Origin of the sequence: Alteromonas sp. C1M14 (assembly GCF_018860965.1) — a bacterium.
GTDB lineage: Bacteria > Pseudomonadota > Gammaproteobacteria > Enterobacterales > Alteromonadaceae > Alteromonas.
Genome location: NZ_JAHKQF010000013.1, coordinates 173,015 through 221,720, shown reverse-complemented (window position 1 = coordinate 221,720; position 48,706 = coordinate 173,015). Strand labels below are relative to the sequence as shown.

Genomic DNA, 48,706 nt, shown 5'->3' with positions numbered 1-48,706 from the left:
CAACTGAACTACCGCTCCACATTTTCAATATTTTCAGCAGCTTGGCTAAAGTGAGTTAACACCTCTGCCCTGACTGCGGCGCAGATAATACGTATTCCCTATGGTCGAGTCAACGGTTTTTTTCGATAAAATACGCATCAAAGGTTTGTTTGCATGTTTTCTGGTCATTATGTTGCAATATAAACCAGTTCTTCTTGTTTTTAGGGATACAAACCGCCCTGAACACTCCCCGCGACTGTACACGAAGAATGGCGATTATCCCTCATTATTCGTCTTTACGTGGTTTTTTCTTAAATAATCCAAGCACTCGCTGAACAACACCGTTTTTTTCTGCCCCTGCATTATCTTCTTTCGCTGCACTCGCCGTGTCGCTTTTTGAGGGAAGCGCAGATTGTTTTCGCCGCCATAGAATAAACAGCGCAGCAAAAACGCCAATGATAATGATCATACCGTTGACAGTAATAATGGCGATCACCAAGGTACCTTGGTCCATCGCCGCTGGCGTATCTGCCTTAAGTGGTAACGGAGCATCATTTTGCATGCTGGCAGATTCAACCGTTTCAGCCTCAGCGACACCATTCGCATCGTCCACGGCGTCCTCCTCAAAGGTTTCACCGAGGAAACTAAATTCAGGAACATCAAGAATAATATCTCTACCATCAAATGTGGTGGCATAGGCCGTTACCTTAACGCGAAAAATACCTTCTTCATAAGCTAAAATTCGGTGCGTTCGCACCGCGTCAGAGGGCTCGGTGAGAGAAAAGTTCTGAATATCACCATTTGGAAAACGGACCTTTCCGTCTATGAGCAACGAATGAATGTCTATTTGGTCTCTCACCACATCTATATTGAGTTCGTGATAACCAATTTTTCCGTCATCAGGCACTACCGTTAATGAAACAGGATTAGGGAAGAGTGTTAGTACAGGATCCACTTGTTCACGAGAGAACATTGGCGTTTCAACACGAAAAACAGGTCGCCATTCACCTGGCGGAATAGCGAGATTGAATTGACCAGTAAATACGCCATCAAGGGGGGCTTCATCCATTCCTCGGCCATCATCTTCGAAGGTGGCAATCACTTCATCTTGAGCACCAAAATTTTGATAATTAGGATTATTGGTACTTTTTAGTTGAATGGATAGGGTTACCACATCACGAAACTGAGCATAATCAATGGGCTTTCCCCCATTGGTCAGATAAGCCGTTTGCTTAAGTATTTCCCCAGAAAAAATAACCGGTGGCAGTGCTTCTGCATGAAGCTCGATATCCGATAACACCATGACTCGACTGTCAGGCAAGACTTGTCCCACTGCCTGCCACGGGCCCGGTACCGGTTTTTTTATCTTCACCATGTCGTAGGTACCATCATCAAACCACACGACATTTTCGCCATCGGCTTGGGACGAATAGATTTTGGATCCATCCGGGCGAACCAGAACCACCGGTGGCGAACCGTATTCACGAAAGAATACTAGCGTTACCTCATCAACCTGATAATCGATACGAAATCGATTACGCAGCAACACAATAGAGTTTTGATAATCGTCACCCAGAGCGTTGATGACGCGACTGGGATCTTGAGTTTCAGCCTGAACATCTTGTGCCAAGACACTAAACCACCCACCCGCTAAAAACGCGAATGTGGTAGAAAGAAGAAAGTAAGTTAGTGTTCTGATGAGTGCCGCCACAAACATTTACCACCGCTATTTTGCACAATATCCAATCGTGCTTCATGTTGTTCTAATTCATCGGCGGAGGCGCGAATAACCTTTAATTTATTTGCATCCCGTTTTACCCGTCTAATACGATCAGCATTATTCCCCCCGTCATCACCCGTTTGCCCTGCCAAATTAAGTTTGGTTTGGCCACCGGTCATTAAAAGGTAAACATCAGCCAAAATTTCAGCATCTAATAAAGCGCCGTGTAGTTCACGGTGACTATTATCAATGCCGTAACGACGACAGAGGGCATCCAAGTTATTCTTTTGTCCCGGATGCATTTTCCGAGCAAGAAGCAAACTATCTAGTACGTCGCAAATATCACGGGTTTTTACCGATGTGGTTTGGCTGTTTAAGGCAAATTCGTGATCCATAAACCCCACGTCGAAAGCCGCGTTGTGGATCACTAACTGGGACCCAGAAATGAACTTGATAAAATCTTTGGCCACATCAGCAAATAGGGGTTTGTCGGCGAGAAACTCGTTGGTTATGCCGTGTACTTCAATGGCTTCTTGGTCTATCTCACGTTGAGGATTAATATAAACATGGAAATGATTACCCGTCAGTTTGCGGTTGATAACCTCAACACAGCCAATCTCGATAATACGATGCCCTTCTTTAGGATCGATACCTGTGGTTTCCGTATCCAGAACAATTTGACGCATAATTTAGCAACCTTGATTTTTTAATTCGACTAGACAGAAACATCAGCTTAAGGTGCACTTTAAGCTGGTAGTAAAGATTCGGGGGCATTAGTATACCAACCCAATAGCAAAATCACACTGCAACCGTAAAAAGGCATTTCATGGCAGTAAAAAAAATCACAATTTATACCGATGGTTCATGCTTAGGTAACCCCGGCCCTGGTGGTTATGGCGCTTTGCTTATTTACCAAGATCATGAAAAAGAACTTAGCAAAGGTTTTTATCAAACCACCAATAACCGCATGGAATTAATGGCCCCTTCGGTAGCGCTAGAATGCCTAACAGAACCCTGTCAGGTAGATATTACCACCGATAGCCAATACGTTAAAAATGGCATCACCCAATGGATCCATAATTGGCGTAAAAATGGTTGGCGTACCGCCAGTAAAAAAGCGGTAAAAAATGCGGATTTATGGATACGGTTAGACGAGGCGGTTAAAAAACATGATGTGAAGTGGCATTGGGTTAAGGGACATTCAGGTCACCCAGAAAACGAACGCTGTGATGACTTAGCAAGAACCGCGGCCTCCTCTCCTACGTTGGAAGATAAAGGGTTTACTGAATCGGTTTAAACGCCCGTCTTATTGGTCATCGGAAGATAAACCAGTGGCAAATGCGCGGATTACTCATCGCTTAATCCCTCGCTAATACGTGCTATTGTGGTAACGCACTAAGCCCGCAGCATGCTGCGGGCAGCAATTTAGGTTTTATTCTAATACACCTATCTAAACATCATGGGCGTAAGACAACCCTACCCCCACCTTACGATAACTTTACCTTTGGTTTGATTGCTTTCTAATAAGCGATGGGCTTCGGCCACGGCATCGACATTTAATACTGTATCTACATTTACCTGTAACGCACCGGATGCAAAACCTGGTAACCCCTTTTGGATAAAATCCGCTATTAAGGAAGCTTTATATTCATCCGTACGATTACGTAGAGTGGACCCTTCAATAGTGGCACGTTTTGCCAATAACAAGGCCATATCCAGTTGGTCAGCATAGCGCCCACCTAACATGGCTAAATACACCACCTTGCCGTCCTGAGCGAGCACCTTCAGATTACGGTTTAAATAGTCACCGCCAATAAAATCAAGGATGAAGTTTACACCACCTCGCCATTGCTCCTTTAACACGGCAGCAAAATCCTCGTCACGATAATTGATGGTGAGACTTGCTCCCATCTCTGTGCACAAATTTAGCTTTTCCGTACTCGACGCTGTGGTGGCCGTTTCGACACCTTTATAGCGACAAAGTTGAAGAGCCGCTAACCCCACGCCACTTGCGCCGGCGTGAATCAACGCTTTGTCTGAGGCCTTTAAGCCGCCGATGGCGAATAACGCTTGCCACGCAGTAAGATAAACTTCTGTTAAGCCAGCTGCATCAACTAACGATACGTTCTGAGGAATGGGAATAACATGAGCGGCATTAACAGTAACATATTCTGCGTAACCGCCTCCTGCCACCAACGCGCAGACTCGGTCGCCTGTGTGCCACTGGGTTACATTATCTCCCACTTGCACCACTTCCCCTGATACTTCCAACCCCAAAATATCGCTTTCACCTGGCGGTGGGGGATACTTTCCTTGGCGTTGTAACGTATCGGCTCGGTTAACACCAAATGCCGCCACTTTAATGAGTATTTCACCAGCCTTCACTGTGGGTATTGAGCGGGTTTTAATGACCAGACCTTCCGGCCCCTCGCCAGATGTGAAATCAATATATTGCATAAATACTCCTTTTTTATAACCATACCATGCATTAAATTATTAGTCTGTTATACCCAAATCCATGGATTGGGTTCAATAGTCGCGATAAACGATGAGAAAAGCTATACTACGCCCCTCATTTCATTCATGTTTAAAGACCCAATGTCAGCAACCGTTATCCTTCAGCCTCAACGTGATAAATCCTTACGCCGCCGTCACCCTTGGGTATTCGCTAGTGCCATAGAGCAATTACAAGGTCGTTGCCGGCCTGGTGACACCGTTGATGTGCAATGTAGTGAAGGAAAATGGCTGGGCCGCGGCGCTTGGTCGCCGGAATCTCAGATAAGAGTAAGAATGTGGACGTTTGATGCAAACGAATCTGTCGATAATGGCTTTTTTGTAAGACGGATCGCTCAAGCACACGCCCTTCGTCAAAAGTGGGTGATTAACAACGACACTAACAGTTACCGTTTAATTGCGTCGGAATCCGACGGTTTACCTGGGGTGACGGTAGACGTCTACAATACGGTTATCGTTATCCAACTATTGAGTGCTGGCGCAGATAAGCAACGAGACAAAATTGTTTGGGCACTACAAAAAGTGCTACCGGGTAAGGATATTTTCGAGCGCAGCGATGTGGATGTACGACGCAAAGAAGGCCTAGAGCCCATCGTCCAACCCTTGGTAGGCGATCCACCCACCATTGTGGATATAATGGAAAATGGTGTGCGTATACAGGTAGATATTAGAAATGGCCACAAAACTGGGTTTTACCTTGATCAGCGAGAGAGTCGAGCCGCTGTGAAGCGCTATGCAAACGGATGCGAGGTATTAAACTGTTTTAGCTATACCGGCACGTTTTCCTGCTATGCATTACAAGGGGGCGCCACGAAGGTGACGAACGTAGATGTATCCGAACCGGCTTTGGCTTTAGCCGAAAAGCACCTCGCCATGAATAATTTAAGTCAGGCTAAATGCGAAATGGTTAATGAGGATGTTTTTGTCGCTCTTAGAAATTATCATCAGCAACAACGCCAGTTTGACATGGTTATTCTCGACCCACCTAAATTCGTCGATAGCAAAGCCTCGCTAAATCGTGCCGCCAGAGGATATAAAGATATCAATATGTACGGGATCCATGCGGTTAAGTCCGGTGGTCTACTGTTTACTTTCAGCTGTTCAGGTTTAATGCCAGCAGATCTATTTCAAAAAATAGTCGCTGATGCCGCTCTTGATGCAGGGCGTACCATTAAGATTATCGAGCGACTATCTCAGGGGCCCGACCATCCCATCATTGGTACTTTTCCCGAAGGCTATTATTTGAAAGGCTTAATCTGCGAAGTCAGCGACATCTAAATGTCGCTGTTAAGCGGGCAATGAAGACGGTACTCCCGTCTTACTTGCCCGACGCTGCCAGAACATTTCATGGAAGTAGAATGCTACGGTGTTAATTGCCGGCTCTACCAAAGCCACAGCTCCGCCTACCACCAAACTACCGGTAAGTAAGTAAGCCACGGTAAATGCCACAGAAAAATGCATAATGGCGAATGTAATTGTTTTAGTCATACTGATTTCCTCATTGCGCTGATGATAATGATTATCACTTACAACAAGAAGGATGTACAATCTAAAAACTTAATCCTGGTTATTGAGTAAAAAGATTACTTCATCTCAGAAATTTCAACGCCAATAACACAACTGGCGTCGGTTTCAGGAACGCATCTTACCACCGTTGCTACCGCGGAAAGAGACGGTATTTGAGAACTGTTTGAATCAATAGAGACATTCACTTGGGTTCCAACCTCAATTGAGGGCTCTTCGACCTCAAGTGACATGCCCGTCGCGCTAATGTCTTTGCACACGGCTTGGTGGGTGCGGCTGGATTCTTCATCGTTGATCTGTACTTGGCAGGGTGAATTAACCATCATCCTGAAAAAATTCCGTTTATCGTCGTATCCTAACATTTTACTTCTCCCAACCTCTGGCAGTAACCGAACAAACTCCTACCCTCTTATAGGATGCTGCCAGAAGTATGTCAACTGCAATCCACCAACCTATGATTAAAGTCGTATTAAAACGCCTGTAAAGCATTGAGCACACGTTTTGCCGACACCGGATAAGCCGTTCCAAGTTGTTGAGCAAATAGCGAGACCCTTAACTCTTCTATCATCCACCGGATATCTAATAACGACGCCGGCACTTTATCCTGTGAATACTTTTTACAGGTCTTGTTAAACTCAGCTTCTATTTTGGATAACGTTTGTTGGTGCATACGATCTTTATTAGGATCAATTGGCAGTTTTTCTAACCGCCGAGCCAATCCCTTAATGTAACGATTCCAATCGGTTAATCTTTCACTGCCAATGTCTGATACAAACCCCGGATAAACCAGTGCATTTAAGTGTTGCTTAATATCGCCAAGGGCATTAACCATCGACAGCGGAATACTGCCTTTCATTTTTTTCTGGCACTGATGAGCGGTGGTCAAGCCGGTTTCCACCTGTTGAGCCACTGCCAAAACGGTGTCATTGATTTCAGCGCGCACAAAATCGGCACACTGGTTAAAGGCGTCGGCATGACGTACCTCCTCACCATATTTGGCAACATACTGCTGAACAAGGGTATCAATACCCGCTTCAATACAGTCATCAATAAGGGCTTTGATTTGACCGAATGGGTTAAAATACAACCCTAATTTTGCTTTATTTGGCAATTTGGCCTGCAGATAATTTACTGGCGAGGGCATGGTATTTCTTAACAAGGTTATGACGCCCTGTCGATGCAGATGGCGGGCTTTTTCTTGCTCGTCTACCAGCACTATATCAACGGTATCACCTTTTGCGACTAGGGCGGGATAGGCTTGCACTTCAAATCCCCTCATTCTCTGAGTAAAAGACGCCGGCAGTGATTCAAAATCCCATCGCTGTAGTCCTTTGCGCTCTAATTCTGGCGTAACCGCTTGTTCAAACGTGGCCTTCACTTGTCCTTGGCACTGTTTTTTCAGGATATCAAGATCATCCCCTTTCGCGATGGACTTACCTTCATCATCCACCACAGCAAAGTGCATTCTTAGGTGTTTATCTAAGTGTGCATCATTCCAATCGTCGTCTTCTACCTGTACGCCGGTCATGCGCCTTAATTGATCAGACAAGGCCGTTAGCAAAGAGACGGGCTGATTCTTTTTATCCAGCGGCGAAATCGCTTCCAAACAGGCTTGGGCATAGTTAGGCGCAGGCACAAAGTTCTTTCGTAATCTTTTTTCTAAGCCTTTAATTAAACTTACCACTAACTCGTGCCTTAATCCTGGTACCAACCAGTCAAAGCCGATGTCCGCAACCTGATTTAAAATAGGCAGAGGGATCATGACCGTTACCCCGTCATCCTCGGCGGTGGGTTCAAAATGATATTGTAACGGCAAGCGTATATTGCCTTGCACCCATGTATCGGGAAAGGCATTGGAAAGGTGAGATTCAGGTTGCTGGCGATAAACATCTTGTTCACTAAACAACAAACTGTCTTTATCTTGCTGGCGACTGTACCACTTTTTAAATGCCGCCTCATTGTTCACCTCTACCGGCAAACGTTGGGCATAAAAGTCCAGCAACGCATCTTCATCAACCATCACGTCTCGGCGACGAATTTTCTGTTCCAGCTCGTCCACTTGTTCAAGTAACGCTAAATTTTCTGACAAAAACCGATAGGTTAATTTTGTCTCCCCTTCAATAAGGGCATGGCGTATAAAAAGGTTTTGACTCACTTCAGGATCAATATGACTGTATACAACAGAGCGTTTGGGAATAATGGGTAACCCGAACAACGTGACCTTTTCAAAGGCGACCACGGCACCACGCTTTTTCGACCAATGGGGCTCAGAATAGCTAGATGAACTAACATGCTTAGCGATCGGCTCTACCCAGCTAGGGTCAATTTTTGCGTTCATACGCGCAAATAATTTTGATGTTTCCACCAATTCTGCCGCCATGATCCATTTAGGCTGCGCTTTTGCTAGCCCTGAACCAGGAAACAACATAAAGCGGGAGTTACGCGCCCCTAAATATTCCCGATCTTTATCTTTCATGCCTAAATGAGACAATAAACCGCTGCAAATGGCTTGATGCACAGCGGTGTAATCCGCCGGTTGATGGCCAATACCAAGACCAATTTCTGCAATAGACTTTTTTAACTGACTGACAATGTCCTGCCATTCCCGCATGCGCAAATAGTTAATAAAGTTCGTCTTACACCATTTGCGAAGCTGATTGCTAGATAGCGCAGTTTGTTGTGCTTTAAACCCTTGCCATAAATTAAATAAACTAATGAAATCCGATTCTTTATCGAGATATTCGCTATGTTTTTCATCTGCTTGCTGACGCTTTTCTTGAGGCCTTTCACGGGGATCCTGAATAGACAAGCCAGCAGCGATAACCATCACTTCCATCAATGCATTGGTTTTACCCGCCTCTATCACCATACGGGCATAACGCGGGTCGATGGGTAATTTAGCAATCTGCCGTCCTAACTGAGTAAGGGTCACCTTGCCTTTGTTGCGGGTAATGGCCTGTATTTCTTCTAGCAACCTAAAGCCATCGGTAATATTCCGATTATCTGGCGGCTGTACGAAAGGAAAGGCACCGATATCACCCAATCCAAGGGCAAGCATCTGTAAAATGACGGATCCTAGGTTGGTACGCAAAATTTCCGGATCAGTAAAGGCGGGACGGCCTAAGTAATCCTCTTCACTGTATAAACGAATGCAAATACCGTTCGATACCCGACCACATCGACCGGCTCGCTGATTCGCTGAGGCTTGAGAGATAGGTTCAATGGGAAGCCGTTGTACCTTGCTGCGAGCGCTGTAACGTGAAATACGGGCCGTACCCGGGTCGATAACATATTTGATCCCCGGCACCGTTAACGAGGTTTCGGCAACATTGGTTGCGAGCACAATACGCTGGCCAGAATGAGATTGAAAAATGCGGTTTTGTTCTGCCGCCGACAAGCGTGCATAAAGGGGAACAATTTCCGTATTTCGGTACTGTTGTTTTTGCAATGCATCTTGGGTATCGCGAATATCCCGTTCACCACTTAAAAAGATAAGAATATCACCGGGGGCTTCACGTTTTAGCTCATCAACAGCAAAGATAATAGCGTCGGTTTGATCAACGTCATCGCCTCGTTCTTCAGGCCCATGATAGCGGATCTCCACCGGATAGGTACGTCCGCTAACTTCGACAATGGGCGCATCGGAAAAGTGACGACTAAAACGCTCTGGATCAATGGTTGCTGAGGTGATAATAACCTTAAGCTCTGGCCGTTTAGGCAATAACTGTTTTAGATAACCAAGCAAGAAGTCAATATTTAAGCTGCGTTCGTGGGCTTCATCAATGATGATTGTATCGTATTGGTTTAAAAACCTGTCTTTTTGCATTTCGGCAAGCAACATGCCGTCAGTCATCAACTTAACATAACTGGATTCGCTCACTTGATCGGAAAAACGAATTTTAAACCCCACTTTCTCACCCAAGGGAGTATTAAGCTCTTCCGCTATACGCGTAGCCACACTGCGCGCGGCTAAGCGACGAGGCTGTGTATGGGCGATGAGTCCATTTACCCCTCGCCCCAATTCAAGGCATATTTTGGGTAGCTGGGTGGTTTTTCCCGATCCTGTTTCACCGGCGACGATCACCACCTGACTACTGGCAATCGCAGCTTTAATGTCTTCTTTTTTATCACTTACCGGTAACGGGGGATAAGAAATAGTTGGCACATTGTCGGCTCGCCATTGACGCTGTGACACAGATGCCTGTATTTTTTTCTCAAGCTGGGCTAATTGCGCACTTCCCTGCTCTTCATCCTTTTTTAACAACGCAGCACAGCGCCGTAATCGATTTCGCAACGAAAATTGATCGGCAATCATGCATTGGGATAACAAATTAAATAATGTAGAAAGAGAAGTTTTTTCAGATTCAAAGGACAACGCGCATTCCTTACAGCAAACTTACCGGTTTTAGACCAAAAAGGCGCTAAAGTTTACCATAAATAATGCGCTTTGCAGGGCCATTAATCATTAACTGGCTTTCTGGTTATATCCTGACTGCAACTGCTTATCGATAGCGCGCAGCACTGCGGCTCGATTAATCGTCCCCACTAACTTCTCATCATCATCGATGACAGGGAAGATACGCGGTCGTTCGTTGATTAAGCGTTGCGCCACTTCAAGCACAGAACTCCACGGTTTCACGGCCGCGACCACGGTCTGCATCACATCTTTGACGCGACACACCTGCTCTCGATAATAACTCGATTCAATCATTTGCTTTAGGCAGTCTTGCTCAGATAAAAAGCCCACAACTTTGCCAAATGGATCTTGTACCGGACCGCCAGTTTGATGGCTGGCAAGAAGTGCCTCAACGGCTTCGGCAACAGGCATATCCGGTGTTAACTTTACTGGGTGGAGATTCATATAATCACTGACTAACAAAGATTCCATATTGCCTCCTTTACACCCCATACGGGAAGTAACAGCATTTTTATGATTATTGATAAAGACATACTGATAAATAATATTAAACCTAGATCGCGCTATCCGGTGGTAGCCTTCTTTGAGCCTAGTCCGAACCGGTAAAACACGCTAGAAATTTTAACGTTATTTTAACAATGCTTATTTATTGTGACCTTGCCATCACACCATCAGTTCAACAATTAAAATCAATACGCCCATTTCACATTAATATTTTCTCTGACGCAGGCAAAGCCGACGTTTGTATCTAGCGAGTATAGATGCTGGCTGGTATAGTCCCACATGAAGTCTCAAATACAGGATCTATTCGTATAATGACGCAACGTGCGCCCAGTATACTTTGGCACGATTATGAAACATGGGGTGCCAACCCGATAAAAGATACACCTTGTCAATTTGCAGCCATCCGTACAGATGCGGATCTGAATATTATTGGTAAACCCATTAATATCATGGCGCAAATCGCAAACGACCTACTTCCTCATCCACAAGCCTGTCTTATCACTGGTGTGACACCACAACAGTCGATTCGTGACGGTATGATAGAAGCCGAATTTGCACGACAAATTAACGAGGTGATGTCTCAACCCCAAACCTGTGTTGCGGGTTATAACAGTATCCGTTTTGATGACGAAGTAACACGGCACCTTTTTTACCGTAATTTTTTCGACCCATATGCTAGAGAATGGCGCAACGGCAATTCTCGCTGGGATATTATTGATTTAGCACGGGCTTGCTATGCACTAAGACCAGAAGGCATTGTATGGCCTGAAAAAGAAGACGGGATCCCCAGTTTCAAATTAGAGGATTTAGCAAAAGCAAACAATCTGGATCATGGACAGGCCCACGATGCGTTATCAGATGTTTATGCAACCCTGTCATTGGCTAAGTTAATTAAAAAACATCAGCCAAAATTATACGATTATGCGTTTGGCTTACGCAGTAAACACCAAGTACTAAAACAAATTAATACCCAATCGCCCTCTGTGTTGTTGCATGTGTCATCAAAAATTCCAGCGGCTCAGGGATGTTGCACATGGATTTTACCTGTCGCGCCCCATCCCACCAATTCCAACGCCATTATTTGCGTGGATTTATCCATACCTGTAGACACCCTAATAGAAAACGATGCCCAAACCCTTCGTGAACGACTTTACACGTCTAATAGCGAACTCGGCGACCTACAAAGGCCGGGCTTGAAGCTATTGCATGTTAATCGGGCTCCGTTTATTACCACCGCGAAAGCGTTAACTGAGGATAATGCCAAGCGCTTGGGTATCGACCGAGAGCAATGTCTACAACATTATCGGACACTGATAAACACCCCTCAGTTAACGGATAAGCTCACAAGTGTGTATGCCACGCCTCATGAAGAGCGAGAGGTTGATGCTGATCATGGCTTGTATAGCGGCGGTTTCTTAAATGAGGATGAACGTAGATGGTGTGACGACGTACGACAAGCGTTGCCGGAAAGCCTCGGTGAATTTGCACAAAAAACACAAAACGCAACCTTACGCACATTGTTATTCAGATACCGGTGTCGGAACTACCCGCAAACCCTCACTGAAGAGGAAATGCACCGCTGGCAAGCTCACCGTCAAAATAGACTCACCGATAGCGATTCACCTGCATCTTTAACCCTTGAGCCCTATTTGCTCGAGCTTGAACAGTTACTCGAACAGTACCGAGAAGACAGCCACAAACAAGCAATATTGCGCGCACTGTATCAATATGCGCAAAATCTTTGACCTCATGCGGTGATTCAACATAAAGTAAACAGGCTAATGTCGAACCCATAGCCTGCCGATAACTTATTGGCGTGATATTACGGATATAAAAAAATGAAAGGCATCTCATACAATTATAATAATGATACCCAGTATCTATCAATCACGGTATTACCCAGTGAAATGGAACAGGATGTGGACACCCAGTCCATTATTGATTCGCTAAAAGATACCCCATATGCCGATTTCTATGTATCAAAACGGGCGCTTAAAACTACCTGCGATAAGGCTAACCTAGCCTTCAAAACCGGCGATACCTCCGCTATTACCGCGGAAATTGCCCAATTACGTCATGCTGAAGTGGAATTTATAATTAGTGAGGATGCCCTGTCAGCCTCACTGCGTCTTACCGCCCCATACGGCGGCAAGATGCCCAACGCCATCACCATCCGAAATCTGGCATACAAAAATCGCATTCGTCGTGGTGTGGGACTAAGACACATAGAAGCCCTTCTCACCGAAGCCGCCAAGGTTGAACCTGGCGATATCGTAGAAGGTGTCATCGCCAAAGGACTTCCGGCAAAAAACGGTAAAAACTCCCGTTTTATTCCATTGGTTCCTAATGCCCTTGAAAGAGTATTAAAACCTAAGACTGACGACAGCAGTAAAAGCGATTTACGGAATCTCGGTGATATTATTTGTGTGAAAGTAGGCACTCCGGTATTGCGTAGAACAGCCCCTACCCAAGGCCGTAAAGGCTTTGATGTTAAAGACACCTTACTTATAGCAAAACCGGGAAAGTGGCTCGACTTCAAAATGGGGATGAATACGGTTGTGAGTGACGATGACGATAATATACTTATCGCTAAAATGTCTGGCATGCCCAAATATCACAACTTGAAGATGGATATTGACGAAACCTTCATCTGCAATGGTGTCAATGTCGGTACCGGTCATGTCACCTATGAAGGTGCAATTTTAGTTAATGGTGACGTGGCTGAAAAAATGATCGTTAAAGCCACTAAAGATATTACTATCAATGGCTTTGTAGAATCCGCCATCATCGAAGCCGGTGGCGATATTATTATTACAGAAGGCGCGATGGGAAAAGTGGTGGAAGATAGCGAGGCCTTTAGCTGTACCCTCATCGCAGGTGGCAGTATCCACATTCAACATGGCCAAGGCATAGATCTTAAAGCCAAAGGCGATATTACCGTGGCCAGACAACTGGCCTATAGTCGCATACACTCCGGTGGTGGAGTAACGGTAGGTCAACTAGACAAGCCCATGGGTAACTTGTTTGCCTGTGACCTCACCTGCCAAGACAAAGTCGAAGCCGGCACCCTAGGGGCAGTAGCTGGCAGTACATTAAAAGTGGATTTTTCACCGGGTTTAGCAGTATTAACGGAGAAAAAAGACACCATCGATGACTTACTCAGACATTTACGGGAAAACAATCTACGCCATAAAGAAAAGCTCGCTTTGATCAACCAACGATTAACCCACAAAGATCTAGCAAGCAAAGTTTCTGAAGTGAAAGCCATGCTGCACAATGAAACCGCATTATTATTCTGGCTAGAAAAGAAATCGCTGGAACTACAAACACGCAAAGACGACTATTTGGCAAACATTAAGTTGAAAGCCAATAAACGTTTATATTCGGGTGTGTCTGCCAAGCTAAATAATCGTAATTGGCGTTCAGAACGGGAACTTGAACGTTGTGAGATACGCTACGATGCGCATAAATGGCACTATCATCCCATTATCGATTAAGCCCATGTGTGAGACTTATTCAGTTAACGCCACACAGTTACCACCTCGACGCCGTGATGAAACGACGGCCTTGTTTAAGTCATCATTCCACTCCATAAATCCTTGACCACTTTGCAGTTCCGCCACGCCAATAAGTAAGGTGGTCTGATTTAACAGCTCATCGCTAAGGGCTTTTAGCAAGCGAAGGGCTAATTTTTTAGCGGCGAACAGTTGGGTTTGTGGGCATAAGATGACAAAACGGTTTGATTCACATCTCACCGCTATATCAACGTCACGAACAGTCGATAAGCACACTCTGGCCATTTGCCGGTAAAGTTCTTCTTTTACACTTTTTTCCAACCGAGCACTGAGGCTATCGAGTACTTCTATACCAATCAGGCTACAAGGGGTTTGAAAACGTTGGCTGCGCGAAATCTCTTCTTCCACCTTCCGCATCAAATAGTTTCGATTGTATAGACCGGTTAATTCGTCCCGATTCGAAAGAAACTCAAGGGTTCGATTTTTATCTAGTAAGGCGGTCTGCAGCACTTCAATCTCTTCATTTTTCTCGTAAATTTCAAGCTTATACGTGCGTATTACACGTTTTCTCCATGTCAGAATAGCAATCAGCCCTACCCCGATAAATACAATTAAAAGCACGGTTCTATAACGGGTTTCTCGAACTTGTTGTACTGAATTCCAGCGACGATAAATATCCACTTTTTTACTTTCAGGTAAGGTATCGATGGCATCGTTTAGAATGGGGATCAAATACTGGTAATGCTTGTTCACGCCAAAAGATAACAGGTCAAAAGGCTCAGCAAACCCCACAATTTTTAAATGACTAATTTCGTGGCTGTTAATATAAGCGTACAAGCTTAACAGTGAACCTACCATGAGATCTAAATCACCTTCAGACACCCGCTCTAAACCTTCAACATTGGAGTCCACGTATTCTGTGATAATGTTTGGATAATACTTGGCTAAGTATTCAGCATGACGAAAACCACCCACTACGCCGACCAAATAATTACCGACACCATCAAACCCTTGCACCATTGGCATATTTTCATTACCAATGAGCACATTTGGCACTTCCATATAAGGCCTGGAAAAATCAAGAAAATGGCTACGGCTTGGCGTTCGGTTGATCATGGTAGTCATCATACATCGCCCTGACTCTAGTGCCGCGAGGCTCTCTTGCCAGCTTTCCGTGGGGATAAGTTCAAAGTTAAGCTTTGTTAGATCTTCGATAATATGCAAATAATCGGCGGAGATACCAATATGCTTGCCATTGCGCAGGGCTTCATAGGGTAGCCATTCAGGATCGATGCAATAGGTGATTTTATTCACGTCTTCCTCCGCAAAAGCGGCGGCTTTACCACTAACCAGCGTACCGATAATCACAAGACAAAGTACAGACAGGAACCGGACAACCAAGAAGATGACCTCGTTGAGAATAAAACGCGTATATTTTTCGCCAGTATTACTTATCAGTATGACTAATTGCAACGTTATGCACGTATTACAAGGGGAGAAAACGTATGAATTTTACTTATTCTAGCAAGACGGGAAGCGCTTCTACAGTAATATTAATGAGACAATAAAAAGCCTCTGCAATGCAGAGGCTATTATAATAACGCGATAACGATAGATTAAACTCGGCGACGTAACACCATGCCGGCAAATGCAATCGCAAAAAGACCAAACAACGCTGGCTCAGGAACGTCAATGGTAGACGTTAATTGTACATCTGAACCAAAGGCTTCAAAAAGATAACCACTGGATACATCGTAAATTGAACCGTAGCTTGAATCGACGAATGCAGAATCGGCATATAAGTAATATAACCAGCCATCACTGTCTTCTACGTCAAATGTAACGAACTCTACACCTGCCATGATGTTATCAACATCAATGATAGCTTCAAACCACCAAGTGAAAGGGTCAAAACCATCTGCGATTGGCACATATAAGTCGACAAGATCAAAGCCTACTGCGTCAAACGTACTGACAAGGCCTAATCCAGAACCCACTAATGAATCGTCTAAATTGGTTTCAATAGTCGCGAAATCTATACCACCAAGATTTACATTCGTCGTAATCACAACGGCATTAGAACTGGCGGAAAACAGCAAAGCACAACATGATAATAATGCAGCACTAAATAATGATTTAATTTTTTTCATAACTTCACCCTTTTATTTTTATATTGGCGCAGCAGGTGCTGCGCCATACTCTCTGATTTTATTCTTTAATCGCTTCTACTACGGTTGTGCCCTGTTCGACACCATCACCATCATAAAGCGTGACTGTACCCATATAAGGTAAACCTGAGGCTAATCCACTGGCGATTACGTATATATCACTGGTGCGACCATCAATGGCACGAGGAGACATACTAAAGCGCGTAGCACTGTTTTTCTCAGTAGCTATCCAGTAAGGCATTTGGAAAGACGTGCTTTCCACACCGTTTAGACTCCAACCTTGGACAAATACGATATATAAATCACCGTTATCGATATCCGCAGCCGGTTCAGGATTAATCAGGGTTACATCTTCGTTAGAGCCAGCCGCAGCTGAAGAGCCCACAGATGTACATGAGAAATCAATACAGCGGTATACGAACAAATCAAGATCCGTTCCTTCTTGCTCCACTAACTCATCATATAAACTGAAACGGGCAAGGGAACTTCCCTCTGGCACAGTAAAGTAAGTGACAGATAGACCATCTTCCAAGAAAGTAAAGGTGCCATCAGCATCTTCTGATACCACATCATCCACAATACCTGGTGCCACTAAACCTGTGTAATCTAGGCTAACAAAACCAGTGTAGTTCATGCCTACAGTAAAGAAGCCACGACCACTGCTATTGATGCCAATAGAAACTGCTTCAGCTAAGTCGATTTTCACATCAGAAGCTGGCTTAACCGCCACAGGGCTGCGAACCACTGTTCCGTCATCTCCGGTAAGTACGATGGCACCAAATTCCCAGCTATCGACCACTGAAGAATCTGTTTTATCGAAGGTTACCGCAAACGCAGACACACCACTTGGCGCCACTTCTAACATGTTATCGGCTACAGGGGTAAATTCGCTATCATAGCCTTGAACAGAAACAGATAAGTTATCCAGTCCTTCAACAGTAATGCTGTAAGTACCACCCGCACCCGTTACATCAGTAACATAACGAACCACGGTTTCTTCGCCACTTAACTCGCCAATAGCAATGGAAGGATAGTTAAGCTGACTTGCATCAATGGGATAATTGGCTTCTTCAAACTGTGCACAGGTAAACCCTGATTCAGTTTCAACAAAAGTATCTTCATCAAGACCACACATAAAGCCCATGTAATCATAGAAGTCAGCGTCAAAGGTCAGGCCAGGTTCCATGGCAGATACCGGAGCAGCATGACCTGCACCAAAATCAAACGGGTCAGCCGGTGTAACACCGTCTTCTTTCGTTACGCTTTGATACGCCGTTGTCATTAACGCAGATTTAACCTGCGCAGGTGACCAATCTGGATGTTGATCGATAAGTAAAGCTGCCATACCCGCAATATGTGGGGAAGACATAGAAGTACCACTTAGGTAAGCAACTTGGCTTCCCTGTTCACCAAACATTGGAGTATCAGAGGTAGCTGCAAGTATGTTTACACCCGGTGCGGTGATATCAGGTTTGATAACGTCAAGGGTAGACGCATTTGGTCCGCGGCTAGAGAAGTCAGCCATGATATCGCCCACTTCTGTTTGCTCAACAAAAATAGAACCACTCATATTCACGGTAACAGTGTCACCACTTGAAGCGGCGGCATTCAATGTTGTACCAACAGATTCAGAGACCATACCACCTGGAATAACACCCACGTAGTCGCCGCCCATGATGGTGACACCACCACCATTGTCATAAACAACTACCGCAGTGGCGCCAGAGTCTACAGCACGGGTTACTTTTTCGGTAAAGGCACAAGTACCACGTTGAATCAGCGCAACATTTCCTGCAATTTCTGCAGCGTTATCTAACGGCGCTGACGCCCCACTGACATAACAGGCTTCTAGTGGCTCAGCAACAACTAAGGATCCACTTACCGCACCGGATTCGCTAAGAGGCAGTGTGATGCTACCTTCGGTAAATCCGTAGGTCTCTGTAGCACCGGCTTGGGTGACTTCTAGTCCGTTAACAAAACTTGTACCATCATAGGTCGATGCACCAACCGAGGTTACCCAAGGAGCAGGCGTCCCAACGGTAGATGCAGTGGGGCCATCGTTACCCGCGGATACAGAAACAAAAATACCCGCTTGCGCAGCGCGTAACATTGCCGCTGTAGAAGGAACGGTAAGATCCGTTAAGCTACCGCCGATGGAATAGTTAAGTACGTCTACACCGTCAACAATGGCTTGCTCGATGGCGGCCATACTATCACTGTAGAAACAGCCAGCTTCATCCGCGCCTGATGGGCTTACGTAACTTGAATTCCAGCAAACTTTGTACATCGCGATTCGGGCACGAGGGGCAATACCGCTAAGGTTACCAATCACGGTACCGTTTTTAACAGCAGGAACGCCTTCGTTACCAGCCGCCGTACTTGCAGTATGGCTACCATGGCCATCCGCATCACGAGGAGAAAGAAATTCACCTAAGCTAGTCTGAATTTCGTACACAGATTCAAAAGAGTCTTTGAAATAGCGAGCACCAATCAGTTTGTTGTTACAACTGAATGTGCCTTCTTCGGCTTCTTCACCGGCGTCACATGACCCTTCCCAACCTATGCTGGATGGATCTGAATAGGTGCCATCATCCGCAAAACTTGGATTTTCCGGTGTAATCCCGGTATCCAGCACACCCACGATGACATCATCACCTTTAATACCTAAAGTATGTTGACCATCTGGACCAGTAAGGCCAAGAAATTCTGGTGTATTTGCGGTATCCACTTTAACGAGCTCGTCTTGCCATACACTAACCACATCAGGGTTGGCGCGCAGTGACTCAGCCTGTTCTTCTGTTAGCTTGGCCGAAAAACCATTGAAGCTGTGAACATAATTATGAATAATTTGGATATCGCCAATAGCAGCAGCGGTGCTGACCTGTTTGCGTTTGAGTTCGCTAACATATTGGCTAACTTGACGGGTATCAGCAGCATATTGATTGCCGTGAGCGGTAACCATTTGCTTACTAGGAATTAATTCTCCAATTTCCTCTGCGTATGTAATCCCAGGTGCATCTTTTAACTGAACAATATACAGACCGGAATTCTTTTTGACATTAACATTGGTGGCTGTCGTTGAAAACTTACCTAAATTCTCGGGAAAGACCTGCTGGGCATTTACCGCCGTAGATAAACTGGCTGATAACGCCATTGAGACCATGGTTCCCAATAGTTTTTTCTTAAATGTCATTTGCGTCTCCCATTGACACTTTTTTTGTTTTGCGGCTTCCTTCAGTACGCAAGCATTTGCTTTCGCCACATCGGGAATTACCTTTTTCTTGCATAACAAGACAAAGACCCGCTTTCTGGATTTATTGCAAATTTATTATTATTGCGCTATCGAACTTTTTTTATATCTTCCTTGCGCGATAGCAAGGAAAATCTCATACAAAATTCACACCAAAAATCTATCTAGTTGTTTTTTATGTATTATTTTAAATAAACTATGTGTGATTAAATTGTTCTGTAAAGTTACCTGACACTAAAGAGTTTGTTTTTTAAACATTTTATAGGAAATTGACAGACTCGGTGGGATGATCATGTTAGCTAGTAACATCAATATTCAGGCACAAAAAAGCAGTGGTTAACCACTGCTTTTTTGTTAGGAATAACTCAATCGGTTAAAACATTTCTACCGCTAGCGCAACACCTTCGCCGCCACCGATGCAAAGCGATGCCACCCCTTTTTTACCGCCCTTCTCTTTTAAAGCATGCAACAAGGTAACCAATATTCGCGCGCCTGAAGCACCAATGGGATGCCCTAAAGCACAGGCGCCGCCATGAATATTCACTTTGCTACTTTCCAGTTCGAGCTTTTTAACCGCAAGCATGGTCACCATGGCAAAGGCTTCATTGATTTCCCATAAGTCGACTTCATGACTACTCCACCCGGCATTTTCCAAAACTTTTTCCATTGCTCCCACGGGGGCAAGTGTAAAGTTCTCGGGCTCGATTGAATGAGTCGCATGAGCCACAATTTTAGCCAATGGGGAAAAGCCTAAGGCTTTTGCCTTCGACTCTGACATGACCAGTAGCGCAGCGGCGCCATCAGATATAGAGCTAGAATTTGCTGCGGTAACAGTACCGTCCTTCTTAAATGCCGGGCGTAACGACGGGATCTTGTCTGGGCGTGCAGCGCCTGGCCCTTCATCGGTATCCACAACCACGTCGCCTTTGCGAGTACTGATTGTTACTGGGGTAATTTCGCTGACAAAAGCACCACTATTAATGGCATCATTGGCTCGGGACAAAGAAGACAGTGCAAACTCATCCATCTGTTCTCGGGTTAACCCTTCGCTATCGGCGGTATCCTGAGCAAAACAGCCCATGGCTTTGCCATCATAGGCATTTTCTAAACCATCAAGCATCATATGATCAAGTACTTGTCCATGCCCCATACGATAGCCAGAACGGGCTTTGGGCAGCAAGTACGGCGCGTTACTCATACTTTCCATACCACCTGCCAACACCACCTGCGCACTTCCGGCTTTGATTAAATCGTTAGCTAACATCACAGCTTTTAGTCCAGAGCCGCAAACTTTGTTTAAGGTGATGGCGCCCGCAGACAAAGGCAAACCCGCTTTAAGGGTTGCTTGTCGTGCCGGTGCTTGACCTAACCCTGCTGGTAAGACGCAGCCCATTATCACTTCGTCAATTTCCTGTACATCCAAATCTGCACAGGTCGCTTTAATGGCTTGTGCACCTAATTCGGTAGCCTGAACTGGAGAAAGACTTCCGTTAAAGCCACCCATTGGCGTACGTTTTGCCGCTACAATTACTACTGCTTCATTGCTCATAGTTTATTGCCTCATTACCTTTTGAAAATTAAGTCCGAATCATGCTTACCACTAACTGGGGCTATGCCCCTGCGCATTACGAAAATACAAATAGAATTATTATCATGATTGACGATGTGTCGCTCTTGCCTTACCTTAACGTTAAATTGCTCTTACGTTAACGTAAGCATGCTGCTGAAGGTCACATGTTTAAGTCTGGAACGCAAACAGTTATTTAACAAGTCGCATACGGCTTGTTATCAAAATATATTGAAGGTACATCGACAATGTCACATCAACAAGAAGAACAAACGTACACTATTGGGGAACTGGCCCGTGAATTCGATATCACCCCACGCTCAATACGATTTTATGAAGAACAATCATTGCTGAGCCCTCGTAGAACAGGCCAAAACCGCATTTACAATAACAAAGACCACGTCAGGTTAAAGCTAATTCTACGTGGTAAGAGGTTGGGCTTCTCTCTTGCTGAAATCAAAAATTTATTTGAATTGTATGACTCAAACCCCGACTCAGCCATGCAATTGGAAGCCATGCTAACCATGACAGCGCAAAAACGGGCGCATTTACATCAACAACTTGAAGATATTCAGATGCTCATGAATGAATTAGATGAGGTGGAAAGCCGCTGTAGAGAAGAGCTTGCCCAATTACAGGTAAATTCTAAGCCCTAAATTTAAAACGACATTTCGGTAAGTTAACATGTCAAAGTCGACCTACTGCAAAAAACTCACCACGACCATCGTCGCGGCCCCTACGAGGTCATACCACTTATTTCACCGTTCTAACCTACCGCTCCGCTTCGTACTTTCTGGTGTGCAGAGTATGGCCTAAGTTTGATTTTCCACTACCGTCTTTAGATTCTCTAACCCGAGTTCAAAATCGGGTCCTATCATACTGTCCATCATGAGGCCGATATAACGATTGACGGGGTTAGTTCCCATTTCGCCACTGTCTTGCCAAGTGACTAAGGTTCCGCCTTTTACAGGCTCAAGGGTAAAGGTGCCAGTAGACGACATTTCATACTCTGGAAAATATAGATCATAGGAGACCATACGGTTGTGTTTTAACGCTGAGATCCGCATCTCACCGCTTCCTTGGGTGTCGCTTTTCCACACAGAAAGCATACCAATAGCTCTATCGGGGCCGCTAAATTCTACTTCCATGTTGGGATCACGCATGTACCACACTCCCCACTTCGACCATGCCCGTAAATCAACCACATTGGGATAAATGTTTTCCGCTGGTGCTTCTATTAAAATTTTTCTTTCCACCTGATAGTGTGATGGCAAAATAAACCCCACCAACAACAACAGCACTATTGCCCCGAAAAAGTAAATAATGCTCTTTTTTAACCATTTCATGCCTTTCCCCTATAATCTGCGCACATCAAATATATAACATTTATTTTACAATTTCAGCCATAACTGACGCGAACATCCCAAATCAGCGTCGAATTAAACATCATTGACACCGATTCTGTTGCACCAAATTAATGAATTTAATGATCACATGCTCAACCTATATTTCACAAAAACCCTTTAGACAACGGGCGTAGTTAAAAATCTTTCTAATAAACCTCTGCGGAACGAAGGAAAACGCCATTGTTGTATTCATCTTGGTTTAAAGAAAAATCTGTGCCATAAATAGTCATAGTCTAATCTGGTTAAAAATAAAATCTTGTGTAATATGGAGTTAATCACTTGTGAACATGACTTCGCTTGTGATGTCCATTGCATTAGTCTTACCGGCACAGCCGAACGTGCTGAACACATGGAGAAAAAACATGGCTGATAACAGTTCACGCTATATAAGTAATCTCACTCGAAATACCTACGCGCTCATACTCGCTGGAGGTAAAGGATCGAGACTGCATGAACTGACCACCTGGCGTGCAAAACCAGCATTATATTTCGGCGGTAAGTTTCGTATTATCGACTTTCCGCTTTCAAACTGCGTAAATTCGGGTATTCGGCGTATTGGTGTTGTTACCCAGTATAAATCTCATTCACTTATTCGCCACCTCGTTAGAGGCTGGGGACACTTTAAGAAAGAACTTGGTGAATCGGTTGAAATACTGCCAGCATCACAACGCTTTTCTGATAGCTGGTATGAAGGCACCGCTGACGCTGTGTTTCAAAATATTGATATTATCCGTGATGAACTTCCCAAATACGTGATGATTTTATCCGGTGACCACATCTACCGCATGGATTACGGCCCTATGCTTGCTCGACACGTAGAGAGTGGCGCTCATATGACCGTTTCGTGCATGTCGGTGCCCATTGAAGAAGCTGCAGGTGCATTTGGCGTAATGTCTGTGGATGAAAATATGCGTATTCACGGGTTTGAAGAAAAACCAGCCTCCCCTTCCCCGTTGCCCGGGGACGATAGCCGCTGTTTAGCCTCGATGGGCAATTATATTTTCGATACTGAGTTCCTCTTTGACCAACTTAGACGTGACTCAGAAAAACAAGGCTCTCAACGTGATTTTGGTAAAGACATCATTCCGTCCATTATTAAAGATCACAAGGTGTACGCTTATCCGTTTCAAAATACCGAAAGTGATGAAGCCTATTGGCGAGACGTAGGCACCATCGATTCTTTTTGGGAAGCCAATATGGAAATGGTGGCGCCGGTACCGCAACTAAACCTTTATGATCGCAAATGGCCAATATGGACTTATCAAGAACAATTGCCACCCGCAAAGTTTGTCTGGGACGAAGACGGTCGCCGAGGCGAAGCCATTAATTCAGTCGTCTCAGGTGGTTGCATAATTTCTGGTTCCACCCTGCGACGAAGCTTATGCTTCTCAAATGTACGCCTACACTCATACAGCAATATAGAAGAAGCGGTGATCTTACCGGACGTAGAGGTGATGCGTCACTGTCGCCTGAAAAAAGTAGTGATTGATCGTGGCTGTGTGGTTCCCGAAGGCACGGTTATTGGCTTCAATCATGATGAGGATCGAGCGAGAGGCTTTAGAGTATCTGACAAAGGGGTGGTACTGGTTACCCGCGAAATGTTAGGTATGCCGGTAGGCAGTCTCAGTATATAGTTTCTTCCCATCGGTTAATTGTGGCTGTAATCATTGCAGCCACCGCTTCAGGTTGTTCCAACACGAACATATGTCCGCCTTCAATCTGGCTTACCTGTAGGTGATTATGACGGGCGAACAACTTGACTTCTTTTTTCCGTGTTACATCCGACTGAGCCCCCACGATAATATGTCCAGGACAACTTAGCTTACCGCGATATTGGCGAAGGTTATGGGGTAAATGGCGAAAGATATCTGCTTCCACATGCCGACTAAATGTTAACTTTCGCTGGGTTCCCTTCACGGCGGTGCCACTGGCCACGTAATCCTTTATACAGCGTTTATCCATCTCTTTAAAAAGTTTCTTTGAGGCAAAGTATCCTACGATATCATCGTCATCGCACCAATGTGTGCGCCGCAATTTAGCCAGTTTAGCCGGTGTTATCTTGTCCATGAGCCCCAGTATTTTAGCGCCTTGAAGTAAGAAACGAGTTGGCCCATAAATTAAAGGAGGATCAAGCATGATCACCCCTTTGACGCGCTCGGGATCCCCACAGGCACTAATATAAGAAAGTACGGCACCAAAAGAGTGCCCCACTAAATACACCGGGGTATCACCCACTTTCTCAGTGACATACGCGAGCAACTCATCACCTTGATGTGTCCAGTTATTAGAGACTGGAAATGCCTGATTATGCCCGAACTGAGGCTTAGCCAGTATTGTCCAGTCAGAGGGGAGCGCTGTGAATAAAGTTTGATAACTCCCCGCAGGAAAACCATTGGCGTGGGCAAAGTGTACTGTGGTCACACATTCATCCTTTTAATGAAGGCCGGTGGATATAATTTTCGATAGAAATTGGTGGTGAGCCATTTCTCTGTTAGCATAATACAAAACTCATCCGACCAGAAGTGTTATGCATATAGACGAATTGCTTACCCCACCTGATATGAAGGAAATAGGCCCGCAACAATGGCGAAGCGAACCTCGTCTGATACCAAAATCGTGGTCACAAGGTCGTACTGCGTTTGGTGGCATTTCTGCGGGCATGATATATCAAGCGATAGTCAGCCAAGTGACCGACGAGCGAGTATTACGGGCATATACTACCAACTTTGTGGGCCCACTACAGGTGGATTTCCCCTTTACCGTTGAGGTTAACTGTTTAAGAAGCGGCAAAAATGTATCTCACTTCACCGCACAAATTGTGCAAAACCACCGTGTATGCGTGTTTGTTCAAGCCTGTTTTGGTCAAGGAAGAAAATCAAAAATTCACATCGCGAGCACTGATATGCACGGCATGGATGAGCCGAAAAAGGCAAAATTCATTCCCTTAATACCTAAGGTTACCCCCAAATTCTTTCAACATTTTGAACTTGCAATTGAAAAAGGCGGGATGCCTTTTCTTGGCCACAAAGACAGTGCTTATCATGGTTTTATACGTTACAAAAAGCCACCGCAATACATCAGCGATGCTCATTTGATTTCCATGATCGATGCCTGGCCACCCACAATTTTACAGCAGCTTCGCTGGCCCGCGCCAGCAAGTACAGTCAGTTGGAATCTGGAATTTTTGCATCCCCATCAGGAAGTCCCCTCAAATGCGTGGTTTGCCTATAAGGCAGAAACCCGACAAGCAGGTAATGGCTACAGCCACACCGAAGCTACCATTTGGAATCAATACAATGATGTGATTGCACTTAGCAGACAAACAGTGGCGGTGTTTGACTAACCGCCCTCGGATAGAAGCCTACTTCGTTAGTACAAGATAAATGAATTGGGGTTAAACAACGACATCACGCTGATACACTGTAGATTTGTGATATCCAATGCATCTTCTAAATCTTCTCGCTTCAACGTTAAACGTTCGTGCAGTTCAGGAATAAGATTATTATAACTGGGGTAAACTTCTGGGTTTACATTGTCCAAGGCCAACACATAACTAAGTTGCAGAATTTGGACGTCCTCATCTTCAATACCGTTGTCCACATCGTGGATCAGCGACACGGGACGGATAATTGCTTCCGGAATCTTCCATTTTCGTACTAAAGCAGCGGATAATTCTGCGTAGGTAAAACCGAGAATGGCTTGTTGCAATTCCGCTGGACTCACTCTGGCATTAAATGCCAGACAACGTTTAGCTTCGTGGGGCATTTGGGATACCATCACCAATTCACCAACATTGTGAAGTAAACCACTTACGAACAAACGTTCGGGTTCACGGATACGCCGAGTCTCAGCAAAATATTTTGCTAATAATGCGCAACTTACGCTTTGTTCCCAAAATTTATCTAAATCGATAATTTTGGCATCGATATCATTAAAAGCGTGGGTGATGCCATAAGCCAGTGCGAGATCGTATGCAGAGCGGGTTCCGATAACTTGCAATGCTTTACTGATGGTTTCGATTTTGTTGGGAAAGCGATAGAGTGCGCTATTGGCAACCTTAAGCATCTGTGAGGTTAAGCCAGGATCAAAGGCAATCACTTCAGCAATATCATCAATACTTGCAGCGCTGTCATCCATGCATTCTTTCAATCGAGTGACAGCTTCAGGCAACACGAATATATCCGTGGCCTTTTCTGCAATATCATTGGCTTTCATTAACCCCACCCCGTTTTTCATTGTGAATGATGTAAAACGTAAATAATCCTTTTTCTCGCTCGCTTCTAATTGTATAGGCTAATTAGATCAGTTATGCCAATACAATTCCATTGCAAGACATAACTCTAACCTAAAGTCTACCATACCAAGTGGCGTTCCCGCCGTGTTATTACTTTATAACATTGATGGCTGCAATTATGTCGTGAATTAGGTGAACGACGCAACCGATACCTCCATATTGGGCGACTGACTGGAGATAAAAACAACAACACCCTATGAACAGAAATCTGGTAGCATTTGCCCGCTTTCGATTTTAAAGGTTTAACTTCTGTGACGACAAACGATATCCGCCCATCTTCCCCCTCACTCGTCATTATAGGTAGCGTGTGGCCAGAACCTAACTCATCTGCCGCAGGCCAAAATATGATGGGGATCATCGACACCTTTTGTCAGGCTAATTGGCAAATTATATTTATGTCTACGGCGGGGCCTTCCGACATGGCTGCGGATCTGAGTAGCATGGGAGTCGCCACCGAAACCGTGCAATTAAACTGTCGACGGTTTGATGAGCGCATTGCGCAACTACGTCCAGATGTTGTGATATTTGACCGCTTTATGGTAGAAGAGCAATTTTCCGCTCGGGTCTACCAAGCCTGTCCGCAGGCAATGCGTATTCTAAATACTGAAGATTTACACAGCGTACGTCACGCCAGACAACAAAGTGTGAAAACCGGGGATACATTGCCCACCGCCAAAGCACCTTGCCACAGTGATATCCACTACCGGGAAATTGCCGCGATTTTGCGTTGTGATCTTACCCTGGTGATATCTCAAAACGAATACCAATTACTACATGAGGTGTATCAGGTACCACAATCACAATTATTACTTCTGCCTCTGCTTACCGGTATACCTCCAATCGCCCAGAAGCACTTTGAAGAAAAAGAAGGCTTTGTCTTTATCGGTAATTTTCGCCACCCTCCCAATTGGGACGCGGTGGTGCAATTACAAAAGATTTGGCCTCACATTCAACGCAAAATTGCTGATGCTAAACTGCATATTTACGGTGCATACCCGCCTAAAAAAGCCATGGTATTGCATAACCCCAAAAAAGGGTTTTATGTGCATGGTTGGGCGAAAGACGCTACCTCTACCGTGAATGCTCACCGCGTCATGCTTGCCCCCTTACGTTTTGGCGCAGGCATAAAAGGAAAACTGGTTTTAGCTATGCGTTGTGGTACGCCGTCGGTTACCTCCCCTTTGGGCTCGGAAGGAATTGTACCCTATCGTACTATGTGGCCAGGTATTGTGGCCGATAACGAAAGCGCATTTGTGGAAGGGGCCGTTGCCTTGTATCAAGACAAAGCTCAGTGGGAAAAAGCCAGACAATGGGGTAACGAGCTAGTCGAACAGCAATTTGATGATCAAAAACACAAACAGGTATTACTTGGCAGGGTAAAAAGCGACTTATTGAATATTGAGTCTATGCGACAGCAGCATTTTGCACAGGGCATGCTTTGGCATCATAGCCTGCGCGCTACCCAATACATGAGTCAATGGATTGAAGCCAAAAATCGCCCTGGTATGAAAGAAACTCCCCTCACTACGGACGAGGATGAACGGAACAAAGGCGATGAATAACTGCGGTGATCCCATTCGCCCGTGACTGGCTTAAATGACGATGGAGTCCAATCTCTTGCATGTAATTAATGTAAGTCTGAGCCGTTATTGCCTGAGGGTGGGAATTGGCGACTTCAAGCAGCACAGCCAATACCCCGCGAATAATTTTTGCATCAGACCAAGCCTGAAATTTGGCCTCCGTTGTATTAAACGCCAGCCACACCTGACTTTGACACCCCGCCACCTTGTTTTCATCTGTGCGATCACAACAGGCTAATTCAGGTAGCGTTTTTGATGCCAGCATCAATTCACGCATGGCCAGATCCCACCCTTTGGCGGCTTTTATTTTATCGCCCAACGTATGGGAAAAGCCAAGCCCACTCAAGCCAGTTCCTCTTCAAAACTGGCTTTAAGATCGGCGGCAGACATACCTATTCCAGCATCTTCCGGCGTCATCGGGAATATACAGATACCGGTATTATTGTTCTCCATGCCAGGTAACCAAAGCGACATAAAATCGGTGACTGAAACACAACTTGCCTCAACAGTACCTAGTGCTGAACTTTCCCACGTCGCGACTAAATCACGGTGGGGCCACACGGGCAATAACAGCCCTTGTGGACTATCAATCATAATAAAACCATTGTCATTTTTCGCTAACCACACCTGGCTTGCTTTTAAACAGTATTGAAAAAACAATACACTACGTTCTTCACCGGTAAGGGACTTCACCTGTTTGATAACAGGCTCGGCTAAGTGCTCGGTAATGGTATTTGGAAACATGTTGCTCTCTGGTATGACACAAATGACCTAGTATACGAGGAGTTGCCCACGACCACCAGCAAACAGATTATCCGCTTAGGAACAGCAAAATAGTTTATACCCCACCCAAGAGCATGATAATCTGCTTATTCAATGCACGAAATCTGAAAGTTTGAAATGGATTCAAAATACTTTATCACGTCGCACAGCCAAGGTTCATTTATGCATTTAGACGAACCCCAATTCAAAGAATTGAAAAGAGCGCGTAAGAGATTATCGTCTGAATACGCTATTAAGCATAAATACCACCTGGTGCGGTCAAATTATATCCTGATCAAGCAAGCGCTAGATGAACTACTCGCCTGTTATAGAGAGCAGGCATCGGTAGAGGTAATGAACAACGCGAAAAATAAACTCAACGCGTCTGTGAACAACTTTATCTTAAGCGCAAGAACCTACACCGCGCAGCTAAAACGTCACGTACAGGCCTGTGTTCCCCACGACAGAGAGCAGGTCAATCAGGTGACACAGCGGATGGAGCTTGAATATCAACAGACCTTTACTTACCGGTTTGTAGATAGCTTGTATGAATATGTCTCCTATTACGGCTTAAGCGTTCATACCGTGCAAATTGACAGTTGTGTGGTAGACGAATCTTGCGAACATAAACGGGCGTATTCGTTACAGGCGTTTATAGAACGTGATTACCTTGGCGGCCCCACCGACTTTCGCGCATCCGTCTTGAAAGAGACACCGGCCAAGGTGAATCTGCGCGCCCTACTCGATGAATTTATGGAATGTTTAGCACGGATCCACAAAGTTGCTTGCGACATTACCGAAGATGTCTCTAAACAAAGCCATGGCACTGTACGCGAGTTCATCAATGTCTTTATTGGTGAACATGGCCAAGCAGGCAATAATTTGTTTGTTGTACACACCATTGGCGATGCCGCAGATAAAACTTACGATCAGTTCCCCATTTCTATGTATGCAGAAAATCATGCCACCGTGTATGAGTATTGTTAGCCGAGACCGAAATTATAATGACACAAGCCAACGAACCTAGACTCACGCAGGCTCCAGAGAGCCGGTTCCCCCCACGCTTTGATACAACGGAAAACATCAGTTTTAACCACCGTATGTTGAAACTGTTCCTTGCTGAACATTACCTTAAAACGGTACAAGGAAGTGTCTTAGAGGTGAATTTCCCATGGCAAAGCGGATTGTTTTCTTACGCAGAAACGAATGCTTTTACACGTTATAGCGATCAGGCAATAGACTTTATTTCAGTACTTACCACCGACATAAGCCACAACCATTGTGACGTTATCTTTTTGGAAGTGGATCATAACCGATGCCTTTACAGTGTAGCGTCCACCCAACCACAGCAGTTGTTTAACGCGCTACAACAAATGCAATGTCCTACCATTTTTGCTGCCCCGGCAGTCACACCCATTGATATGACAGCATGCCAATACGTACGGCAAAAACGTGAATGAAGCAAAGGCCATGACTATTTATGGCTGCATTGCTATTTGTTTACCGCTGACGATCTGCATCGATTCAGTTAAGCTTTTTGCTTCACCATACAAAAAGCCTTGAAGGTAGTCGCTGCCGAGTTCTTTGGCAAAACGGCCCTGTTCTTGGGTTTCTACACCGCCAAATATCACTGTTTTTCCGAGTTTTTTGCACAACCCCACCAAAGTCTGGATAAGGATTTTATTCTTTTCACTTTCTAAACGTTCAAAAACACTACCATCAAATTTAACTATAGATACCGAATTATCCAGTAGCGCCGACACATCAACCTGTCCACGGCCAAAGTTATCTAAGGCGACATTAAACCCCGTGTCTACCAGTGCATTAACGACACGCTTAGCCCCAGGATCGCAAAGGGATTGCTCTTTTACTTCAATAACAATGGCAGAAGCTGGAATATTGAAATCCGCAAGGTAGGTAACAAACTGCTCTACCAGTGATGGCGTCGCTAATTGCAGCAATGACACATTGACATGAATCTTAATGTGACCGAAGCCTTTTTCTGCCAAGAGCGCGCGAGCAATACAGACTTCTCGCAGCATTTTAAGGCCCAAGGCATTGATTAACCCCGACTCCTCGGCAACCGGAATGAAGATATCCGGTGAGATATCCACCACGTCCTCTCCCCGCCAGCGACACAGGGCCTCCAATCCACAAACATCCCCATTTAGATTGACGATTGGCTGGAAACTGGCGTACAAATCCTTTTTCAAAATGGCATCGTACAAGCCCTGCTCCACAAACAAACGGTATTCCACGGCTTCGCTATGTCCCGGCGTGTAGGTCACAACCTTATTTTTGCCCTGACTTTTCGCCTCATACATGGCCACATCAGCGTGTCGCAGCAACGCTTCTGCGCTGTTGCCTAACGCGGCATCGGCAATACCGATACTTGCGCTCACGGTAACAGGGATGTTCTTGCAAGTCGCCGGCTTGTTGACCGCCTGCAAAATACGTTCGGCTAACATACTGGTATCAGCAGAATGTTGCACCAGCACAATAAATTCATCACCGCCATGCCTCACTAAGGAATCACTATCGCGAATAACCGCTTTAATGCGCTTAGCACATACTTTTAACAGCGCGTCGCCAACATCATGGCCATAGCTATCGTTAACCTGTTTAAAACCATCTAGATCAAGAAAAAGTAAAGATTGGATCCCAGCGGTAAAGAGGCTTTCATTGAGTACCAGTTTTAGGTAATTACGATTACCGGCCCCGGTAAGGGGATCAGTAAACGCCATTTGTTCAAGTTTTTGTTCGGCGCTGGCTAGCCCACTAAAATCGGAAACTGTGATCACCCACTGCGTACTAGTGTCCCATTGCACTAACGGCGTTAGCGTGACGAAGGCGTCAAAAGATGCGCCATCATCAACATCAAGGCTGACTTTGTGGCGCTGAATGGTAGGAGTGCCTTGTAACGTAAACGAGGCGAACAAGCTTTTGGTTATAGGGTGATCAAGTAAATTTTCCCCTTCGACAACGGAGTCCGGTTGGCCTAAAAAGCGAAGAAAAGCGGCGCTTGCCTTAACCAGGTTACAATTCGAATCTATAATCGCTACCGCTTCGGCAAGGTGCTCTAAAATAACGTTAGACAGCTGTAGCTTTCTTTGCGAACGAGGCTTTTCCGTTACATCAACAATGGCACCGATCTTCACCACACCATCAACAATTTGAATATCACTAAAAATAACATCCAACCACGCATTCTTACTACCGTCTAACAGGGGCAGGTTTTGCCGAAACGAGGTATTGGTAGATAGTTGTGACTCAACCTGCGCTCTATCTGAGGGATCAAATAGCGTTAAAAAAACAGGGTATGGGATATCTGTGGCCGCACCTAATCGATGACGAAAACTTTCCACCCCAGAAAACATAAAGTGAGAACCGGTTTCATGTAGGTCCGTAATACCACAATGCGCGGCCTCGGCGGCCACTTTAAATCGTTCTTCTGTGCCAGTCATCGACTGCTCTAAGGCAAAACGTTTAAGTGCCGTTTCGCAGCATACTTTAATGGCTTTGGCATCAAAGGGTTTAACAATATAGCCGTAGGGAGCGGTTTCTAATGCGCGACCTAAAGTGGCATCATCAGAAAATGACGTGGTATAAATGAGTGGAATATGATGATTTTCACTGATTTGTTGTGCCGCAGAGATACCACTGCCGCCTTCGGCAAGATGAATATCCATCATGATCAGCTCTGGTTTCAAATCAGCAGCCATCGCCACCGCTTGTTGTTCTGAGCGAGCGATTCCCACCACGTCAGCGCCCATTTTAGTCAGTTCTCTGGCTAAATATGTAGCGGCAATAGTCGTATCTTCTACTACCAGCACTCGTTTGCTATCTAACAAGTTCATAGGCACGTCCTATAGACCAGTCTGTTTCATCAAAATAGACGCTAATGTCGCCGTAAGACTGGTATCACCAACCGGTTTGGTCAGCAGTGGTACATCTTGTAGTTCTGAAGGTAATACTAAATCCTCACCATATCCACTAATAATGACCACCGGCACCTTTTTCATCTTTAACTCTTTAATCAATGCCAAGGTTGTTTCATTCCCTAAATGCACATCAAATAGCGCCAACGATGGCAAACATTGACTTATTTTGCTCTTGGCTTGCTCGATACTGCCAGCAATATCAACATGGGCAATCCCCATGCGGGTTAATCGTTTTTGCAGATCCAACGCAATTATCAGGCTGTCTTCTACCACCAATGCATTATCAGGTAATTGATGACTTTTTAACGGCGCAGATAGCGTTTCATTCTGTTCACTCTTTGCCAGGTCGTCGAAGGACAAATGACGCCGAGGAAGACGGAAGGTTCCTTTTATCCCATCAGGCGCAAATTGGATATCCACGTCGCCATCTAACTCATGGGGCATCACGGTTCTAATTAACGTCATCCCAAAGCTTTCCCGTTGCGGTGGCACAACAGGCGGCCCACCCGTTTCTTCCCATGTAATAAGAAGTTCACCACGTTGACTTACAGACCATGTCAAACGTACTAGGCCATGGCCCAGATTATCAGACAACGCGCCGTATTTGGCCGCATTGGTAAACATTTCATGAAACACCAACACCAATGGCGTGGCGGCATACGGAGAGAGCCTGACCTCATCACCAATTAACTCGATTTTGTTGAAAGTATTCACATAGGCCTGTATCTCTGTTTCCAACAAGGATTTAAAAGATACATCTGACCATTGGGACGCGGTAAGCTGATCATGGGCCGATGCCAAGGCAAACAATCGCCCCGTCAAAACGCCAATAAATTCACTAAGGGTTCTACCCTGTTTTTCAGTTTGGGCAACAACAGCATTAACCAGATTAAGAATATTACGCACTCGGTGGTTAAGCTCTGAAATCAGGATTTCGTGCTTTCTGGCCGCTTGAAGTCGAATAGATTCCCGTTCTTGGGCAAACCGAATCATGACCTCAAGTAACGTTACACGCAACGATTCTGCATCATGTTGCTCTTGCTCGCTCCAATGACGACAACTGTCTGAATGGGTTTGTTGCCAAACTGCAAAACTGCTGCGAGGCGTTAAACGCCCCCCATTGGGTCCTAATGTCACCGCTTTTTGCGGGTTTCCCGCCCAATTGACCGTTTGCGTTTCACCTTGGCGAAAAAACAACAAATAGTCCCGTGGCGTTTTCGAAATTGGAATGGCCAACACACCAGCAACCTGATGTAAATCGGTTTCATAACCGGGCATAAATTCCGCCAATGAGTGAATGTAAGACACCTCGCTGGCTGAGAGTGTATTTAGCCGGCGACACAATTGTTTTAGCATGTCTTTTTCTAACCCAAGGCCACGACTTTTTGCTTTTCCATCCACAATAACCGCAATACCGTCACTGTTTATCAGGTCGTTAAACACACCGAACTGCTCAACAATACTGTCAAGCAAACCGCCAGAAGACGACATGGTTGAAATCATATTATTATGCAACTGCCGAGCCCGGGTACTCTCTATTTCCCGCTCTTGCATAAGGCGGGAGGAAAGCTCCAGCGCAAAAACTTCTGCAAACAATTCTAATTCGGTACGCTGAAAATAGGACGGCACTTTGGCACTGTAATGATGACAGGCAAACAAGCCCCATAGCTTACCGTTAACAATAATAGAAATAGACATAGAGGCGTTAACCCCCATGTTTTTTAAATATTCAATATGTATTGGTGATACCGCACGCAGCGTGGAAAACGACAAATCCACCTGCTCTTCTGCATGGCGATTAGGGGGCAAAATGGGTACTACCGTAGCGTCTACATCGCCAATCACGCGAAGTAAATTTTTTACGTACAGTTTGCGCGCTTGTTTGGGGATATCTGAAGCGGGATACCGTAAGCCTAAATACGAAGACACATCATACTGTTTACTCTCTGCAATGACCTCGCCGGCCCCATCAGGTAAAAAGCGATAAACCATAACCCTGTCGTAACCGGTTATTAATTGCAGTTGTTGGGTAACCATTTCGATGAGTGCCTGGCTATCGTTGGCACAATAAAATTGGGTAAGCAAGGAGCGCACAAACTGCACATCGGGTGTACGCTGATCGTTGAACGCTTCGCACTCTACAATGATAAATTGACCATTGTGATGCACAGATATATCAATATCTAAGCCAGTTTCGGCAATCTTTTGATCAAAAATACGTTCGTTTCGCCCAGTGATAATCGCTGACTGTAAAGCCGTACGTATACTGTGCATGGTGGTACTATCGAACCAGTTTTTTAGTGCGCTACCGATGACATCTTGTGCATCCTGCCCCAAATAATGATTCACATTCTCAGAACAATAGGCCACCATCCAATCTGAGCGTAGTGCAATGAAGCACCCAAAAGGTTGGATATTACCCAATAAGTGAATGGGTTCACGGTCACAGTTCGTCAGATCAACTGTCATCGGTGCGGTGTTTTTTTCACTGTTGTCCATGTATCCAAGATTACCAATATTGTATGATGCAAAGATGCAATATAAATTCGATTCTTAGAATAGCAGAACGGCATATTGATGAATATGAATAACCTGTTTTCTTACTTGAAAGAAAATACCCACAAAGCACACCGTTCTTTGGAAAATAGCTACCCCTTTAATACTTATTTTAAGGCCGGTGTTTTCAACAGTACCCACTACAAAAACGGATTGCTGACGCTTCACGCGTTTCATCAATATTGCTTGCCCTATTGTGTCTCGCTTCCTTTGTCATTACGGGGTGAATTAAACCCACAAACGCCAATTGAGCTTATTAATGCGGATCTCTCTGCGCTTGGAAAATCCAGCCCTTTGCCTATAGCGTTTGCATTGCCCGCAAAAAACATAAACTTTGCCAATGCATTAGCGTGCACCTATGTCATTATGGGGTCTTCCATGGGAGGCAGTATTATCAGCAAGTGGTTGCAGCACCACGATGCAGATTTGCCCATTAGCTACTACTCGGGTATGGCCACGCTGGGCATGAAATGGGCCCAATGGCAGCAACAAGTCAATGCTTACCTCAGCACAAATCCGGTTACCTATTCTGAGGTTAGCGAAATGGCTGAACAATTATTTTTAGGCTTACAACTGACAGGGCGTCGCCTTAATACTTCATTTGAGGTATCACAATGAAGGTCGCCTTGGCATTTCATCTATTATTTTTCCGTTTAACAATGAAGGAATAACCCCAAACAATGAAAGTCGTTTCTTTTAATATCAATGGTATCCGAGCCCGACTGCATCAGCTTGCCGCGCTTATAGAAAAACATCAGCCTGACGTGATTGGGCTTCAGGAAATCAAAGTACATGATGAACAATTTCCTGTAGAAGCGGTTGAAGCCATGGGCTATCACGTTTTTTATCATGGGCAAAAAAGTCACTATGGCGTGGCTATGCTCACCAAGCACGCCCCTAAATCGGTACAACGTGGTTTTCCCACCGACGAGCAAGACGCTCAGCGTCGAATGATAATGGTAGAACTGGAAAACAAAAACGGTGAGCCGGTTCATATACTTAACGGTTATTTTCCCCAAGGGGAAAACGAAAAACATGAAACCAAATATCCGGCCAAGCGAAAGTTTTACGCCGATCTAATGGGCTATCTCACCACTGAACTCAGCCCTGAAGAAAACGTCATTATCATGGGTGACTTAAATATTTCCCCTGAAGACATTGATATTGGTATCGGTCCAGATAATCAAAAACGATGGCTGCGCACCGGCAAATGTTCGTTTTTACCGGAAGAACGAAGCTGGCTCCAAACCTTATATCGGTGGGGGCTAACCGACAGCTTCCGCGCTCAACACCCCGATGTGAACGATCAGTTTAGTTGGTTCGATTATCGCTCTAAAGGGTTTAATGATAACCGTGGCCTGCGTATCGATCATATTTTGGGTACGGAAAAAGTACATAACACCCTGGTTGAAACGGGTATCGATTATGAATTAAGAGGAATTGAAAAACCCTCTGATCACGCCCCAATCTGGGCCACTTACGATTTATAACAGGCGACAGACGTGACCACACTTCAGCTTATTTGTTTGGTTATCTATGGCGCACTGCTTATCTATATTGGTAAGCAGGTATCCTGGTCATCGTTACTAGCAAATACACGAAGACAGCACATCATTTTCGGGTTTACTGCTTTGATGTTCTTTCTTTGGATTTTCAGAGTAGGTATTTTTACCGGCTTAGATGTGCATTTTCTGTGGTTGCCGGCCCTCGCTCTTACTGTAGGCTTTCGCTGGGCCATTATCGCCGCAAGCGTGGCGCTATTGGGAACCACCCTCGTTCACCAAGATGGTTGGGCCATGTTTGGGGTAAATGGCTTACTCGGCCTGATAGTGCCGATTGCCGTGTGCTATGCCCTGTTTATGCTTGCCTTTCACAAAATTCCCAGAAATCTTTTCGTGTACATTTTTGTTTGTGCTTTTTTCCCCGGCGCCTTGATCATTGCATTAAAAATGACCTTACTTTCCGGTTATTTTGTGCTGGACGGGCATTACAGTTGGGGAATTGTCCGTGACAATTATCTGATACTTATCCCCTTGCTACTGTTTCCCGAAGGGTTACTTAATGGTATGACAATGACGCTACTGACCATTTACAAGCCTGAATGGATCTACACCTTTCACGACAAGTTCTATATTGACGGCAAATAAACGATTAAGGCAGGAGACTGTGCGCCCAAGACCGAAAGGCCGGCGCACATTAGATAAGATGAGTTACTTTACTTATTGAACAACACGTCCATAACGCCAGACAGTTCCGTCTTACCCGCTCGAATTTCTTCTTCGCTTAACCCTGCAATTTCATGGGGGAAAACCAACCATTCATCACTGGTATTAACGTAATAATCGGGCACAATATCCGTTTTATTATTTTGCGGTTTATACCACGGGCACGCGATACGAATATCTTTTGGCATGTTTAATCGCATAAGATTTCGAACTTGCTTAATCAGTGCATCAACACTTCGGCCTGAATCGAAAACATCATCAACAATCAGCAATTTGTCATCTGCATTGGCATTTTCCACCAAATAATGCAGGCCATGAACACGAATTTCCTTCGCCTGTTGGTTAATCCCATAGTAAGACGAGGTTCTAACAGCAATATGATCTGTAGGAGTGTCTTTAAATTCAAAGAATTCTTGTACGGCAATACCTATCGGCGCGCCACCACGCCAGATACCGATGATAAAATCTGGACGAAAGCCGTCTTCATACACCATTGCTGCCAGCCGAAAGGAATCTTCAAGGAGTGATTGAGAAGTAATAAAGTTTTTATTCATAACGTCTTTCCGGCCAAATATAAAGAGGCCGAAGTATAGTTAAAATTGCGCATATTTGCACGTTTAATTAACCATTTGGTCAGCGCAAAGGCCGATTATGGCTACTCGTTTTGTAAGGCATCGGCCGGCTGCACTTTCATCGCTCTTCTTGCCGGATAAACACTGGCTAGCAAACATAAGCCTAAAGAGAACAATGTCACAATTAACACTTGATGCCATTGAAGATCCACCGGTACCCCCTGTCCGTCCACGGCAAGGGCCAAGTGAATGTTCAATACATCCAGTACCGTATTCAGTTGCGTAACCACAAGGACGCCAAGCACCAAGCCAATGGCTGCCCCTTTTATGCCATTAAACACGCCGTTGAGCAAAAAGACCGACATTATTTTGTATTCATCCATTCCTTGGGTTTGTAGAATCGCAATATCCCCTTGCTTTTCGGTCACCACCATCACTAACGCCGACACGATATTAAACGCTGCCACGGCAATAATAAGCAGCAACATCATAAACATCATGTTCTTTTCCATTTTCACCGCATCAAACAATGGGCCTTGCCGAGCCCGCCAATTATCAGTGGTTAGCCCTTGTTCATTTAAACTATCTACTACCCCTTTGTAGTTAAAGGCATCATCAAGAAATAAACGGGTATAGGTAGGAGAATTGGCACTGCGCCGAAGCAAACGCTTGAGATCATCGACATGCATAAAAATGACTTTATCGTCTAATTGAGAGCCCACGTTAAAAAGGCCCGCCACTTCCACAAGACGCTGACTTGGCATACGTCCAAAGGGGGTATACACGCTGGCACCAGCCACTAATAAACGAAGCTGATCCCCGGGCCTTATATCTAATTGAACGGATAAAGCCCGTCCAATCATGATCCTAAAGCTACCGGCTGATAACTCTTTAAAGCCGCCTACAAGGGTATGTTTGTCCACCACACTATTGGCCATGGCTTCAGGTTCCACACCTTGGATTTGAACACCTCTAAGCCCAGTTCGCGCTTGTATGACGCCTTCAGATTCCAAGAACGGCATAACTTTAGTCACATTAGGCTGGGCTGTTACATCCACGTTTTGTGGCGCCTCATGCACAACAACATGAGGCAAAATACCTAATACCCGCTGCTTGAGCTGACCTTCAAAGCCATTCATGACCGAAAGCACAATAATCAGCGCCATCAGCCCTAGCGCAATGCCTGCGACAGAAAAAAGATTGATAAATGCAACAAAACTATTTTGTTTGCTAGCTGTGGAATAGCGATAAGCGAGAAAAGCCGAAACGGGTTGAAACATGTAAACTCGTTGCCCTGTGTTTTAATATCAACGTCACCAGACTAAGGTGATGGGGGAAACAATCGGTGAATGATTAGCGGTCATATTAGTAAAGTGAGTATACTACGTGTAAGCTTAACGACGTACAAGATTGATGTAGCAGGAAATTGATGGATACACAGACCTTGGCCGATAAACAGGCGCAATTCGACGAATTTTTCATGATTGCCCATGATTTACCCATCAATATTGTGCCGTTAGATGGGTCAACGCCAGTACCGGATAGTCACGAACTGGAAAATGCCATGCCCTACGCGTTTCGTATTGCCGGCGAGATGGCATCCATCGAAGCGCAAGCATTACGCCCCTTAAGACACTTAGGTGAACAGGCTGCCGCGCTTACAGAATATTTAAATCATCAAGCCCGTAAAATTGATTTGATGATGTCATACATTCTGCAACAGCAGGATGATGAGCAACGCCGTTTCAAAAGTGTCAAATTCGGTGGTGGTGGCGTGGTGGTTGAATCTCCTACCCCCTTTGAAATTGGTACAAATGCGGAACTAAAGCTGTTTCTCAGTGAAGAAGCGGCAGCGGTTTACTGTTTTGGTGAAGTTATCACTTGCCAGCAAGAAGAGGACAGTTACCATATAGCCTTTATTTTTCGTAGTATTAGAGAGCAAGATCAGGAGCTACTTGTACGTGCAAGCCTCCATGTGCAAACACAGCAACTACGAAAACGCGCACAAAACAAACAGGAAAAGTAAGCTTTTCGGTGATTTCCATCTACTGCTCATTAGTTTCAGGGTGACATGACAGCCACAATATATTCTCTACCGATGCCTAAGGCGAAAAAGCAATCAGGCACAAACGATCATCAGCAATGGGGGCAGTTACAAGGCAGCAGCCAAGCCCTTACTATTGCTCAGGCCTATCAACAGCATGCAGGTCCTGTAGTACTGGTTACCGCAGACACCCCATCGGCAATGAAGTTACAACGGGAAATCACCTATTTTCTCGACCATGATAGCAAGGCAGTAACCTTGTTTCCTGATTGGGAAACCCTGCCTTACGATATGTTTTCGCCCCATCAGGATATCGTTTCGCAGCGTATGGAAACGCTGTATCGCATGGCCAACGAGCGCCAAGGTATTTTTATTGTTCCTATTAATACCTTGATGCAACGTCTAGCCCCGGTAGATTACCTTAACAAGTATCTGCTCATGTTGCATAAAGGCGAAAGTTTAGACAGAGACCAATTTCGACGTAACTTAGAAAAAGCCGGCTACCTGCACGTTAATCAAGTCATGAGTCACAGTGAGTTTTCTATTCGTGGTTCTATTATCGACTTGTACCCTATGGGGAGTCATCGGCCCTTTCGTATCGACTTGTTCGACGACGAGGTTGACTCAATTCGCTATTTTGATACCGAGAGCCAACGATCTTCAGACCACGTAGAGAGTATCCGTCTTTTACCTGCACGGGAGTTCCCCACCGATAAGGCTGCGCTACAACTGTTCCGCCAGCAGTATTTAGAGCAATTTGATGCTAACAACGCGCAAGAGTCTGTATTAGCACAAGTATCTAAGGGCACAATGCCAGGTGGTATCGAGTACTATCTGCCGTTGTTTTTTACTCAAACCGCCACCCTTTTTGATTATTTACACGACGACACCTTGCTGCTACTGCATGGCGATATCAAAGACGCCAGTGATTTCTTCTGGGCTGACGTGTCTGAACGTTACGAACAGCGTCGCTATGATGTTAGTCGTCCACTGCTTGCTCCCGATGCCTTATTCTTACCGGTAAATACCTTATTTGAAGTCATCAAAAACTGGCCTCGAGTAACACTGCACGCAACCCCATTAGAAGACAAGCCAGGGCGTACTAATTTAGGCTGCGAAGAATTAAAAGACATTGGTTTTAATCCCCAGAAAAAAGAACCCGCCAGTGCGTTGTTGGCTCGTTTAAAAGACGCCAGAAATGCCGGAAGTCGGGTACTTTTCTGTGCCGAATCTCAGGGCCGTCGAGAAAACCTTCTCGACGTGTTAAAAAAAGCGAAAATAACGCCGCAAGCCGTCACTAATTTTAGTGACTTTATCGGCGGTGATACCCCGGTAGGCATCACCATTGGCGTGGTTGAAAACAGCTTTTTTTGGCAGCGCAAACAAGGCAGCATTCTTTTTATCACCGAAACCGAGCTGCTTGGCCATAAGGTCAGTCAACGACGACTTCGGGATAAGCGTCAAGCCACCGACGAAAGCGCCATAATACGAAATCTAGCCGAGCTTTCTGTGGGGCAACCGGTTGTGCATTTTGATCACGGTGTGGGCCGCTACCTCGGCTTGCAAACCCTCGATGCCGGCGGTGTGTTAACAGAATACTTGTGTATTGAATATGCAAAGCAATCGAAGCTTTATGTACCCGTCGCCTCGTTACACCTTATCTCCCGTTATACCGGTGGAGATGTGGATCATGCACCGTTACACGCATTAGGCTCTGATGCATGGACAAAAGCCAAACAGAAAGCCGCCGAAAAAGTTCGGGATGTGGCGGCAGAATTATTAAACGTTTATGCCCAACGGGCAGCAAAACCAGGCTATGCGTATCCCATCAACTGGGAAGAATATCAGTCATTTTCCGATAGCTTTCCCTTTGAAGAAACACCGGACCAAGTACAAGCAATCAATGCGGTTGTGCATGATATGGGCTCGCCCCAAGCCATGGATCGATTGGTATGTGGAGATGTTGGCTTTGGCAAAACCGAAGTGGCCATGCGCGCGGCATTTTTGGCCGCTAATCAAGGCAAGCAGGTGGCTATCTTGGTACCCACAACCTTGCTTGCTCAACAGCATTATGAAAACTTCAAAGATCGTTTTGCCAATTGGCCCTTTAACATTCAAGTGATGAGTCGCTTTGTTAACGGCAAAGCGCAAAAGCAAACCATTGATGGCATCACTAACGGTACCGTCGATATTGTGGTAGGCACCCATAAATTACTCAGTAGCGACGTAAAATTCAGCGATCTTGGTTTAGTGATCATTGATGAAGAACACCGCTTTGGGGTTAGGCAAAAAGAAAAATTTAAGTCTCTGCGCGCCGATGTGGATATTCTCACCCTTACCGCCACCCCTATTCCACGTACATTAAACATGGCGTTGTCGGGCATGCGAGACTTGTCCATTATCGCCACCCCGCCAGCCCGTCGACTGTCGATTAAAACCTTCGTGCAGAAGCGAGATAAAGCCATCATTCGTGAAGCGGTAATGCGGGAAATCCTGCGCGGTGGCCAAGTCTATTTTCTTCATAACGAAGTGGACACCATTGAAAAAACAGCCGCGGAAATTGGGGAAATTGTGCCCGAGGCGAGAATTGCCATTGGACATGGACAAATGCGAGAACGAGAACTGGAATCGGTGATGAGCGACTTCTATCATCAACGATACAACGTATTGGTATGTACCACGATCATCGAAACCGGCATTGATGTTCCCACTGCCAATACCATTATCATGGATCGGGCCGATCATCTCGGACTTGCCCAGATGCACCAATTGCGAGGGCGAGTTGGCCGCTCCCATCATCAAGCATATGCATATTTGCTCACGCCTCACCCGAAACGGATGACCAAAGATGCCGTGAAACGATTGGAAGCCATCGCTAATTTAGAAGATTTAGGCGCCGGATTTGCCCTTGCCACCCATGATTTAGAAATTCGTGGCGCGGGGGAATTACTCGGTGATGACCAATCAGGGCAAATTGCCACCATTGGTTTCAGCTTATATATGGATATGTTAGACCAAGCGGTAAATGCCCTTAAAGAAGGTCGAGAGCCAAGCTTAGAAGATGCCACGGCCAATCAAACCGAAATTGAACTGCGTATACCTGCGCTACTTCCCGATGATTACATTGCCGATGTGAATCAACGCTTATCGTTATATAAACAATTAGCCAGTTGCGATTCTAAAGATGCCATTGATGAATTTCAGGTAGAATGTATCGACCGATTTGGTTTGTTGCCGCTACCGGCAAAACAACTTATAAAAGTGACCGAACTGAAACTTATTGCTAAAACCTTAGGTATTGCCAAAATCGATGTGACGAGTGCCGGAGGCACCATTGAATTCAGAGAAAGCACCCCTGTTGATCCCGGATTCATCATTCAACTCGTTCAGACCCAATCCAATACCTTTCGATTCGAAGGCAGTCAAAAACTTCGGGTACTACTGAAAACCCAAAGTGCTAAAGAACGTCTTGAGATGGTTGAGAAAATACTCAATGAATTTTCCAAGGAGATCAGGTAAACATGAAACCCTTTACCGTTGCTGCTTACTTTTTACTGTTATTGACAAGCACAAATGGTTACGCCGCCGACGACTGGTGGTTTGACATTGAGGTGATCATTTTTGATCGCAGTTTGAGTATTGATGAACTAGACGAAAAGTTTGATGGACAAGGCTCTTTGGCCCCCACTTCTGCCGAAATCGATCTTATTGATAATTATCTAAGACCCGATATCAGTGGTTTGAAACAAGGGCTAGCGCAATGTGATGGCTCTTCATCACCACTTTGGTTACCCATGCCATCAATAAAAGATATCTTATCGACGCATAAAAAGTGGCAAGTTGAGCAAGGGCTCTATTCCTCTGATACTGACAATCAAAACACACAGGACATGGCTGATGGTACCCAATCGTCTTCCTATGAGCCTAAAGCTGCAAGACTGTCGCTCTCCCAGTCTCAAGGTCAATATACACAAACAGAGCCTGCCATAAGCAGCCAAACCATTGCCAGTTATTGGGTTGCCTTTTCCGGTATCGAAAACTTCACGCCTATTTCGGTTCCTAAGTTTCGTACCTGTGAAACGCCTGAACCCTGGTTAACTTACCAACAGGGCAAGTGGCAAACCCACTTCCCAGACAATGGCTTACCGGCGCCAGACCATGTGCCGGAGTTTCTTGAAGGACGGGACTTGCCCCGTTCTCCCGTGGCTCATCTTCTTCCTTATGACAAACTGGAACTTACTGATCTTTCCCGTCAAATTCGTCAAACCCGGGGGTTAAAACGTCTTTTACATGTTGCTTGGCGTCAACCGGTTAAATTTGGCCAGCAGACCGCCGAAGCTATGCGCATTATCGCCGGTAAAAATTATGCTTCAGAATATGATTTATCTGGCCAACCTATAACCAAAGATGAGAAAAATACAGAAAACTCAACGGATGATAACCCCCTTTCTCTTGGCAAAAATGACTTTTTCAGCCAATTAGATCAGGCTTTAACGAATCCGAATGACATTGCCTTTAACGATATGTTAGCGGTAAACCAACCAGCGCCCATGATGCTTTTAGACAGCGTTGCTGGTGCATCTGAAGGCGAGAATTTAGCCATATGGCAGTTAGACGGCTATTTAAAAGTGTATTTGAAGTACATCAATAGAGTGCCTTATTTGCATATCGACAGTGAGATGCAATACCGCCAGCCAACCCTTGTTCAAACAGAAACCAGCGATGAACTTACCCCGCCTTCATTGCAGTTAACCTCTGTGCCCTTTCATCAAGTTCGCCGGGTGATCAGCAAGCAAGTGCATTATTTCGATCACCCCTTGTTTGGCATGGTGGTAGAAATACGCCGCTATAAACGTCCTCAGGGTGAGTAACAATGACACCGGCTATCCTGCTATTGAAAAAGCACAAAATCGTCCACGAGGTGCTTAAATACCATCACGATGGGGATGCTCCCTCATACGGTTTAGAGGCCAGTGACAAACTTGGACTGGATGCAAACACCGTATTCAAAACACTCATCGCTGAACTGGATACTAAAGAGTTAGTGGTAGGGCTTGTTCCCGTTAGCGACAAACTCAACACCAAGGCACTAGCTAAAGCAGCAGGAGTGAAAAAAGCCGCTATGGCTAATCCCGAACGGGTTGAGCGATCCAGCGGCTATGTATTAGGTGGGGTCAGCCCTCTAGGTCAGAAAAAAGCCCTACGAACCTTTATTCATGACAGTGCAGAGTCTTTGCCTGCTATACATGTCAGTGCCGGCAGACGGGGCTTGGAAATAAAATTAGCACCAACAGATTTACAACGCCTTACCCGAGCACAATTTTCCCCTCTCGTGTAAAGCCTGAGCTAAAGGGATTCTATTACTCTTGGTGTTGTTCCGACCCTTGATAACGTTGTTGCCATAAGGTTTTTGCCGCGGCAATATCATCATCGTCGGGGCTCTTCCCATTAGATAAGGTTAGCGCGATTTGATTAATGATCTGATCTCGCTTGGCAAGTAACGTCTCGGCTTTAGCAAAAAGGTCTTTGGCTTCAGGGTACTTCACTTTAAGCGCTTCGATATCCTGTAAAGCGTAATAGCGCTGCTCAAATTCATCGTTAAACAACTGACGTTTAGCATTAAATACCACATAATCTTTCGCTTGGTCGGAATGCAAATACTCTACATCGCTCTCAGCCAGTCCGGCTTGCTCAGCCACATCTTGGGCCTTTTCTAACCACGATGTAATGACCTCGTCGTCATTGTTCTGGACCCCTTTCTTAACACCTTGTTCAAGGTCCGTGGCATGAAGAATATCCATCACCGTAAAAGGAACGATAGCCTCTTCTTCGTGGCTTGAAGATACCTTTGCTAGGTAAATAAAATAGCCGCCGACTATACATGCTAATAAAACTAGGATTAACCCCGTTTTTTTCATTACTGCTCCGTAAAAACCCAAGGATTGAACACGTTACGATAAAATACCGACCTAAAATTTGCAAATAGGTCATAAGTCACCGAAAGGAAAAAGACGCCGTCTAGATGTTAGACATACGAAATAGATAAAAAAGGCAACACGCGAGAGGCGTTGCCTTTTTTACAAATAGCGAGGAAAATTCGGTCTTAAAAGTACTGAAAAGCTATTCTGTGGGTGGTTTAGAGTTTTCTACTCTGCTTTTCAGCTTTTGCCCTGGGCGAAAAGTTACCACCCGTCGAGCTTTAATTGGAATGTCTTCACCGGTTTTCGGATTTCGCCCCGGACGTTCATTTTTATCACGCAGGTCAAAATTACCAAAACCGGACAACTTCACTTGTTCACCGGATTCCAAAGCTTCCTTAATTTCTTCAAAAAAAGCTTCTACCAAATCCTTAGCATCTTTTTTATTAATACCCAGTTTTTCGAATAAGTGTTCAGCCATTTCGGCTTTGGTCAATGCCATAATCTACTCTCTTAACGCCGCCCCAAATTCACGCTCTAACCCTTTAACAACGGTATCCACTGCTTGTTGAATTTCAGCTTCTTCCAATGTTTTATCAGGATCCTGTAGTACAAGGGACAATGCTAGGCTCTTAAAGCCTGGTTCCACACCTTTCCCTTTATACACATCGAACAAGTTTAGGGCAACTAGTTGATTTACGCCAATTTTTTCTACAAAAGAAATAATCGTGCCCACTGAAAGTTCTTCTTTCACCGTTATCGCAATATCACGACGGTTCGCCGGGAACTTCGAAACAGCACAAGCTTCAGGCAAATTACGTGAAGAAATCGCTTTAAGATCAAGCTCAAAGACAAAAACTCGCCCATTTACACCCAGTTGTTTTCCAAACTGTGGATGAACAGCACCTACATAACCTATGCATTTGTTATGTAAACGAACTTCCGCTGCCATACCAGGATGAAGTGCCGAGTGTGACGTTGCAACAAATTCTACCGACTGTTTCGTTGCTGTTAAAGCAAGTATAGCCTCAACATCTCCTTTAATATCAAAGAAGTCAACATTATTATCGTCTGTTAACCAACTTTCTTCTTCCCGTTTACCAGCAATAACGCCGGAAATAACCGATTCTTGTCGTACCCCATTAGGCGCGTTATCGTCAGGAACAAAACGTAAACCAGTTTCAAACAAGCGCACTCGGCTTTGCTGACGTTTCTGGTTGTAGGCCGTAGCGCCTAACAAACCTGGCCATAAACTCACTCGCATCACCGACATATCGGCGGAAATGGGATGAGGCAAAGTCATGCTTCTTTGTTCTGGAAACAATGCATTTTGCACTTTAGGATCGACAAAAGAATAGGTAATCGCTTCGACATACCCATTGGCACCGAGTATTTGCTTAAAGCTTGCCACTGGTAAACAACTCTCCTGACTGTCCAACATGGTTAGACTGCCTTTAGGCGCCTCATTAGGAATGTTGTTGTAGCCGTAAACCCGGGCAACTTCTTCAATTAAATCTTCTTCGATAGCGATATCAAAGCGATAACTTGGTGCAGAGGCGGTCCACCCCTCTTGGCTTTCTACTACTTCAAGACCTAGTCGAGTAAGGATATCCCGTACTTTAACCGGATCTATATCAATACCGAGTACCCGTTTTAAGCGCGCTTTACGCAGCGTCACAGTGGCCGATGTGGGCAAGGCTGAATCGTTCACCGCTTCCACCACGGGACCAGGTTGACCGCCACAGATATCCAGAATTAATGCTGTCGCCCGCTCAATGGCTTTGTGTTGCAGCTTAGGATCCACCCCTCGTTCATAACGGTGGGATGCATCGGTATGCAAACCATATTGGCGCGCGCGGCCCATAATCGCATCACGGCTGAAAAAGGCACTTTCTAGCAGAATGTGTTTGGTCTCGCTGGTCACACCTGAATGTAAACCGCCAAAAACCCCCGCCATGGCCAATGCTTTGTTGTCGTCTGCAATTACCAAGGTATTGTCTTTTAAGGAAACCGTGGATTCATCCAATAACGTAAGTGATTCACCCTCATGGGCTAGACGTACATTGATGCCCCCTTCGATAGTATCAAGATTGAAACCATGTAAGGGCTGGCCGAGTTCAAGCAGCACGAAGTTGGTAATATCTACCACCGGATCGATAGAACGCACGCCACAACGACGTAGCTTTTCTTTCAACCATAAAGGAGAAGGAACGTTGACGTTAACGTTGCAAATAACACGACCAAGATAAC

The 48,706-nt window shown here is 45.1% G+C and carries 40 protein-coding genes (1 of these 40 only partly in view); 17 read left to right on the top strand and 23 right to left on the bottom strand.

Annotation, left to right across the window (positions count from 1 at the left end):
* Positions 1–265: 265 nt before the first annotated feature.
* The gene (locus KO501_RS12230; protein WP_354667831.1) at positions 266–1,690 is read right to left on the bottom strand and encodes a TIGR03503 family protein; all 1,425 of its coding nucleotides are present in this window, start codon (positions 1,688–1,690) and stop codon (positions 266–268) included.
* A complete protein-coding gene (gene dnaQ / locus KO501_RS12225) occupies positions 1,666–2,385 on the bottom strand; it encodes a DNA polymerase III subunit epsilon (protein ID WP_216029949.1) in 720 nt (239 codons plus the stop codon). Before dnaQ ends, KO501_RS12230 begins: the two co-directional genes overlap by 25 nt.
* A 140-nt stretch (positions 2,386–2,525) precedes the next feature.
* Here dnaQ and rnhA point away from each other — a divergent pair, with 140 nt between their 5' ends.
* Entirely contained in the window at positions 2,526–2,996 is a 471-nt protein-coding gene (gene rnhA / locus KO501_RS12220) for a ribonuclease HI (protein ID WP_216029948.1), read from the top strand.
* A 179-nt stretch (positions 2,997–3,175) separates the two neighbouring features.
* On the opposite strand, the gene KO501_RS12215 is transcribed toward rnhA, so the two are convergent.
* Entirely contained in the window at positions 3,176–4,156 is a 981-nt protein-coding gene (locus KO501_RS12215) for an NAD(P)H-quinone oxidoreductase (RefSeq protein WP_216029947.1), read from the bottom strand.
* A 141-nt stretch (positions 4,157–4,297) separates the two neighbouring features.
* Here KO501_RS12215 and KO501_RS12210 point away from each other — a divergent pair, with 141 nt between their 5' ends.
* Complete coding sequence (locus KO501_RS12210; protein WP_216029946.1) at positions 4,298–5,491, top strand: class I SAM-dependent methyltransferase; 1,194 nt, start codon at positions 4,298–4,300, stop codon at positions 5,489–5,491.
* Between the two features lie 9 nt (positions 5,492–5,500).
* Here KO501_RS12210 and KO501_RS12205 read toward each other — a convergent pair whose 3' ends face one another.
* The 4 genes from KO501_RS12205 to KO501_RS12190 form a co-directional block, all read right to left on the bottom strand.
* Positions 5,501–5,701, bottom strand: coding sequence for a DUF2061 domain-containing protein (locus tag KO501_RS12205; protein ID WP_216029945.1), 201 nt, complete (start codon positions 5,699–5,701; stop codon positions 5,501–5,503).
* A 95-nt stretch (positions 5,702–5,796) separates the two neighbouring features.
* Positions 5,797–6,099 (bottom strand): PilZ domain-containing protein, encoded by a 303-nt coding sequence (locus KO501_RS12200; RefSeq protein WP_216029944.1) that lies wholly within the window; start codon positions 6,097–6,099, stop codon positions 5,797–5,799.
* Between the two features lie 107 nt (positions 6,100–6,206).
* On the bottom strand, positions 6,207–10,112 hold the full coding sequence (gene hrpA / locus KO501_RS12195; RefSeq protein ID WP_289847297.1) for an ATP-dependent RNA helicase HrpA: 3,906 nt from the start codon (positions 10,110–10,112) through the stop codon (positions 6,207–6,209).
* A 90-nt stretch (positions 10,113–10,202) separates the two neighbouring features.
* Entirely contained in the window at positions 10,203–10,625 is a 423-nt protein-coding gene (locus KO501_RS12190; RefSeq protein ID WP_216029943.1) for a CBS domain-containing protein, read from the bottom strand.
* A gap of 344 nt (positions 10,626–10,969) precedes the next feature.
* Between KO501_RS12190 and sbcB the strand changes: the two genes are divergently transcribed.
* Together sbcB and KO501_RS12180 are read left to right on the top strand one after the other, a co-directional pair.
* Positions 10,970–12,403 (top strand): exodeoxyribonuclease I, encoded by a 1,434-nt coding sequence (sbcB, locus tag KO501_RS12185; RefSeq protein ID WP_216029942.1) that lies wholly within the window; start codon positions 10,970–10,972, stop codon positions 12,401–12,403.
* Positions 12,404–12,496: 93 nt separating this feature from the next.
* Positions 12,497–14,155, top strand: a complete 1,659-nt coding sequence (locus KO501_RS12180; RefSeq protein ID WP_216029941.1) for a FapA family protein — start codon at positions 12,497–12,499, stop codon at positions 14,153–14,155.
* A 15-nt stretch (positions 14,156–14,170) separates the two neighbouring features.
* Here the strand turns inward: KO501_RS12180 and KO501_RS12175 are convergent, their stop codons facing one another.
* The 4 genes from KO501_RS12175 to KO501_RS12160 all read right to left on the bottom strand — a co-directional run bounded on the left by KO501_RS12175 (position 14,171) and on the right by KO501_RS12160 (position 21,140).
* A complete protein-coding gene (locus KO501_RS12175) occupies positions 14,171–15,574 on the bottom strand; it encodes a transporter substrate-binding domain-containing protein (RefSeq protein WP_216029940.1) in 1,404 nt (467 codons plus the stop codon).
* Between the two features lie 215 nt (positions 15,575–15,789).
* On the bottom strand, positions 15,790–16,323 hold the full coding sequence (locus KO501_RS12170) for a PEP-CTERM sorting domain-containing protein (protein ID WP_216029939.1): 534 nt from the start codon (positions 16,321–16,323) through the stop codon (positions 15,790–15,792).
* A gap of 58 nt (positions 16,324–16,381) precedes the next feature.
* Positions 16,382–19,534, bottom strand: coding sequence for a S8 family serine peptidase (locus KO501_RS12165; protein WP_216029938.1), 3,153 nt, complete (start codon positions 19,532–19,534; stop codon positions 16,382–16,384).
* A 430-nt stretch (positions 19,535–19,964) separates the two neighbouring features.
* Positions 19,965–21,140, bottom strand: a complete 1,176-nt coding sequence (locus KO501_RS12160; RefSeq protein WP_216029937.1) for a thiolase family protein — start codon at positions 21,138–21,140, stop codon at positions 19,965–19,967.
* 266 nt (positions 21,141–21,406) lie between these two features.
* Here KO501_RS12160 and KO501_RS12155 point away from each other — a divergent pair, with 266 nt between their 5' ends.
* Positions 21,407–21,814 (top strand): MerR family DNA-binding transcriptional regulator, encoded by a 408-nt coding sequence (locus KO501_RS12155; protein WP_216029936.1) that lies wholly within the window; start codon positions 21,407–21,409, stop codon positions 21,812–21,814.
* Positions 21,815–21,970: 156 nt separating this feature from the next.
* Here the strand turns inward: KO501_RS12155 and KO501_RS12150 are convergent, their stop codons facing one another.
* Entirely contained in the window at positions 21,971–22,504 is a 534-nt protein-coding gene (locus KO501_RS12150) for an SRPBCC family protein (RefSeq protein WP_216029935.1), read from the bottom strand.
* Between the two features lie 422 nt (positions 22,505–22,926).
* On the opposite strand from KO501_RS12150, the gene glgC reads away from it, so the two are divergent.
* The gene (gene glgC / locus KO501_RS12145; protein WP_216029934.1) at positions 22,927–24,198 is read left to right on the top strand and encodes a glucose-1-phosphate adenylyltransferase; all 1,272 of its coding nucleotides are present in this window, start codon (positions 22,927–22,929) and stop codon (positions 24,196–24,198) included.
* On the opposite strand, the gene KO501_RS12140 is transcribed toward glgC, so the two are convergent.
* Entirely contained in the window at positions 24,188–24,985 is a 798-nt protein-coding gene (locus KO501_RS12140; RefSeq protein WP_216029933.1) for an alpha/beta hydrolase, read from the bottom strand. The two genes, glgC and KO501_RS12140, sit on opposite strands and share 11 nt — an antisense overlap.
* A gap of 106 nt (positions 24,986–25,091) precedes the next feature.
* Here KO501_RS12140 and KO501_RS12135 point away from each other — a divergent pair, with 106 nt between their 5' ends.
* On the top strand, positions 25,092–25,907 hold the full coding sequence (locus tag KO501_RS12135) for a thioesterase family protein (RefSeq protein WP_216029932.1): 816 nt from the start codon (positions 25,092–25,094) through the stop codon (positions 25,905–25,907).
* A 26-nt stretch (positions 25,908–25,933) separates the two neighbouring features.
* On the opposite strand, the gene KO501_RS12130 is transcribed toward KO501_RS12135, so the two are convergent.
* Positions 25,934–26,779, bottom strand: a complete 846-nt coding sequence (locus tag KO501_RS12130) for an HDOD domain-containing protein (protein WP_216029931.1) — start codon at positions 26,777–26,779, stop codon at positions 25,934–25,936.
* A 330-nt stretch (positions 26,780–27,109) separates the two neighbouring features.
* Between KO501_RS12130 and KO501_RS12125 the strand changes: the two genes are divergently transcribed.
* The gene (locus KO501_RS12125; protein ID WP_354667830.1) at positions 27,110–28,420 is read left to right on the top strand and encodes a glycosyltransferase; all 1,311 of its coding nucleotides are present in this window, start codon (positions 27,110–27,112) and stop codon (positions 28,418–28,420) included.
* Here the strand turns inward: KO501_RS12125 and KO501_RS12120 are convergent.
* Both KO501_RS12120 and KO501_RS12115 read right to left on the bottom strand, forming a co-directional pair.
* Positions 28,383–28,784, bottom strand: coding sequence for a SufE family protein (locus tag KO501_RS12120; RefSeq protein WP_252728383.1), 402 nt, complete (start codon positions 28,782–28,784; stop codon positions 28,383–28,385). The two genes, KO501_RS12125 and KO501_RS12120, sit on opposite strands and share 38 nt — an antisense overlap.
* A complete protein-coding gene (locus tag KO501_RS12115; RefSeq protein ID WP_216029930.1) occupies positions 28,781–29,182 on the bottom strand; it encodes a DUF2750 domain-containing protein in 402 nt (133 codons plus the stop codon). The genes KO501_RS12120 and KO501_RS12115 overlap by 4 nt, the downstream gene beginning before the upstream one ends.
* A gap of 201 nt (positions 29,183–29,383) precedes the next feature.
* On the opposite strand from KO501_RS12115, the gene KO501_RS12110 reads away from it, so the two are divergent.
* Positions 29,384–30,187 carry a hypothetical protein gene (locus tag KO501_RS12110; RefSeq protein WP_216029929.1) on the top strand — a complete coding sequence of 268 codons (804 nt, stop codon included), beginning with the start codon at positions 29,384–29,386 and terminating at the stop codon, positions 30,185–30,187.
* A 17-nt stretch (positions 30,188–30,204) separates the two neighbouring features.
* Positions 30,205–30,660 (top strand): hypothetical protein, encoded by a 456-nt coding sequence (locus KO501_RS12105; protein ID WP_216029928.1) that lies wholly within the window; start codon positions 30,205–30,207, stop codon positions 30,658–30,660.
* A gap of 18 nt (positions 30,661–30,678) precedes the next feature.
* Here KO501_RS12105 and KO501_RS12100 read toward each other — a convergent pair whose 3' ends face one another.
* On the bottom strand, positions 30,679–33,057 hold the full coding sequence (locus KO501_RS12100) for an EAL domain-containing protein (protein WP_216029927.1): 2,379 nt from the start codon (positions 33,055–33,057) through the stop codon (positions 30,679–30,681).
* Between the two features lie 9 nt (positions 33,058–33,066).
* Positions 33,067–35,640 carry an HWE histidine kinase domain-containing protein gene (locus tag KO501_RS12095; RefSeq protein WP_216029926.1) on the bottom strand — a complete coding sequence of 858 codons (2,574 nt, stop codon included), beginning with the start codon at positions 35,638–35,640 and terminating at the stop codon, positions 33,067–33,069.
* Between the two features lie 78 nt (positions 35,641–35,718).
* Between KO501_RS12095 and KO501_RS12090 the strand changes: the two genes are divergently transcribed.
* The 3 genes from KO501_RS12090 to KO501_RS12080 all read left to right on the top strand — a co-directional run bounded on the left by KO501_RS12090 (position 35,719) and on the right by KO501_RS12080 (position 37,844).
* Positions 35,719–36,315, top strand: coding sequence for a biliverdin-producing heme oxygenase (locus tag KO501_RS12090; RefSeq protein WP_216029925.1), 597 nt, complete (start codon positions 35,719–35,721; stop codon positions 36,313–36,315).
* Positions 36,316–36,377: 62 nt separating this feature from the next.
* Positions 36,378–37,187, top strand: a complete 810-nt coding sequence (xthA, locus tag KO501_RS12085; RefSeq protein ID WP_216029924.1) for an exodeoxyribonuclease III — start codon at positions 36,378–36,380, stop codon at positions 37,185–37,187.
* Positions 37,188–37,199: 12 nt separating this feature from the next.
* Positions 37,200–37,844, top strand: coding sequence for an energy-coupling factor ABC transporter permease (locus KO501_RS12080; protein ID WP_216029923.1), 645 nt, complete (start codon positions 37,200–37,202; stop codon positions 37,842–37,844).
* Between the two features lie 68 nt (positions 37,845–37,912).
* Here the strand turns inward: KO501_RS12080 and KO501_RS12075 are convergent, their stop codons facing one another.
* Entirely contained in the window at positions 37,913–38,476 is a 564-nt protein-coding gene (locus KO501_RS12075) for a phosphoribosyltransferase family protein (RefSeq protein ID WP_216029922.1), read from the bottom strand.
* A 101-nt stretch (positions 38,477–38,577) separates the two neighbouring features.
* Positions 38,578–39,774, bottom strand: a complete 1,197-nt coding sequence (locus KO501_RS12070; RefSeq protein ID WP_216029921.1) for a lipoprotein-releasing ABC transporter permease subunit — start codon at positions 39,772–39,774, stop codon at positions 38,578–38,580.
* Positions 39,775–39,923: 149 nt separating this feature from the next.
* Here KO501_RS12070 and KO501_RS12065 point away from each other — a divergent pair, with 149 nt between their 5' ends.
* Genes KO501_RS12065 through ybaK form a run of 4 tightly spaced genes read left to right on the top strand, consistent with a single transcriptional unit; the run spans position 39,924 to position 45,876 of the window.
* On the top strand, positions 39,924–40,520 hold the full coding sequence (locus tag KO501_RS12065; protein WP_216029920.1) for a PilZ domain-containing protein: 597 nt from the start codon (positions 39,924–39,926) through the stop codon (positions 40,518–40,520).
* A 45-nt stretch (positions 40,521–40,565) separates the two neighbouring features.
* Positions 40,566–44,057, top strand: coding sequence for a transcription-repair coupling factor (gene mfd, locus KO501_RS12060; protein ID WP_216029919.1), 3,492 nt, complete (start codon positions 40,566–40,568; stop codon positions 44,055–44,057).
* A gap of 2 nt (positions 44,058–44,059) precedes the next feature.
* Positions 44,060–45,409 (top strand): CsiV family protein, encoded by a 1,350-nt coding sequence (locus KO501_RS12055; protein WP_216029918.1) that lies wholly within the window; start codon positions 44,060–44,062, stop codon positions 45,407–45,409.
* Positions 45,410–45,411: 2 nt separating this feature from the next.
* Positions 45,412–45,876 carry a Cys-tRNA(Pro) deacylase gene (ybaK, locus tag KO501_RS12050; RefSeq protein ID WP_216029917.1) on the top strand — a complete coding sequence of 155 codons (465 nt, stop codon included), beginning with the start codon at positions 45,412–45,414 and terminating at the stop codon, positions 45,874–45,876.
* A 22-nt stretch (positions 45,877–45,898) separates the two neighbouring features.
* On the opposite strand, the gene KO501_RS12045 is transcribed toward ybaK, so the two are convergent.
* From KO501_RS12045 to pheT, 3 genes are all read right to left on the bottom strand, one after another.
* Positions 45,899–46,456: a hypothetical protein gene (locus KO501_RS12045; RefSeq protein WP_216029916.1), complete on the bottom strand. Its 558-nt coding sequence runs from the start codon at positions 46,454–46,456 to the stop codon at positions 45,899–45,901.
* A gap of 202 nt (positions 46,457–46,658) precedes the next feature.
* The gene (gene ihfA, locus KO501_RS12040; RefSeq protein ID WP_070123303.1) at positions 46,659–46,958 is read right to left on the bottom strand and encodes an integration host factor subunit alpha; all 300 of its coding nucleotides are present in this window, start codon (positions 46,956–46,958) and stop codon (positions 46,659–46,661) included.
* 3 nt (positions 46,959–46,961) lie between these two features.
* On the bottom strand, positions 46,962–48,706 hold the 3' portion of the coding sequence (gene pheT, locus KO501_RS12035; protein ID WP_216029915.1) for a phenylalanine--tRNA ligase subunit beta. Its footprint extends 643 nt past the window's final position; only the last 1,745 of its 2,388 coding nucleotides appear in the window; its start codon lies beyond the right edge, outside the window; it ends in the stop codon at positions 46,962–46,964.

Coding starts and splice junctions, on each gene's coding strand:
- dnaQ (WP_216029949.1), bottom strand. CDS start 2,385: ATGCGTCAAATTGTTCTGGATACGGAAACCACAGGTATCGATCCTAAA.
- rnhA (WP_216029948.1), top strand. CDS start 2,526: ATGGCAGTAAAAAAAATCACAATTTATACCGATGGTTCATGCTTAGGT.
- KO501_RS12215 (WP_216029947.1), bottom strand. CDS start 4,156: ATGCAATATATTGATTTCACATCTGGCGAGGGGCCGGAAGGTCTGGTC.
- KO501_RS12210 (WP_216029946.1), top strand. CDS start 4,298: ATGTCAGCAACCGTTATCCTTCAGCCTCAACGTGATAAATCCTTACGC.
- KO501_RS12205 (WP_216029945.1), bottom strand. CDS start 5,701: ATGACTAAAACAATTACATTCGCCATTATGCATTTTTCTGTGGCATTT.
- KO501_RS12200 (WP_216029944.1), bottom strand. CDS start 6,099: ATGTTAGGATACGACGATAAACGGAATTTTTTCAGGATGATGGTTAAT.
- KO501_RS12190 (WP_216029943.1), bottom strand. CDS start 10,625: ATGGAATCTTTGTTAGTCAGTGATTATATGAATCTCCACCCAGTAAAG.
- sbcB (WP_216029942.1), top strand. CDS start 10,970: ATGACGCAACGTGCGCCCAGTATACTTTGGCACGATTATGAAACATGG.
- KO501_RS12180 (WP_216029941.1), top strand. CDS start 12,497: ATGAAAGGCATCTCATACAATTATAATAATGATACCCAGTATCTATCA.
- KO501_RS12170 (WP_216029939.1), bottom strand. CDS start 16,323: ATGAAAAAAATTAAATCATTATTTAGTGCTGCATTATTATCATGTTGT.
- KO501_RS12165 (WP_216029938.1), bottom strand. CDS start 19,534: ATGACATTTAAGAAAAAACTATTGGGAACCATGGTCTCAATGGCGTTA.
- KO501_RS12160 (WP_216029937.1), bottom strand. CDS start 21,140: ATGAGCAATGAAGCAGTAGTAATTGTAGCGGCAAAACGTACGCCAATG.
- KO501_RS12155 (WP_216029936.1), top strand. CDS start 21,407: ATGTCACATCAACAAGAAGAACAAACGTACACTATTGGGGAACTGGCC.
- KO501_RS12150 (WP_216029935.1), bottom strand. CDS start 22,504: ATGAAATGGTTAAAAAAGAGCATTATTTACTTTTTCGGGGCAATAGTG.
- glgC (WP_216029934.1), top strand. CDS start 22,927: ATGGCTGATAACAGTTCACGCTATATAAGTAATCTCACTCGAAATACC.
- KO501_RS12135 (WP_216029932.1), top strand. CDS start 25,092: ATGCATATAGACGAATTGCTTACCCCACCTGATATGAAGGAAATAGGC.
- KO501_RS12130 (WP_216029931.1), bottom strand. CDS start 26,779: ATGAAAGCCAATGATATTGCAGAAAAGGCCACGGATATATTCGTGTTG.
- KO501_RS12115 (WP_216029930.1), bottom strand. CDS start 29,182: ATGTTTCCAAATACCATTACCGAGCACTTAGCCGAGCCTGTTATCAAA.
- KO501_RS12110 (WP_216029929.1), top strand. CDS start 29,384: ATGCATTTAGACGAACCCCAATTCAAAGAATTGAAAAGAGCGCGTAAG.
- KO501_RS12105 (WP_216029928.1), top strand. CDS start 30,205: ATGACACAAGCCAACGAACCTAGACTCACGCAGGCTCCAGAGAGCCGG.
- KO501_RS12100 (WP_216029927.1), bottom strand. CDS start 33,057: ATGAACTTGTTAGATAGCAAACGAGTGCTGGTAGTAGAAGATACGACT.
- KO501_RS12095 (WP_216029926.1), bottom strand. CDS start 35,640: ATGGACAACAGTGAAAAAAACACCGCACCGATGACAGTTGATCTGACG.
- KO501_RS12090 (WP_216029925.1), top strand. CDS start 35,719: ATGAATATGAATAACCTGTTTTCTTACTTGAAAGAAAATACCCACAAA.
- xthA (WP_216029924.1), top strand. CDS start 36,378: ATGAAAGTCGTTTCTTTTAATATCAATGGTATCCGAGCCCGACTGCAT.
- KO501_RS12075 (WP_216029922.1), bottom strand. CDS start 38,476: ATGAATAAAAACTTTATTACTTCTCAATCACTCCTTGAAGATTCCTTT.
- KO501_RS12070 (WP_216029921.1), bottom strand. CDS start 39,774: ATGTTTCAACCCGTTTCGGCTTTTCTCGCTTATCGCTATTCCACAGCT.
- KO501_RS12065 (WP_216029920.1), top strand. CDS start 39,924: ATGGATACACAGACCTTGGCCGATAAACAGGCGCAATTCGACGAATTT.
- mfd (WP_216029919.1), top strand. CDS start 40,566: ATGACAGCCACAATATATTCTCTACCGATGCCTAAGGCGAAAAAGCAA.
- KO501_RS12055 (WP_216029918.1), top strand. CDS start 44,060: ATGAAACCCTTTACCGTTGCTGCTTACTTTTTACTGTTATTGACAAGC.
- ybaK (WP_216029917.1), top strand. CDS start 45,412: ATGACACCGGCTATCCTGCTATTGAAAAAGCACAAAATCGTCCACGAG.
- KO501_RS12045 (WP_216029916.1), bottom strand. CDS start 46,456: ATGAAAAAAACGGGGTTAATCCTAGTTTTATTAGCATGTATAGTCGGC.
- ihfA (WP_070123303.1), bottom strand. CDS start 46,958: ATGGCATTGACCAAAGCCGAAATGGCTGAACACTTATTCGAAAAACTG.